The sequence below is a fragment of the Sinorhizobium glycinis genome (assembly GCF_001651865.1).
Classification (GTDB): domain Bacteria; phylum Pseudomonadota; class Alphaproteobacteria; order Rhizobiales; family Rhizobiaceae; genus Sinorhizobium; species Sinorhizobium glycinis.
This window is the reverse complement of record NZ_LPUX01000053.1, coordinates 1-52603: the sequence shown is the minus strand read 5'-3', so window position 1 is coordinate 52603 and position 52603 is coordinate 1. Positions and strand designations below refer to the sequence as shown.

The 52603-nt window shown below is 60.4% G+C and carries 68 protein-coding genes and 2 tRNA genes; 44 read left to right on the top strand and 26 right to left on the bottom strand.

The features are described 5' to 3' along the window. Positions 1-71 precede the first annotated feature (71 nt). Both AU381_RS05200 and AU381_RS05195 read right to left on the bottom strand, forming a co-directional pair. Positions 72-467 carry a hypothetical protein gene (locus AU381_RS05200; protein WP_064240721.1) on the bottom strand — a complete coding sequence of 132 codons (396 nt, stop codon included), beginning with the start codon at positions 465-467 and terminating at the stop codon, positions 72-74. Continuing rightward, positions 464-889, bottom strand: a complete 426-nt coding sequence (locus AU381_RS05195) for a hypothetical protein (protein WP_244520026.1) — start codon at positions 887-889, stop codon at positions 464-466. Before AU381_RS05195 ends, AU381_RS05200 begins: the two co-directional genes overlap by 4 nt. A gap of 641 nt (positions 890-1530) precedes the next feature. Here AU381_RS05195 and AU381_RS05185 point away from each other — a divergent pair. Continuing rightward, positions 1531-2556, top strand: a complete 1026-nt coding sequence (locus AU381_RS05185) for a hypothetical protein (protein WP_064240719.1) — start codon at positions 1531-1533, stop codon at positions 2554-2556. 178 nt (positions 2557-2734) lie between these two features. Here AU381_RS05185 and AU381_RS05180 read toward each other — a convergent pair whose 3' ends face one another. The 5 genes from AU381_RS05180 to AU381_RS05155 form a co-directional block, all read right to left on the bottom strand. Next, entirely contained in the window at positions 2735-3535 is an 801-nt protein-coding gene (locus AU381_RS05180) for a hypothetical protein (protein WP_244520051.1), read from the bottom strand. 21 nt (positions 3536-3556) lie between these two features. After that, positions 3557-3955, bottom strand: a complete 399-nt coding sequence (locus tag AU381_RS29515; protein ID WP_156528549.1) for a hypothetical protein — start codon at positions 3953-3955, stop codon at positions 3557-3559. Next, positions 3946-4494, bottom strand: a complete 549-nt coding sequence (locus tag AU381_RS05170) for a hypothetical protein (protein WP_064240717.1) — start codon at positions 4492-4494, stop codon at positions 3946-3948. The genes AU381_RS29515 and AU381_RS05170 overlap by 10 nt, the downstream gene beginning before the upstream one ends. A 223-nt stretch (positions 4495-4717) precedes the next feature. Then, a complete protein-coding gene (locus AU381_RS05160) occupies positions 4718-6016 on the bottom strand; it encodes a tyrosine-type recombinase/integrase (RefSeq protein ID WP_064240716.1) in 1299 nt (432 codons plus the stop codon). Positions 6017-6409: 393 nt separating this feature from the next. Beyond that, complete coding sequence (locus AU381_RS05155) at positions 6410-7351, bottom strand: LysR family transcriptional regulator (RefSeq protein ID WP_064240715.1); 942 nt, start codon at positions 7349-7351, stop codon at positions 6410-6412. 197 nt (positions 7352-7548) lie between these two features. On the opposite strand from AU381_RS05155, the gene AU381_RS05150 reads away from it, so the two are divergent. Then, positions 7549-8169 (top strand): FMN-dependent NADH-azoreductase, encoded by a 621-nt coding sequence (locus tag AU381_RS05150; RefSeq protein ID WP_064240714.1) that lies wholly within the window; start codon positions 7549-7551, stop codon positions 8167-8169. 132 nt (positions 8170-8301) lie between these two features. Further along, positions 8302-8577, top strand: coding sequence for a hypothetical protein (locus tag AU381_RS05145; protein WP_064241816.1), 276 nt, complete (start codon positions 8302-8304; stop codon positions 8575-8577). A 15-nt stretch (positions 8578-8592) separates the two neighbouring features. On the opposite strand, the gene AU381_RS05140 is transcribed toward AU381_RS05145, so the two are convergent. Continuing rightward, positions 8593-9468 (bottom strand): TrmH family RNA methyltransferase, encoded by an 876-nt coding sequence (locus tag AU381_RS05140; protein ID WP_064240713.1) that lies wholly within the window; start codon positions 9466-9468, stop codon positions 8593-8595. Between the two features lie 216 nt (positions 9469-9684). Here AU381_RS05140 and AU381_RS05135 point away from each other — a divergent pair. Beyond that, positions 9685-9769 (top strand) — tRNA-Tyr (locus AU381_RS05135). 23 nt (positions 9770-9792) lie between these two features. Continuing rightward, positions 9793-9866 (top strand) — tRNA-Gly (locus AU381_RS05130). A gap of 49 nt (positions 9867-9915) precedes the next feature. Here AU381_RS05130 and AU381_RS05125 read toward each other — a convergent pair. The 4 genes from AU381_RS05125 to AU381_RS05110 are packed head-to-tail and all read right to left on the bottom strand — an operon-like array spanning position 9916 to position 13007. Next, positions 9916-11058, bottom strand: coding sequence for a site-specific integrase (locus AU381_RS05125; protein WP_064240712.1), 1143 nt, complete (start codon positions 11056-11058; stop codon positions 9916-9918). Next, positions 11048-11236 carry a hypothetical protein gene (locus AU381_RS05120; protein ID WP_156528547.1) on the bottom strand — a complete coding sequence of 63 codons (189 nt, stop codon included), beginning with the start codon at positions 11234-11236 and terminating at the stop codon, positions 11048-11050. The genes AU381_RS05125 and AU381_RS05120 overlap by 11 nt, the downstream gene beginning before the upstream one ends. Before the next feature lie 26 nt (positions 11237-11262). Beyond that, the gene (locus AU381_RS05115; protein ID WP_064240710.1) at positions 11263-11499 is read right to left on the bottom strand and encodes a hypothetical protein; all 237 of its coding nucleotides are present in this window, start codon (positions 11497-11499) and stop codon (positions 11263-11265) included. Continuing rightward, positions 11496-13007 (bottom strand): DnaJ-like cysteine-rich domain-containing protein, encoded by a 1512-nt coding sequence (locus tag AU381_RS05110; RefSeq protein WP_064240709.1) that lies wholly within the window; start codon positions 13005-13007, stop codon positions 11496-11498. The genes AU381_RS05115 and AU381_RS05110 overlap by 4 nt, the downstream gene beginning before the upstream one ends. 38 nt (positions 13008-13045) lie before the next feature. Between AU381_RS05110 and AU381_RS29510 the strand changes: the two genes are divergently transcribed. Then, positions 13046-13249: a hypothetical protein gene (locus tag AU381_RS29510; protein ID WP_156528546.1), complete on the top strand. Its 204-nt coding sequence runs from the start codon at positions 13046-13048 to the stop codon at positions 13247-13249. On the opposite strand, the gene AU381_RS05105 is transcribed toward AU381_RS29510, so the two are convergent. The 9 genes from AU381_RS05105 to AU381_RS05075 form a co-directional block, all read right to left on the bottom strand. Next, positions 13246-13509, bottom strand: coding sequence for a hypothetical protein (locus tag AU381_RS05105; protein WP_156528545.1), 264 nt, complete (start codon positions 13507-13509; stop codon positions 13246-13248). The two genes, AU381_RS29510 and AU381_RS05105, sit on opposite strands and share 4 nt — an antisense overlap. A gap of 50 nt (positions 13510-13559) precedes the next feature. Continuing rightward, entirely contained in the window at positions 13560-13886 is a 327-nt protein-coding gene (locus AU381_RS05100; RefSeq protein ID WP_064240707.1) for an HNH endonuclease, read from the bottom strand. 677 nt (positions 13887-14563) lie between these two features. Then, positions 14564-14728, bottom strand: coding sequence for a hypothetical protein (locus tag AU381_RS29505; protein WP_156528544.1), 165 nt, complete (start codon positions 14726-14728; stop codon positions 14564-14566). Next, complete coding sequence (locus AU381_RS05095; RefSeq protein ID WP_064240706.1) at positions 14725-15498, bottom strand: recombination protein NinB; 774 nt, start codon at positions 15496-15498, stop codon at positions 14725-14727. Before AU381_RS05095 ends, AU381_RS29505 begins: the two co-directional genes overlap by 4 nt. A gap of 2 nt (positions 15499-15500) precedes the next feature. Then, positions 15501-16469 carry a recombinase family protein gene (locus AU381_RS05090; RefSeq protein ID WP_064240705.1) on the bottom strand — a complete coding sequence of 323 codons (969 nt, stop codon included), beginning with the start codon at positions 16467-16469 and terminating at the stop codon, positions 15501-15503. Next, positions 16466-17458 carry a hypothetical protein gene (locus AU381_RS05085; RefSeq protein WP_064240704.1) on the bottom strand — a complete coding sequence of 331 codons (993 nt, stop codon included), beginning with the start codon at positions 17456-17458 and terminating at the stop codon, positions 16466-16468. The genes AU381_RS05090 and AU381_RS05085 overlap by 4 nt, the downstream gene beginning before the upstream one ends. An 11-nt stretch (positions 17459-17469) precedes the next feature. Next, positions 17470-17592 carry a hypothetical protein gene (locus AU381_RS31015; protein ID WP_280137774.1) on the bottom strand — a complete coding sequence of 41 codons (123 nt, stop codon included), beginning with the start codon at positions 17590-17592 and terminating at the stop codon, positions 17470-17472. Then, a complete protein-coding gene (locus AU381_RS05080) occupies positions 17589-17783 on the bottom strand; it encodes a hypothetical protein (RefSeq protein WP_064240703.1) in 195 nt (64 codons plus the stop codon). The genes AU381_RS31015 and AU381_RS05080 overlap by 4 nt, the downstream gene beginning before the upstream one ends. Beyond that, the gene (locus tag AU381_RS05075) at positions 17783-18019 is read right to left on the bottom strand and encodes a hypothetical protein (protein ID WP_064240702.1); all 237 of its coding nucleotides are present in this window, start codon (positions 18017-18019) and stop codon (positions 17783-17785) included. The genes AU381_RS05080 and AU381_RS05075 overlap by 1 nt, the downstream gene beginning before the upstream one ends. A gap of 1059 nt (positions 18020-19078) precedes the next feature. Between AU381_RS05075 and AU381_RS05070 the strand changes: the two genes are divergently transcribed. Next, positions 19079-19438, top strand: coding sequence for a hypothetical protein (locus AU381_RS05070; protein WP_064240701.1), 360 nt, complete (start codon positions 19079-19081; stop codon positions 19436-19438). Positions 19439-19447: 9 nt separating this feature from the next. Here AU381_RS05070 and AU381_RS05065 read toward each other — a convergent pair whose 3' ends face one another. Then, a complete protein-coding gene (locus AU381_RS05065; protein ID WP_064241815.1) occupies positions 19448-20203 on the bottom strand; it encodes a LexA family transcriptional regulator in 756 nt (251 codons plus the stop codon). 94 nt (positions 20204-20297) lie between these two features. On the opposite strand from AU381_RS05065, the gene AU381_RS05060 reads away from it, so the two are divergent. Then, a complete protein-coding gene (locus AU381_RS05060) occupies positions 20298-20495 on the top strand; it encodes a helix-turn-helix domain-containing protein (RefSeq protein ID WP_064240700.1) in 198 nt (65 codons plus the stop codon). Positions 20496-20497: 2 nt separating this feature from the next. Here the strand turns inward: AU381_RS05060 and AU381_RS05055 are convergent, their stop codons facing one another. After that, entirely contained in the window at positions 20498-20755 is a 258-nt protein-coding gene (locus AU381_RS05055; RefSeq protein WP_064241814.1) for a hypothetical protein, read from the bottom strand. A gap of 166 nt (positions 20756-20921) precedes the next feature. On the opposite strand from AU381_RS05055, the gene AU381_RS05050 reads away from it, so the two are divergent. From AU381_RS05050 to AU381_RS04900, 31 genes are all read left to right on the top strand, one after another. Continuing rightward, positions 20922-21158 (top strand): hypothetical protein, encoded by a 237-nt coding sequence (locus AU381_RS05050; RefSeq protein WP_064240699.1) that lies wholly within the window; start codon positions 20922-20924, stop codon positions 21156-21158. Continuing rightward, complete coding sequence (locus tag AU381_RS05045) at positions 21158-21367, top strand: hypothetical protein (protein WP_064240698.1); 210 nt, start codon at positions 21158-21160, stop codon at positions 21365-21367. The genes AU381_RS05050 and AU381_RS05045 overlap by 1 nt, the downstream gene beginning before the upstream one ends. 287 nt (positions 21368-21654) lie before the next feature. Beyond that, a complete protein-coding gene (locus tag AU381_RS05040; RefSeq protein WP_156528543.1) occupies positions 21655-22077 on the top strand; it encodes a hypothetical protein in 423 nt (140 codons plus the stop codon). Between the two features lie 39 nt (positions 22078-22116). Beyond that, positions 22117-22410: a hypothetical protein gene (locus AU381_RS05035; protein ID WP_064240696.1), complete on the top strand. Its 294-nt coding sequence runs from the start codon at positions 22117-22119 to the stop codon at positions 22408-22410. Further along, the gene (locus AU381_RS05030; RefSeq protein WP_064240695.1) at positions 22407-22955 is read left to right on the top strand and encodes a hypothetical protein; all 549 of its coding nucleotides are present in this window, start codon (positions 22407-22409) and stop codon (positions 22953-22955) included. The genes AU381_RS05035 and AU381_RS05030 overlap by 4 nt, the downstream gene beginning before the upstream one ends. Before the next feature lie 87 nt (positions 22956-23042). Next, on the top strand, positions 23043-23399 hold the full coding sequence (locus AU381_RS05025; RefSeq protein WP_064240694.1) for a winged helix-turn-helix domain-containing protein: 357 nt from the start codon (positions 23043-23045) through the stop codon (positions 23397-23399). After that, complete coding sequence (locus tag AU381_RS05020; protein WP_064240693.1) at positions 23396-24001, top strand: hypothetical protein; 606 nt, start codon at positions 23396-23398, stop codon at positions 23999-24001. The genes AU381_RS05025 and AU381_RS05020 overlap by 4 nt, the downstream gene beginning before the upstream one ends. After that, on the top strand, positions 23998-24570 hold the full coding sequence (locus tag AU381_RS05015; protein ID WP_064240692.1) for a hypothetical protein: 573 nt from the start codon (positions 23998-24000) through the stop codon (positions 24568-24570). The genes AU381_RS05020 and AU381_RS05015 overlap by 4 nt, the downstream gene beginning before the upstream one ends. Next, positions 24567-26048 carry a DnaB-like helicase C-terminal domain-containing protein gene (locus AU381_RS05010; protein ID WP_064240691.1) on the top strand — a complete coding sequence of 494 codons (1482 nt, stop codon included), beginning with the start codon at positions 24567-24569 and terminating at the stop codon, positions 26046-26048. The genes AU381_RS05015 and AU381_RS05010 overlap by 4 nt, the downstream gene beginning before the upstream one ends. Next, positions 25961-27292, top strand: a complete 1332-nt coding sequence (locus tag AU381_RS31195; protein WP_082909665.1) for a DNA cytosine methyltransferase — start codon at positions 25961-25963, stop codon at positions 27290-27292. Before AU381_RS05010 ends, AU381_RS31195 begins: the two co-directional genes overlap by 88 nt. Further along, on the top strand, positions 27289-27570 hold the full coding sequence (locus AU381_RS04990; RefSeq protein WP_064240687.1) for a hypothetical protein: 282 nt from the start codon (positions 27289-27291) through the stop codon (positions 27568-27570). Before AU381_RS31195 ends, AU381_RS04990 begins: the two co-directional genes overlap by 4 nt. After that, the gene (locus AU381_RS30440) at positions 27567-28043 is read left to right on the top strand and encodes a helix-turn-helix domain-containing protein (RefSeq protein WP_064240686.1); all 477 of its coding nucleotides are present in this window, start codon (positions 27567-27569) and stop codon (positions 28041-28043) included. The genes AU381_RS04990 and AU381_RS30440 overlap by 4 nt, the downstream gene beginning before the upstream one ends. Then, positions 28040-28492, top strand: a complete 453-nt coding sequence (locus tag AU381_RS04980; RefSeq protein ID WP_064240685.1) for a hypothetical protein — start codon at positions 28040-28042, stop codon at positions 28490-28492. The genes AU381_RS30440 and AU381_RS04980 overlap by 4 nt, the downstream gene beginning before the upstream one ends. Beyond that, the gene (locus tag AU381_RS04975; RefSeq protein WP_064240684.1) at positions 28489-29079 is read left to right on the top strand and encodes a DUF6362 family protein; all 591 of its coding nucleotides are present in this window, start codon (positions 28489-28491) and stop codon (positions 29077-29079) included. The genes AU381_RS04980 and AU381_RS04975 overlap by 4 nt, the downstream gene beginning before the upstream one ends. An 82-nt stretch (positions 29080-29161) precedes the next feature. Next, the gene (locus AU381_RS04970; protein WP_064240683.1) at positions 29162-29422 is read left to right on the top strand and encodes a hypothetical protein; all 261 of its coding nucleotides are present in this window, start codon (positions 29162-29164) and stop codon (positions 29420-29422) included. 261 nt (positions 29423-29683) lie between these two features. Continuing rightward, positions 29684-30157, top strand: coding sequence for a terminase small subunit-like protein (locus AU381_RS04965; RefSeq protein WP_064240682.1), 474 nt, complete (start codon positions 29684-29686; stop codon positions 30155-30157). Beyond that, positions 30075-31676, top strand: a complete 1602-nt coding sequence (gene terL / locus AU381_RS04960) for a phage terminase large subunit (RefSeq protein ID WP_174552518.1) — start codon at positions 30075-30077, stop codon at positions 31674-31676. The genes AU381_RS04965 and terL overlap by 83 nt, the downstream gene beginning before the upstream one ends. Next, positions 31676-33667 carry a portal protein gene (locus AU381_RS04955; RefSeq protein ID WP_064240680.1) on the top strand — a complete coding sequence of 664 codons (1992 nt, stop codon included), beginning with the start codon at positions 31676-31678 and terminating at the stop codon, positions 33665-33667. The genes terL and AU381_RS04955 overlap by 1 nt, the downstream gene beginning before the upstream one ends. Positions 33668-33803: 136 nt before the next feature. Beyond that, positions 33804-34670 (top strand): hypothetical protein, encoded by an 867-nt coding sequence (locus AU381_RS04950; RefSeq protein ID WP_064240679.1) that lies wholly within the window; start codon positions 33804-33806, stop codon positions 34668-34670. Positions 34671-34708: 38 nt separating this feature from the next. Beyond that, positions 34709-35869 (top strand): phage capsid family protein, encoded by a 1161-nt coding sequence (locus AU381_RS04945; protein WP_064240678.1) that lies wholly within the window; start codon positions 34709-34711, stop codon positions 35867-35869. Positions 35870-35932: 63 nt separating this feature from the next. Continuing rightward, a complete protein-coding gene (locus AU381_RS04940) occupies positions 35933-36328 on the top strand; it encodes a hypothetical protein (RefSeq protein ID WP_064240677.1) in 396 nt (131 codons plus the stop codon). 12 nt (positions 36329-36340) lie between these two features. Beyond that, complete coding sequence (locus AU381_RS29500; RefSeq protein WP_156528542.1) at positions 36341-36511, top strand: hypothetical protein; 171 nt, start codon at positions 36341-36343, stop codon at positions 36509-36511. An 18-nt stretch (positions 36512-36529) separates the two neighbouring features. Then, positions 36530-36868: a hypothetical protein gene (locus AU381_RS04935; RefSeq protein ID WP_064240676.1), complete on the top strand. Its 339-nt coding sequence runs from the start codon at positions 36530-36532 to the stop codon at positions 36866-36868. A gap of 3 nt (positions 36869-36871) precedes the next feature. Continuing rightward, positions 36872-38299 (top strand): hypothetical protein, encoded by a 1428-nt coding sequence (locus tag AU381_RS04930; protein WP_064240675.1) that lies wholly within the window; start codon positions 36872-36874, stop codon positions 38297-38299. Beyond that, a complete protein-coding gene (locus tag AU381_RS29495; RefSeq protein ID WP_156528541.1) occupies positions 38299-38460 on the top strand; it encodes a hypothetical protein in 162 nt (53 codons plus the stop codon). Before AU381_RS04930 ends, AU381_RS29495 begins: the two co-directional genes overlap by 1 nt. Positions 38461-38475: 15 nt before the next feature. Continuing rightward, a complete protein-coding gene (locus AU381_RS04925; RefSeq protein WP_060563939.1) occupies positions 38476-39165 on the top strand; it encodes a hypothetical protein in 690 nt (229 codons plus the stop codon). After that, on the top strand, positions 39165-41129 hold the full coding sequence (locus AU381_RS04920) for a phage tail tip lysozyme (RefSeq protein ID WP_060563937.1): 1965 nt from the start codon (positions 39165-39167) through the stop codon (positions 41127-41129). The genes AU381_RS04925 and AU381_RS04920 overlap by 1 nt, the downstream gene beginning before the upstream one ends. Next, positions 41126-43243: a hypothetical protein gene (locus tag AU381_RS04915; RefSeq protein ID WP_064240674.1), complete on the top strand. Its 2118-nt coding sequence runs from the start codon at positions 41126-41128 to the stop codon at positions 43241-43243. Before AU381_RS04920 ends, AU381_RS04915 begins: the two co-directional genes overlap by 4 nt. A 198-nt stretch (positions 43244-43441) precedes the next feature. Next, positions 43442-44374: a phage tail protein gene (locus tag AU381_RS04910; RefSeq protein ID WP_060563933.1), complete on the top strand. Its 933-nt coding sequence runs from the start codon at positions 43442-43444 to the stop codon at positions 44372-44374. An 11-nt stretch (positions 44375-44385) separates the two neighbouring features. Further along, the gene (locus AU381_RS04905; RefSeq protein ID WP_060563931.1) at positions 44386-44733 is read left to right on the top strand and encodes a hypothetical protein; all 348 of its coding nucleotides are present in this window, start codon (positions 44386-44388) and stop codon (positions 44731-44733) included. Continuing rightward, a complete protein-coding gene (locus tag AU381_RS04900) occupies positions 44730-47132 on the top strand; it encodes a hypothetical protein (protein WP_060563929.1) in 2403 nt (800 codons plus the stop codon). The genes AU381_RS04905 and AU381_RS04900 overlap by 4 nt, the downstream gene beginning before the upstream one ends. On the opposite strand, the gene AU381_RS04895 is transcribed toward AU381_RS04900, so the two are convergent. Both AU381_RS04895 and AU381_RS04890 read right to left on the bottom strand, forming a co-directional pair. Beyond that, positions 47113-47745: a class I SAM-dependent methyltransferase gene (locus AU381_RS04895; protein WP_234885945.1), complete on the bottom strand. Its 633-nt coding sequence runs from the start codon at positions 47743-47745 to the stop codon at positions 47113-47115. The two genes, AU381_RS04900 and AU381_RS04895, sit on opposite strands and share 20 nt — an antisense overlap. A 40-nt stretch (positions 47746-47785) precedes the next feature. Continuing rightward, positions 47786-50014 (bottom strand): glycosyltransferase, encoded by a 2229-nt coding sequence (locus tag AU381_RS04890; RefSeq protein WP_060563924.1) that lies wholly within the window; start codon positions 50012-50014, stop codon positions 47786-47788. A gap of 156 nt (positions 50015-50170) precedes the next feature. Here AU381_RS04890 and AU381_RS04885 point away from each other — a divergent pair, with 156 nt between their 5' ends. From AU381_RS04885 to AU381_RS04870, 4 genes are all read left to right on the top strand, one after another. Further along, complete coding sequence (locus tag AU381_RS04885; protein WP_064240673.1) at positions 50171-50695, top strand: N-acetylmuramoyl-L-alanine amidase; 525 nt, start codon at positions 50171-50173, stop codon at positions 50693-50695. A gap of 27 nt (positions 50696-50722) precedes the next feature. Next, complete coding sequence (locus tag AU381_RS04880) at positions 50723-51043, top strand: hypothetical protein (protein ID WP_037460658.1); 321 nt, start codon at positions 50723-50725, stop codon at positions 51041-51043. A gap of 6 nt (positions 51044-51049) precedes the next feature. After that, entirely contained in the window at positions 51050-51403 is a 354-nt protein-coding gene (locus AU381_RS04875) for a hypothetical protein (protein WP_060563921.1), read from the top strand. Between the two features lie 88 nt (positions 51404-51491). Beyond that, positions 51492-51782 (top strand): hypothetical protein, encoded by a 291-nt coding sequence (locus AU381_RS04870; protein ID WP_060563918.1) that lies wholly within the window; start codon positions 51492-51494, stop codon positions 51780-51782. On the opposite strand, the gene AU381_RS04865 is transcribed toward AU381_RS04870, so the two are convergent. After that, a complete protein-coding gene (locus AU381_RS04865) occupies positions 51783-52061 on the bottom strand; it encodes an acetate and sugar kinases/Hsc70/actin family protein (RefSeq protein WP_060563916.1) in 279 nt (92 codons plus the stop codon). Positions 52062-52477: 416 nt separating this feature from the next. Between AU381_RS04865 and AU381_RS28240 the strand changes: the two genes are divergently transcribed. Beyond that, on the top strand, positions 52478-52603 hold a 126-nt coding region (locus AU381_RS28240), incomplete at its 3' end, for a GTP-binding protein (protein ID WP_244520023.1).

Sequence of the window (52603 nt, the reverse complement as noted above, 5' to 3'; positions counted from 1 at the left end):
AATCATCAAACGAAAAAACCCGCCCCCATTAGCGGAGCGGGCTCACGTCGCGGGCTTCGGCGTATCTTAGCTCATGCGTCTGCCTTGAGCTTCTTGAGCGTTTCCAGTTGGGCAGCATAGCCCGCGGCTTCCGCGGCATAGGCTGAGAGGCTGTCGTGACAGTCCACCGAGTACTTCAATAAGAGCCAAGCGCGGGCCTCCATAGCTCTGGGGTTTGATGGGTCTGCGGTCTTCGCGACATTTACGGCGGCGCCAGCGAAGTCGATCAACGCATCTATCAGGCCTTCAACCTCGTCTCCGGCGCCGTTGTAGTCCTCGCCTTCGAAGAAGCGTGGCTGGTTGACGATGCCTGAGAGGGTGCGGCGAGCAAGCATGACGGCGTCATACAGGCTATCAAGCGCAAACATCGAAAGCTTGGAAAGGCGCTGTTCGGGGTTGGCGAAGGGGTTCATCGTGTTCTCAGTCATGCGCGTGCCTCCGCGTGATGCAGGACGGAACGGGCAAGACGCGTTCCCCAATCCTCGTTTTCCAAAGTGGAGAAGACCATCAAGGCGTCCGCCGCGGAGGCGACCGAAATTGCCTGCGCCTTAATGAGGACGCCGGTCATGGAATATTCCGGTTCGGCAAGGATACGCTTCACAACAGCTGTGAAGGTGTCTCGGGCCTCATCGAGCCGAGCCTTTGCTTGTTCAATCCCAGACTGGGAGCGCGCGCGGGCGCATTCGGCCTCATATTCGCGAGCCACAGCCACGCGCTCGTAATCGTCGTCCAAAGACTGCTCCAGTTCCTGACGCGTCAGCCCGCGATACTTCTTCTGCCGATCGAATGTTTTTCCCCTCAGCACCCGCTCTGCGGCTTTGATTTCGTAAACGATGTCCTTCACCGTCATGACGCAGAAGGGGTCCTTTTCTCCTGTCCTGACGAGAGGGCCACCATCAATCGTGACCTCCTGTGCGTAACGATCCCAAGGGCGACGGTAGAGCAGCGCTTGGCTGGAGGCATCACATAAGCGTGCCGGGCGCTCGTAGCACCTATTGGCATTACAAATATTAACGTGATTGCAATGCGTTAACGAATTTCAGCCTTAAGATGAAAAAATGCATTTGATCTAGTGAGCAATTCCATTGTAGCGCATGAAAAAAAGGGAACTGCAATAATGGCATATTTGGAAGATTTGCCCGACAGTTGTCCTCCCCGGGAGGCCATCGATGAATCATTTGGTCCCGCCTATCGAATGTTGCCGGCTGCAGTTCCAATTCTTGAGCACTTTCATTCGCATCGGAAGCTCGGGAGACAGAAGCCGCACGATGTTACGGAGTGCAGATTTGCCTCATGTTCTCTCTTCATGTCCCTAGAGAAAACAAAGCGCATCGCGAGAATGCCCAAAATGAGATCGAAGGTCACACATATTGGGGTCCTCAATGTTCCTCAGGGGTCTGGCTCATGGCTTGAAAATGATAGGGAGCACGTCGACTTCTGGATGTATGACGGTTTCGACCCCACCGGTCACATCGCCGAGGTTATTGAGCTATGAGTGGCCCGAAGCGACGGAAAGCAAAATACAAGGCAACTCTGATATACGCTGACGAGCCTCAGCTGCTTTTGCTTACCGCTCAAAGTGTGAATGTCATCGCAGTAGCGATCCCTGATGCAGACGAGACAAAGTCCATGTTCCTTGCGGCAACAGCCACACGCAAGGACTGGCAATCATATATGGATGGCGCGGTCGATCTGAGGTATCTCTTCACCTATCCAAAGTCGCGTTTGGCCTACACCTTTGACCTCAATAAGATGAGTTCAGGCGAAGTGATGTTGGCGCCATTCACAGATGCACTCCCAGAGGAGTATCTTCCCGAATCCAGGATGTTCTCCAGCCACCATACAGAGGATCTGCCGGTTGAACCGACCGCTGTCGGGGCCGAGACTCTGTACGTTGACGGAGAATGGGACATGCCTGAATTCGGTGCTTTCTATCAGCGCTATTCGGATGTCTATTCATTTATCGCGGCGACGCGAAATTGGGCTAACGCTCAAGTGGATGCCCAGTCCCGTCAGCGAATTCAGAATACCTTCCGAACCAAACCGTTCGAGGGAGGTTTCAGCTATGTGCATTTTTTCCAAGAACTTGTGGAAAAAGTGCTCAGAACCCAAAGGCTTGGACTAGAGAGAATTTCGTACGCTTCACCTGGTTCCGTCGTTATTAGCGGCGAAGACGAATTATTCTCTGATATGAACGAAATAATTCCGAACTTCCTGGATAACCGAAGGGATCTGTCGAAGCTCTACAGCAGTCTATATAAGTATTTGTCCGAAAATCACTACCTGAAAATGTCCGGGACTGCATTTGCGACGGCCCCAGCAGGGGAAGATTACATCTTTTTGCAGGCAGAGCAACTCACAGAGATGATGGGTTCTCTAAACTTCGAAACAGTTAAAGCTTTGACCGGAGGAAACGCCTTGGTCACTGCAAAAATTATACTCGCATTCTATCGACGTCTGGAGGAAGCTTCTGCATACTTCGCTCAAGGCCGCGTTAACTTCACCGATCTACAATAACAACTCAGAACAAAAAAGGCCGGGCTAACCCGACCTTCCTGCAGCCATTGCCAGTACATCCGTGGTCAACAGCGAGAGGGAAATGAGCCGGCTGTCTTAGTAGGCCTATTAACAGTCGCACCGATCTTCGGCAGAGAGCTCGAACCGTCCCGCTTTTTGTTCATCAATTCAGTCGAGATTACATCTCAAAGGGATCATTAGCATTTCTTACGTCGGGATTTGCCTGAAAGGGATCCTTTGGCGCGTTCGGGGTGTTTTTGTTCGCGATAGCATCATTGACAGCTTTCTGACAATTAAGCATCTCATCAACTGCGCGAGCTGACCCACTCAATCGAAGGGCCGCTACTTGGCGGCCATTGAAGGTCGCTCGCATCGCTAGCTTTCTGGTGAATTCGTTGGCGAAGTTGGTGTCGGTCGTAGAAACGACCAAGTAATTCGCGCCGCTAAAATTCAACGCCCTTGCGGTGGCATTCCACACGGGATTGCCGTCGAACTGTATCTGGAGGGGATAGTCCTTTCCTGGTTCAAGAGACGCCCAATTCTTGTTTCCTAAAGCTAGGTAGATGCCCTTTGTTTCTCGGAAGTCGAAACCCAGACGTAGGATGGTGCCATCTTCATAGCCGGTGGTGACGAAACAGCCATTTCCCATGGTCGAATCCATGAGAATGCTCCAGCCATTGATATCTCGCCAAGGAACCGTTTCCTGGGCGCATACTGGCGACGCGACAAATAGACCACCCAGTAAAAGCGCCGTTGCTCGCTTCATGGCCTTCCCCCTCCGGTTGAGAAGTTTACGATAGGCCAACTCAAGAAAAAGGCAATCTAGCCAAACGGCTACGTCGCGCGACCGCTGCTTGCGTATGTCGCGTATGGCTGAAATCGACCGGGACAGGAGCCGTTTGACGTCGAACGAACTCAGGCTCTCCGCTTCGTTCGCGGCTCTGACTAGCTCAGTGATGAACTGGGTGGTGAGGCTCATTGTAGCGTTTGCCACCCGAAACTACTTCTTCTTTCGTGCGGCTTGCTCTCTCTTCATCTGCTCCCTGGGTTGCAGAAGTTCCGCGGTGTCGCGCCCGACAGACGGAGCCTTTTTCTTCTTCGAAGAATTTTCTAAACGCCTGAGGAGCTGTTCAGTATCGTATCCGGTGCAGCGTGAAACCGCTTCGCGTTCTGAGACTAATCCTAGCTGTTTGGGAACTGGCTTTGCCGCTTCCAAGATGGTCTCTACGTCGGACGGAAGAAGGAACATGGCCTTCCCAATGATACGGCACGCGCCGAGCGTTCTAGCTCTCTCCCGCAACGTGCGTTCGGACACGTGAATGCCAAGTGCCTGCAGTTTAGCAACTGCAGCGGCCGGGGTTATTGCTCCATCAAGAGCGGAATTTCCTTCTACAGACATGGATACTTATCTCTGTGTGCGCGCTGGTCACGCATTGCCTTCGCTCCCGCTTTAGTCAGCCAGATCTGGTTGGGGTGACCATGGCGGTCGGTTTCCGAACTGGCCTCGACAAAGCCGCGCTCTTCCAATTTCTTTTGCGTGTGGGAGCCATAATCCTTTAGCGCGTACCAATCTATCCGGACCTCGGTGCCGTGCGCCATCAGGTAGTCCATCGCCCTCCGCTCTCTCCAGTTTAGCGGCGGCTGGATTGGCTCTGGCGGGATGTCTTCCCACGGGATGTCCCAAGCGGAATCTCGCTGTGGCGCTGGCGCTTTTCCTCGAGCTTCACGAGCACGTTCTCGATCTCTCCACGCCTGCCATTCGGCCAATGACGTGAATTCTTCCGGGTTCTTGTCCACCGCTTCCCGCGGCGCGGCTGAGTTTGGATGCAGCCGGATCGTATATCCTTCCGCCTCGACCTCTATGGTTATGTTGTTCCGCTTGGCGACAGCAGCCAGGCGATTGAGATCAGCCTGTTTAATCGGCGCACGCTTCGTCATTCGCCCTCAATGCTATTGTTCAATTCGACTGTGACCGCCCAACGAATGTCAATGAGCGGGTACACGAGCTTTCCTCCTCGGCCCCGGAAGTACCGGATAGCTCCCGAATTCCGCCACTTCGTCAGGATCTGCGCGCTGAGCCAATCATAGCGCTCCAAGAGGACCTCGTGTTCTATCATCTCGTCGATTGTGAAAGGCTCCTTGGGTGTCACCGTCACGGCTCTCACTCGGCAACTTCCGTACCATAGGCCGCCTTTTCACGGCCGGTCAGCTTCGCAACCTTTTCAGCCCAGGCCGTCAAGGCCGCTCGCTTCTCCTCAGCGTAGTCGTACCTATTATAGACTGCGGCAACCCCTTTGATTGAGCCCGATCGGTGGTTAAGAACCGCCTCCACGATGTGAACTGGAACGCTTAGCCCCGCCATGCCGCTCGCAGCGGTCCGCCGTAGGTCGTGATATGTCCACGGCTCAAGAGATAAGCTTTCTGGGTTTTCGCCTCGCTCGGCGGCTTCCTTTCTTGCAAGAGCAAGCATTTCCGCGTCGAGATGGGTCTTCGCTTTAGAGAAGCCAGAGATAGGCGTTTTGCCCGTCGTGGTGAAAAGGTAGATGGGCTTTGCATCCTCGTCCTCAGCCGGCTTGACCTTCGGAAGCGCCCGGATGATTTCCAGCGCAGAGGCGGTAAGCGGGACGAAATGCTCTTTTCGGTTCTTCGCCCTGTCGGCAGAGATAACCCATAGCTGATTATTCCCCTCAAGCTCCATTTCATCCCACATAGCGTCGGAGACTTCTGTTCGCCTCTGAGCAGTCAGCAGCAGCAGTTGCACGACAGGCCCGAACGGGTATCCGAGCTTCTCGGACGCAAGCCATAGGAAGCGGATTTCCTCATCCGTCAAAACACGGTCGCGCGTCTTCTCTTCTGATGGTGCTTTGATCGATACGACGGGCGAGGCGTCCACTATGTCGCGCTCCATGGCCCACGCAAAAAACTTGCTCAGCAGCGCCCGCACCCTGTTCGCCATGATAGGCGAGCCGCGATCAACGATTTCATCAAGCAGTCTGAGCACGTCGCGCTTTGTCACGGTCTTGACAAGCTTCTGCTTCCATTTTGGCTTCAGATTCCTTTCGATGATCCTCTTGGTTTCCCTCACGTAAGACGGCCGGTTCTTTACGGCCACATGGCGAGTTACGAACTCGTCGAGCAGCGCCGGCATCAGATCCATGTGCGCCGGCCGCTTAGTCTCCTGCTCTGCCTGCTCTGTGGCAGGGTCCCTGCCTTCCGAGACCATCCGCAACGCGTTGCGAGCCTTTTCACGGGCGTCGCCAAGGCTGATTGCCGGAAATCCCCCCAACGTCATCTTCCGTGGCTTGCCCGCATGGCGGTACCGAACCGCCCAACTCTTCGCGCCGGTCGGCTGCACCACCAAGTAAAGGCCCTGCAAGCCGCCGTCTGGAATCTCTTTCCTCGACGCGTCGGCTTTTATGGCTTCGATCGATTTTACTGTGAATGGCTTTGCTGCTGGCATCCGGGGTAACTTTGGGGTAACAAAAAACGGCGAATGGTGACGGATGCAGATGAAAGCATGTGAATGGTGAAAAGCCTAGAGAGTCAGGCGGTTGAAGCTCAATTTAGCTGTGGACTGAATCACTCTGAACGGTCGCGAAATGTCACTTTCGCTGATTTGTAATCAGTAGGTCGGGAGTTCGAGTCTCTCTGGGGGCACCATTCTTCCAACTATTTGTTCGGAATTTTCCGGGTCAAGCTCGTCGCGGCTCGCATTCTCCTATCGACAAGCCCACAGATTGCGCGGGCGACCAACACCAAGTCCATGTGCAACGAAGAGGCCCGCTTGGGGGCTTCACATCTTCAGATCGTGTGCCCGCTCGAGGTCACGCGGGTGGCGGCTGGCTGCGTCCCGTCAAATGTCGAATGACTGCGCCGGTTTCGGGTCTACCTCGCGGCAGCGGGCGATCGCCTTGATCAGGTTCTCGGCGAGGTAGTCGATCAGCGCGCGCGTCGCCGGCAGCATGCCTTGGCGCGAAGGGAAGACCAGGTGGACCACGACATTGCCGGACGACCATTCGGGGAGCACCGGAACGAGCACGCCGGTGCGGAAGGCGCGCTCGCAGATGTGGTCCGGCAGCAGCGCAATCCCGATGCCTTCGATCGCCGCACGCTCCAGAATGACAAAATCGCTGCAGCCGATCACAGGCCGATGCGCAATGTCGATCGTGCCCCCTTCCGCATGGACGAGGCGCCAGACGTCGCTCGGGTGCTGCTCGTTCATCGAGAGCGTCGGCAATTCGGAGAGATTGGATGTCGTGACCTCTCCGAGCCGGGCAAGAAGCGTCGGGCTTGCGGCGAGCCTCTGACGCACCTCGCCAAACTTGCGCACGATGAGCTGACTGTCGGTATCAAGTTGGTCCCGCACCCGCAGCGCTAGGTCGTATCGTTCTTCAATCAGGTCGATGCGCCGGTTTGTCGAGGTGATCAGCAGCCGAACGCCGGGATAACGGCGGTGAAAGCCGGGTAGAATGTCTGCAAGCATCGGCGCGAAACCGATCGGGCAGCCGAGCCGCACGACGCCGGTCGGCTCGGCGCGAACAGCGGCAATCTCGGCCTCCGCCGCGGCGACGCCATCCAGAAGGCCCTGGGCATGCTCGTAGAACACGCGCCCGATTTCCGTCACGCGCAGCTTGCGAGTCGAGCGTTCGAGAAGGCGCACACCCAACTGGTCTTCCAGCCGGGCCACATGCTTGCTGAGCTTGGACTTGGGAAGATTGAGATCGCGCGCGGCGGCGCTGAAGCCGTTGTTCTTTACGACGGCGGCGAAGAGCACAATATCGTTCAGGTCCTGCATGCTAGCCTCCACTGGAGCGAGCGAAAAGCGCAGCGCTCCCATGCCGCTCCCGGAATCGATCGTGGCCGGATTGGCCTCATCCCGACCCTATCAATTGTTTCCCTCAGGAAACGGAATGTCAATTATTCGCCGTCTTATCCCGTGATTGTTTTCAAATCATATGTTGTGCACCGCAACTCGAAACAAAGGTGCCTCCCATGAACGTCCTCCATATCGACTCCGGCATTCTCGGAGACCATTCGGTTTCCCGTCGCCTGACGGCGGCGCTCGTCACGCAGATCAAGGCCGATCGGCCCGATGCGAAGGTCACCTATCGCGACCTCGTCTCCGAGCGGCTGCCGCATCTGACCGGCGCACAGATCATGGCGCCCGCCGACCTCAACGGCGTCGATCCGGCTCTGGCCTCGGATATCCGCGTCGGCCGCCAGATGCTCGAGGAGTTTCTTGCCGCCGACACGATCGTCGTCGGCGCGCCGATGTACAACTTCTCGATCCCGAGCCAGCTGAAAGCCTGGATCGATCGCCTGGCCGTCGCCGGCAAGACCTTCCGCTACACCGAAGCCGGCCCGGAGGGTCTCGCCAAGGGCAAGCGGGTCATCGTCGCCTCCACGCGCGGCGGACATTACTCCGCCGGCCCGGCCTCGGCCATGGACCACCAGGAAAGCTATCTGCGCACCATCTTCGGATTCTTCGGAATCACCGACGTCGAATTCGTCCGTGCCGAAGGCCTGAACCTCGGCGCCGACCAGAAGCAGTTCGCCATTGCCGAAGCTGAAAAGACGATCGCTGAAGGCAACGTTCTGCGGCTCGCAAGCTGAGGATCAATTCGGCCGGCGCCGGAGCAACCCGCTCCCACAAAAAGTGCCGGTTCGTTGCGGAAGGATGCCGGCTGCGCGAGCAGTCGGCATTCTTCGTTTCTGGTCGGCCTGGATTTGCGCTATTCTGGGGCAATGAAAAGCCCGGTTGGTCTGCGCGTTCTGGCGTTGTCGCTGGCGGCTATCGCCATGGTCGCCGAGAGTGCGGCCGCGTCCCCGCCGGACCGGCGCTGCACCTGTCGCAATCGCGACGGGACGAAATACGAACTGGGCCAGATCGCCTGTATCCGGGTCGGTGGCGTCTCCTACATGGCGCGCTGCGAGATGAACCTCAACGTCACGACCTGGAAGAAGGTGCGTGACGGCTGTCCAACGGCTCACGTGAACTCGAGTACCGTTCCGGCGCTTTGATCTGGCTCAGCCGCCTCAACCCTTGAGGTGCTGCCTTGCTGCGTACATGGCAATCGCGGCGGCGTTAGAGACATTGAGCGACTTGATGGCGCCCGGCATGTCGAGCCGCGCCAGCGCCGCGACGGTCTGCCGTGTCTTTTGCCGCAGCCCTTTGCCCTCTGACCCGAGCACCAGGGCGATCTTCTCGCCCGAGAAGGTGTCCTCCAGTGGATGCGGACCCTCCGAATCAAGGCCGATCGTCTGAAAGCCGAGCTTGTGCAGCTCCTCGATCGTGTCGGCAAGATTGGTGATCTGTATATAAGGAATGAGCTCCAGTGCTCCCGATGCCGACTTGGCCAGCACGCCCGATTCGGTCGGGCTGTGGCGCATCGTGGTAATCAGCGCCCCGGCCTCGAATGCGACCGCCGAGCGCATGATGGCGCCGACATTGTGCGGATCGGTCACCTGGTCGAGCAGCAGGATCAATGGGCAATCGCTGAGCGCCTCGAGTTTCCGGTGCGGCAGTGGCCGCGTCTCCAGCATCACCCCCTGGTGGATGGCATCCGGCCCGAGGACCCGGTCGAGATCCTGTGGCGTGACGGTTTCGACCGGGAAAGGGAGAGCCGAAAACTCGCCGAGTTCCAGCCGCGCGGCCGCATTCTGCGTCACGCTGAGGCGGATGATTTTGCGGTCCGGATTGTCGAGCGCGGCGCGGACCGTATGCAGGCCATAAAGAAGCACCTCATCGGGCGCGAGCGCCGGCGGCTTCCAGTCGGCTGGCAGGTTCCGGCGCTTGTCCGGGCGGGGTGTCGGAATCTCGCCACGCTCGCGGCGGGCGTCGCGATGGGCGCGCCGGAGAGTGGCGTAGTGGCTGTCTCTGGCGCTCTTGTCGCCGCTCTTGTCCTTGCTCATGCGCACCTTATAGTGAGGTTCGTCCGGTCTTGGAAATGGTTTCGGAAAGCAGCCGCCGCCGGTGCCTGTGGAGAATTTCTGAAATTTTCCGTTTCGCTCTGTTGACAGGAGGAATGGGGGCGGTCATATACCCGGCGCAGATCGAGAGGCGGCACGAAAACGGCGCCGGTTCCTCCACGATCTCAAAAGCTTGGTCGATTGATCCCGACAGGATATGGAGGGATGCCCGAGTGGTTAAAGGGGACGGACTGTAAATCCGTTGGCTCAGCCTACGTTGGTTCAAATCCAACTCCCTCCACCATTCTGCTTCAGGATCGAAGGCCCGCGGGTATAGCTCAATGGTAGAGCAGCAGCCTTCCAAGCTGAATACGCGGGTTCGATTCCCGCTACCCGCTCCAACTTTTTCAATGACTTAGCAAAATGGCGTGTCACTCGTTTCACTGCGTGTCACTTGCGTTTTTCAGCCCGGGCTTTGGCAATCTCCCGGCTCTTCTCCAGACCATCGCCGCGGCTATAGCGCCGAGTGGTCTTTGTCGTGCTGTGCGTTGCCAGATTGCTGGCGTCTTCCAATGAGCCGGTAGCCTCTACCGTCTCCGTCACAGCACCCGCCCGAGCATCCATCGACCAGACATTCGACGGAACGCCGGCCGCATCTCTCACCTTCCGGAATTTCTCCGTATAGCGATTCTCCCAATAGGGCTTGCCGGTATCCTCGTCGACAACGACGGGGCCGATGTCCGGAATGCGGAAAGCCTTCAGGGCTTCTTGAACGAGCGGCATAACCTTCAGGTCTCGGGCAACCTCCGCGCCCGTCTTGCTCGTCTTGAGCGTCAGGATCATATCCCGAGATATGTCCTTCCCCGTCAGTCCGCGCCAGCGGAACGCGCCACCTTCAGGCGGCGGGGCCCATTCCCCAATCACGTCAATACGCCTCAACGCCGATTCGAACTTCAGCGCCTCGACGAATCCAATCGACGGGCATTTCAATTCTGCACTCTGCTTCACGATCGCCAGGCATTGCTCATAGGTCATCGCGACAGTTCTTGCCGCCGGCTGCTCGAAACGCATGTCGGAGAGGATTTCGCGGGCCTGCGCGCAGCCGCCGAGGCGTTCGCCGGCCCCGTAGGAGATAATCACCCGCAGGAGCTTGATCGCGCCTGACGCCCGCCTGTGGCCTTTCTTGCGCCACTTCGCAAACCAGTCCTTGAAGTCAGATGCCCGGAGCGCGTCAATGCGCCGGCCGCCGACGTTTTTCTCGAGCACGCGCAGGCTCGGTTCGTAGTCCCGGATCCGCGTCGAATGCTTCACGGAATGAAGCGAGCTCGTCGGGTCGTGGCGATAGCAGTCGATGAGAGTTTTGATTGTGCCGTCGTATTTCGGCGGGGCGTCGAGGTTGCGCAAGTCGTCGCGCAACTGGTCTGTGAGGCGCCGGCACTCGGCGGCGATCTCCTCGTCGGAGAGACCATCGGCAAGGCGGACGGTCGTGAGATAATCCGGCGCGCCCTTCACCGCGCGCTTCGGATTCCAGTAATGGACGGTTGTCCCGTCCTTGTTCAGCCGGTACTGGTAACCCGGCCTGTCAGTCCTCATCCCAATTTTCCTTTCCATCGGGGGCGAGATTGCCCGAGGGCAGGATGCCTCCCTGTTTCGGGGCCGTGTCAACAGCCTCAGCCGGAACGGCGCTGGGGATTGCGGTAACAACCAAGGACCGGATGTCGATCTGCACCGCGAAGCCCTCTCGACGAGCCGCGCGGAAGATGCGCTCCATATCGGCCTGCCGGAAGGCTGCTCGGCTCATGGCTGTTCGCCTCGTCTGATTGCTGCGGCTATCTCATCCGCAATGAAATCCGCTGGACATCCGGAATAGAGCGCCGCCTCTTTGCCGATCACGGCACACCTCTCCCGCTCCATCGCAAGCATCGCGACCAGATGCTTCTGGATGATCTCTTTTTTGGCGGAGTCGGTGAGGCCGAGTTCGAGGGCGAGCACCTGGGTTTGGGTTGCGGCTGTGCGGGCGATGTCGTCAGTCATGCCGGTCTCCTGTTGCCAGTGCCGTCGCAGTAAAAGCACGGCTCCTCATTAATATTCCCATGACCAGCCGCAACGAATTCTATGCCGCTTCCGCAGCACTCGGGGCATTCGTCCGGCTCAATGCCAGTTCCGTTGCACGCGTAGCACTTCGCGCCCGACAGCCAGTCGCGTTCGCCGGTCCCGTCGCATTCGTCGCAGACAAGAGCCACTTTCATTCGTTGTCCTTCCTGTCTTCTGCGTTCTCTGGGAAGGGAGAGGGCGGCGCGGGCGGCGTAGTAAGCCTTGCCGGGAAGGGAGTTCTTTGGCGGCATCGCCTCGTAGTCATCCGCGATCCATGTGCGGTACATGGTCAGGATTTCATCCGATGCGATCTCCAGCGCCTTCACCAGCCGCTCTATCAGCCCATCCCGGCTGTCAACCGGGGAGGGAGAGGCGGAGAGGGCGTCATCAGGCAAATCGCGACCGTCCGCATGGGCTTCGTCCAGCATGTTGAGCACTTCGAAGCGGTCAACGATACGTTGGATCATCGCTGCGGGGTCTGGCGTATGCCGGTCAGGGTCGTGATCGGTGCAGTAACGATACTCGCCGTCACCACCGGTCAGGCGGTCGATCTCCTGAACAGCCTCCTCGTATCCGTCGCGCTTGCCGATCTCGTACATTTCCTCGTCAGCATCAGGCTTGGCATCGTTTGCCTCAACGGCGCGTCGCAGAAAATCTTGCGCCCGGTCCAGGTTCCGAAGCGCCTCATCACGCGCTTCCGTTTGTTTCATTCGGCCCACGATGATATGCGCGCTTGTAACCTGCCGCTCCAACAACTCGCTCTCTCCTTTCCCCGTTACCGCCGCTGCGGGAGGGGTGGAGAGGGCGGCCCGCCCCGCAATCGTCGCTTTGTCGTAGTCCTTGAGCATTTGCGTGAACATCTTATCGGACGCCACGGCCTTGCTCGGTTTCACCTTCAGGTCTTCGGCACGGATAATAAGGCTCGTTGTCGCGACGAGAGAGGCCAGAACGGTCTTAAGAGATTCTTCCAGCGCCTCTGCTCGGTTCCGGTGAGATATCGACACCTCACGCATCTGGTTTGCTTCGGCTTCCATCGCCCGCGCCAACTCTTCTGCCTCAGCCAATCGAGCGCCGATATGAACGGCAGACAGCATACCGTCGCGACCAGTCTCGTTGATCAACTCCTCTTCATCGGAAAGGCGTTTGATACCCGCTTTGAGGGTTGCGTTCTCCTTTTCGAGCGCCTCTATCTTCGCGTCCCTAGCGGGAGGGGTGGAGATATCGACAAGACAGGAGCGAACGCGGCGGCTCCATTCGTCGTGTGCGGCCTCCTGCGCTGCTTCGACGGTCGGGAATGTGCCGCGGCCTGGAAGGATAAACCCGTTCGACCCCTCGAAAATCCAATAGAACACATTTGTCATCGGGCTGGCGCCGTATCGGGTAGTCTTATCCCCGATGTCGTTCGTCATAGATGACGCGTACCACTCCAGAGCCTTGATCTCGGTCATACCCTTGCCTCCTGCGCAGCTCGCGCCAAATATTCTTCATGGCTAAAGTTCAAGTTGGCGACACAATCATCATTCGCGGAAAGGTGACCCGAGTTGGGGAAGACGGCCTCGTCTCCGCGCATTTTGCCGGCGTTCCCTATCCTGTCTCGCTGTACGAGGAGGACATCGAGGAAATTCAGCCGGGCAAGAAGGAACGGGAGCCGCGGAACAGGAAGCGGCCGATTTTCGACAAGCCGGACTAGCTGGCGCATTGGTCGGCCTCCAAAGCGGCGCGGGCTGCGGCTTCGGCATCGGTCGCCATAGCGAAGGCGTTAAGAACCGTGGACTGTGCGATGCATGACGGGTCGATCATTGCGGCGAGCGCCTTCTGGCACTTCTCCAATGCTGCCTTCATACGGCAGATGATCGCGTCGTCGTGCTCTTTGACGGCATCGACGGACTTATTCGCCCAGCGAACAGCATAATCGCGCTCGCGCTGCAGCCTCTCGATCTCGTCGCGCATTGCCGCGTACATGTCATCCCTGTTCCGGAACATAGACATTGAGAATTCGCTCATTCTGCTGCCCTCGTTCTATCGAAGCCACGGCTCTTGATCTTGGCTTTGGACTGAGGCCACGCCCCGGTATGTTTCAGCCAGTTGCGCTTGGCCTTGGAAATGGCCTTGATGTCGTCTGAGGTTTTCGCGCCTTCGCCCCGGTGGCAGGGCACGCACAGCACCTGGCAATTCGAGAGCGTCGAATCCTGGGTGAGGGCATACGGCACGATGTGGTCGTATTCGCCTTCGCCGACCTTCAGCACGCTCTCGCACTTTTGGCACTTGCCCCCGCAACGGAGGAAGGCTTCGGCCCGGACCTTCTTGGAGAATTCGCGGCGGCTCATTGGTCGCCTCGCAGTCTCTTGACGCGTCTAAAATCGCGCGCGTCGAGGGCATCTTCTGGGTCCCATCCTTTTGAAACTCGCTGCCGGAACGTCCCCGGCCTGACGCCAACGGCTTCGCAAAGTTCGATTGAAGATTGCCCTGGGAAGTAGTTATGTCGCGCGTTCCGGGCTTGTTGCGATGGCGTTGCCCACCTGCAGTTACCCGGTTCATATCCTCTGTCGTTGTCTACGCGGTCGACGGAGTGACGCTTCGATGGTCGCGGTCCCATATCGCGGGCGAACGTATCGAGGTCGTGCCATTCTGCGCAAACCTTGATGCCGCGTCCTCCGTACCTCGGATAATCCTTGGCATCGGGGTTCCCGCAACGGTCGAGCATGTTCTTGTGGAGGCTATAGAGCGGGTGGGAGCCGATACCCCTTGGCTTCCCCTTTGCCAAACATCCACACGATAGATACCGCCCCGCCTTTAATTCAGAGCCAGGAGCGATGAACTCGTTCCCACAATCGCATTGTGTGCGCCACGCTACCTGGTTGCGGATACGTTCTGCGGTTGGCTCAACGGCGACGAGTGCGCCAGAACGGAAGCCAGCAATATCACGCGCATTTTTATGCATTATGCCCTCCGTGGAGGTCGAAGAGCCGGACGCGCTCTTTGCGGGAGAAGGATTTCCGCGCCATCACGTCCTCCCATAGACCTTACGGATACGCTTCAGCGCGTCCCGTTGGCGGTTGTGCTCGGGCTCGACCGCAGGAGTCCGCTCGCGCGGTTTCTCGGCTTCGCGGGTGTCGGTCATCGGCTGGGAGCCCGCTGCGATTGGCGGGGCTGTGAGGGGAGTTTTCATGCCGCACCTCGCTGTCTCGGCTTCAGGTCGTCTTGGTCGCACCCGACAACCCCGGCGATGACTGCAAGACCATCCTGCGGTTCGATCGATCCCGCCACGATCTGCGCGCAGTAGCCGTAAACCGCCTCGGCCTTACCGGTGATGACGTTCGGGCAGCCTTCCGGCTTCGGATAGGACCCGATGGCGGCGAGCTTCTGCGCCTTCAGGACTGAGATGTCGCCGCGATAGTTGGTCGCTGCCCAGAGCATCCGGGCCACGTTGAACAGCCAGTCCGCATGGGAGGAGGGCGATGACGGAGAGGCGGCTTCGCCATCGCCCTCCGACGCGGGTGCGGAGTCCGCGTCATCAACCGCAGACGAGGGGACGGAGCCGTCGGCGGGATCTGATTTGTGTTCCTTGAAGACGACGCCGCGGTCGGCGCCCTCCTTCAGGATGAACTCGATGAAATTGGTCATTTCGTCCTTGGACAGGTCGGACGACGAAAGCTCGATCGGCAGGAATATCTTCAAGTCCAGGCTAGGCAAGAAGCTCACTTCCCGGCCGAAGGCATGCAGGAAGATTGCCTTCCACTGGCCCGGCTCATATCGGCGGCCGCCGTGTTCCAGCTGCTGCGAAACTTCCGTGAGAAGTGCCCAGAGAAGATCATTTTGCGGCAGGGTGCGCTTCGAGGCCTTGAACTCGACTCGGGTTCCTACCGGAGCCTTGTCAATCCAGTTCTTGGCCTTCTGGCGCTCGGCGGCGGTTTCGAGGACGAGGAGAGCACGTCCCATAGTCAGCCCCCGTTCATCGGATTGATCTGAGCCAGGCGGCGAGCCTTGATCTTGTAGGCGATGTCAAGGTTCACATCGTCGCCGTCGAAGGTGCCTTCCGGATCAAGGCCGCTCCAGATTTCTTCGACCGTCGCTTCGTCCATGGCGCCGGCAAGCGCCGTTTCAAGCTCTTCGAAGAATTCCGCCGTATCGGTCTGGCCTCCGTCCTCGACTACGGCTTCACCCTCGATTGTCTTCGGCTCTTCAGCCTTGGGCGGCTCTGGCGGCCTCGGAGGAGTCGGGGGCTCGTGGCGCTCCTGACGCGGGGTGATGTCGCGCATCTCCTCGGCGTCGGCGATCTCGCGCGCTTCGAACTCGTCGCGGATGCCGCCGAGCACATCGCCGAACAACTCGCGGAGGCAATAGCCCGCCGCGCGCCACGCAAGCATGCGCTGCGGGAATCGCCACCACGGGCTATCGTTCGGCTTCTGCTCGTTCTTCTTGTCCCACTTGTTCCACTTGGTCACGATTGCGTCCGTCTGCCAAAGGCCGGCGCGGATGGCGTCTTCCTGGGAGAATTCGACGCGCTTCTCTTCGTCGGTGTCGTTGCGCTTGGCCTCGCACCATCCGACCATCTGGCCGTCGCGCGTCTCGCAGCCGGTCCGCAGATAGGCGACCTTTCCAGACTGGCGCACAACGTTGATCAGGCCGTCGCCGTAAAGAGCGGGCTTGCCGTTGATGACGGTGAAGCTTCGCAATGCGACCATCGGCTTCAGGCCGAGCTCGGCGCCAGACATGATCGCGACTGTAACAGCGCTGATGGCCGCATCGCCCTCGAGCTTGCCGATGAGAGCGGCCGGCGCTAGGCCGCCGAGGTAGACGGCCTTGGCAACGCGGAAGGTTTCTTCGAACGTCTGCGGCACGATCGCCATGACGTGACCGCCGCCGGCAAGGGCGGGCAGGCGGGTGACTTCCTGGGTGTGAGCGTTCATCGGACGTTCGCCTTCTCTTCAGTAGTGATGCCGGGGATGTTGGTCCGGCCAGCGTCCAGCGCGCGCTGTGCGAGCTGCCGGAGCAGGGTTTGCATGTCAGGATGAGCGCTCATGTAGACGGCGAGGGCTGGCCAGTCGGTCACGTCCTTGACGACCGTCACGACCTTGACGCTTGCGGCCTTGCCGTAGGTCGGCTTGATCGGCGAAGGAGCGGTCTCCACCGGCGCAACTGTCGGCGCTGGCGCCTCCATGACCGCTACATCGGCCTGCTGCTCACGCTGAGCCTGCTCCGCAGCGAGAAGAGCCTGTTCGGCCTCACGCTGCCGCCGGCGCTCTTCCTGCAGCTTGTGCGTTTCCCACGCGCCGATCGCGTCACGGACTTGGTCAGCTCCGGCCTTCGCCTTTTTCACTAGGGGCTGCCATTTGGCATCGACTGCCTTGCCGGCTTCGAGGTGCGGCCGCTTTAGCTCGTCGCGCTTCTTGTCCGCCTCGCGGGAAAGCTCGTTGAGCCGGTTGCGCAGAGAGAGCGCCTTCGCCGCGGTCGCATCGTCGCCGATCTTTGCGTAGGCCTTCATGCCAGCGAGAGCGGCTTCGATCTGGTCTGCGATCTCATCGGCCCGATCGACTTCGCCCGAGTTGTGACCGGACGCCGCTACCTGAGCCGCGACCGTTTCGTCCTCGTCAGGGAACGGCTGGCCGTTGATGGCGCCGTCATACGCTTCCTTCGTGATCGGGTGCGTCCGGCAGAAGTTCCAGGCCTCGCCTGGATCGACTTCGCGGCCGGCGCGATAGGCAACCCACTTGCCCGTCTCATCGTCGAGCCAGATCGCGACCGGTTCCCATTTCCCGCCCTTGAAGCGAGTGCGATAAAACCCCTGCTGCGGCTCGCCCTCATGCATCGGGCCGAAATTACCCTTGAGGGCGTTCTGCCACCAGGCCCAGCGGTTAACGATCGACGCGGCGAGAGCACCAATTGATACTGCGGTCATTGTCGGATCCTTCAGAGAAAAAGCGGAAGAACGATTGCTGCGAAACAGACGACGGGCGCGAGCCAGTAGAAGCTCGGCGGGTCAGGTTCGTCCGGTGGTTCGAGGGTGATGACGCGATCGGGCGGGAGCATCATTCCGCAGCCTCCCTCTCGACGATCTCGAAGCCGAGCGCTGCCGTAAGCCGCTTGAGATCGTCCAAAACGGTTTCGGTGTGATGCCGTTTTTCGTCGGCACGGGGCGAGTAGTAGGCGACGGCGGCCGCCTGCATCATGTCGGTGCAACGGTTGGTGATCGCGGCGAGGGCGGTTGCGTCCATGGTGATCATCACAGGCTCGCCCCCTTCACCAGAGCGCGCTCGACGAGCGGCAGATAGCCGGGGAAGTCGGAATAGCGCTGGAACCGCTCGACGGTCGCACCGGGCAACCATGCGCATTCTTCAATCGCGTCCTGCTCGGTCAGGAATTCCGCGGCGTCGTCGGTCTCGCGGGTGAAGTGACCGGCTTCGGTCATCACGCGGCCCTTCGCGTCTTCAATGCGGTATCGGGTAACAAAGCTGCCCATGTTCGTGTCCCTCATCTCCGGCCCGCTGCCGGTGTGTCGATGAGGACGAATGTAACAGTTTATGCGACAGTGTCAACTGTAATGTAACATAAAATGACGCAAAAGATTTGACATCGCTCCGGCCATGTAGCAAAAGAAAAGCCCCGGCGGGACGATCCGACCGGGGCTGATGGCTTCCATGTGCTGCCGATTGTATAGCAGAACTGCTATTGAAACGCAATCGGATTGGACGCTGTCGGGCGCTGAAAAGCACAAAATCTTGGGTCTGCTCGGAGGTTCCCGCCAAGATGATGTGTTCGGAGGCGCAAAGGCAGCGGTCTTTTCCGGGCTTTGACCCCGCGCCGCCGATCGATCCGGCAAATCAAATCCCTCGCGGTACCGGTGCCAGGCTCACCGGGCGGAACGAACGGGGTTGATGGCCCGCCGGGAAAACGCGTTTGCAGCGCGCCGGGAAAACTGAAGCAGCTTATACCGTCGCCCGAAGAAAAGGGACGATGCTCGTGCCGGACAAGAAATGCGCCTGACCAGCGCGAGAAAAAGACACCCGGCGTTAGACCCAGTTAGCGGCTGGGATATCAAACCGAGCTTCAGGAGAGGTTAGTTCCACGGATGCTTGGTGCCGGCGAGACCGGCGCAGGATGGGATGTCTCTGTGTTAGAGACCATCCTAATGACTTGGTATGACGCGAGTAACGGCTCATTACCGAGATTACGCGAAAGTGATCGATCTCCGCCGCTGGTTCGGATGTGCGGTTTTGATGCGTAACCGCCTGTCCCCGGTGTGCTTTCTTAACCACTCGCGGAAGAACCCCTAAAAACCCATTGCGGAATAGCGGTGGATTGTCACGAAACTGTCATACTGGTTGAAGCGGCCCGATCCCGGTTGTTTCGAGATTAAAGCTTTTGTGACAATCCACAGATTTCTGCCTCACTAAAATATCCGTCGCGAAATACCCGCGTTGCGCTAACGTGGTCCCCGCATCCAACCGCTGGGGAGACGAAATGCTCGACATAGTGCCTGCCTGTAACCCGCCCTGCGTTCTCTCTGGAGAAGGGCGAAATGAATGACCTTGTTCCGCATATTCCGCCTGAAGCTGTCCTGTCTGATCGCTTCCGCGTCCACGCGGTCGCGGGCGATGCGATGGAACCCTCGTTCCGAGGCGGACGAGACTACGCCCTGATAGCCCCTGTAGCTAACTATGAGGGCGAGGGCGTCTATCTGATAGACGTCGGGAACGGCGTCGAGCTTTTCAGAGTAGCGAACGCCTTTGATGGCGCTGGCGGCCTCGATCTTTCCCAAGAAAGGCGCGGCGGCCGCATCCACCACCTAAGCCGCGACAGATTCGACGCTCTGGTCGTCGGGATTGTGGTCGCGGATATCCGAACACGCGACGAGCGGTTCCTAAGGGGCGGCGCTTAGGCGCCGTTCTCACTTTCTGGCGATATGTCCGCAGATCCGGCCAATTATCGTCAAGCGATCGAGCTCGACCGTGATCGTTCTCAAATGCTGATTATCCGAGATAATATCGACCTGCACCGGGTCGCTGAACATGACGCGCTGCAGCCGCTTGATCTGGGGTTCCGACGCGCCATCACTGATCGCATAGACGGTATCCGAAACGAACCGGTTCTGAGCCAGATCGACGATCACCCGGTCGCCTGGTGAATAGGTCGGGAACATCGAATCGCCGACCACTTCCATGACGATCGTGTTGTTCGGGGACGCCTTGGCCTCGTTGCGCAGGTACGCATCAGGAATGAACCACTCGGCGACCACCTCATGACCTGAGACGCTAGAGGCACTGACCGGCAGGTTGATAACCTCGCCTATAGCCCCTTCGCCGGCACCCAGCTTCACATCGATTTCAGGGATCGCGCCCTTGATCTGCGCTTGCCAGTGCTCGCGGGTGTAGCCGTATGACGGTTCGTCATCATGTGCCCCGTCGGTGTCTGGGTCGAAGCTGGACACCAACGAGCTGTGTCGGGGAGGGCGGTTGAGGATCAGCGCCTCCGCTGTGGTCCCCAGGACACCCGCCAGCACCTCCGCCCGGTCTCGCTTCAGCAGAGAGTGGTCATTTGCAAGGCGGTTAACAGTCGCGCGGGAGACACCTATGGCTTCGGCGAGCTCCTCCTGTGAGGCGATTTTTGAGGCTTTGAGGAACGGATCGAGCCAGTTTTTTGTCATGCCGATTTTATCCGCCAGAATCACGGCGGCTTCTATGCCATAAAATGTTACAGTGGCATTGACAGTGAAAGGAAAGTGTAGCAGTAATTGCTACATGACCCTTGAAGATTACATCCACGAGCACACCACTGTAACAGCTTTTGCTGCATTGCTGGGCAAGAGCCGGGCCCAAGTGCACCGGTACATGCGCGGTGAAAATCTCAGCAAGAGCGTCATCGAAGAGATTTGCCGCGCAACGGGCGGGGCGGTCGAGCCGAAGTCATTCTTCGGCACTCCGGAGGCGGCACAATGACCTCACCCTTCCAGTTCCCTCAGCGCGCGGCAGAACTGCCAGGCCATATCCTTCGGCATGCGGACCCGCGCCACGACGATCGCCTTGTGCAGTCCGTCGCCGTTCATGGTCAGGGCGGCGAAGGTTATCCGGACGACGCCGTTGATCTCCTCGAGCTCGGTGACGAGGTCGGCGAAGACGATGGGAGCGCCGTGATCGAAGATGATCGCAACGCCTTCTGGCCCCTCCTTGTAGCGAATTTTCCCGCCAGTGATCGTCATGTCAGTCCCCGTGATTGGCGCGGCCATCGCCGAGTGATCGACGCGATGAACCATCGGGCGGAGGAGGCGCGCAGATGCCGCTGATGTTTTTGCTGTGGCCGGTCTTCTGGTCGTTCCCGGTGATCGCGATGCAGATCGCCGTCGACGAAACACTCGAGAGGCTGTGATGGGCTGGGTCTTCGATATCGCCAGCGCACCGCGCGACCGTGCCGTCATCCTCGAAACCAAGTGCGGCAAGGTCACCAAGACCTATTGGATCGAGAAGGAGGGTCGCTGGGCGGGGTTCGCTAAGGGCGAGGAACCAATCGCCTGGCAGCCGTGGCCGACGCCTTCGCGCCGCCGTGCCGGTCTCGGTCAGCATGACGTCAATCTCCCGATCATCGAAGACGTTGGAGGCATGTGATGACATTTGAGGAATACCTGATTGCGTGCGGCATTGTTGCCGGCATCCCGTTGATGGTCGTCGCGGCCTATAAGGTCGGCCGCTACATCGCCCTGCATGATGAGCCTCTCCCTGAATACGACTGGGACGGCCTGCAGGCTGAAATGGACGAGGAGTTTGCGCCTCTGTCCCGCGCTCACCGCGAAGAGATCGCTGCGAGGCTTCAGTGATGGGCAATCGCCCTCAGCCGCTTCCGGCTCTCACCCTATTCCGCAATGGCCACGACACGGCGGCCATTGCATCCATTTTGAAAATTTCCGAGGCCGAGGCGCTCAAGCAACTGTCCAGGGAGCGGAGCGCTCATCTCGGTCTTTCAAATCCTTATGCAACCAATTCTCGTCCCGCGGTTGCGGGTAGTGCACCTCGGCAAGTTCGCCGGGTTGCCTATGCGGGGCGGGGGTAACTCCTTTCCATGTCCGCCTCCTGATCTGAGAAAAAAATATCAGGAGAACCGAACGTGGACCGGAAATTCTCAGACCGAATTTTGACAAGCGCAAAAACAAAAGAAGAGGCGAAAACAATGGGTAGCGTAGCGTTATCGCCAGACATGGCGAGTTCCTATGCAAAGCAAATGGTCGAACTGGAGAGCCGGGGGAACGGCGACCAGATGAACGCCCTTGAGCGGGTTGGTCGCAATGTCGGCATGACGGCGCGCTCGCTCCGCAGGCTTATCAACGGGGAAACGGACCCCTCGGTCTCGCTCTTGGTCCGGATCCACAAAGCGTATCTCGATCTGTGCGCCAGGAAGGCGGAATCACTGATGCAAAAGATCGAGGCCGAGAAAGCGAGGTTCGGGAGTGAACATTTTGAAGATCTTAGCGCTGAGCTTCAGGCTCTTCGCGCGAAAATTGATGCTCGAAGGGAAGGGGTCAAAAACTGACCGCCGGAAGCATCTGAAGCCAAGGAAAGGATAGGGTGAATGGCATACGCACAATCGACGCTCGGTTATTCCGGGGAAGCGGAACCTACAAGGCTCCCTAACAATCTGCAGATCGCCTCCGAGGCGCTGGAAGGCGCTAAGTCTCTGTCGCTCCGCGTGCAGGCTTATGTCAGCCGCCTTTGTGGGGACGTTCCAGTGAACGCGTCAACCGGGAAGCAGGCACCACAGGTGGAAGGCCTCTTCGGCGCTCTTGGTTCCGCCAGCCGCGATGCTTGCTCCTACATCCGCGATGCTCACGACGCCCTCGACCGTCTTGAAAGGGAGCTGCCATGAGCCTCGTAAACGACACCGCCAAGGCAGAACGCGAGCGCCGTGTAACGCTCAGCTATTACCACCGCACCGATCGGGAGATCGATGCGCAAGCCCGTCTTCTTGCCGAAAAGAAGAAGACGAACCGCCTCAATGCTAAGGCAGCCGGAATTCCATCGTCGCAGCTTGACCACCTGCTCAAGTCGTTCAGGGCAGATGACCAGCAGAAGCCTGTCGATAAGCTGAAACGCGACATGGAGAACCTCGCTTATCTGGGCCTCATCCCCGACCAGAATATCAAGGGTGATCTCTTCACGCGCGTCGACCGCGTCAACCAAGAGCAGATGATCCAAGCCAAGGGCTTCTATGCCGGGCTGAATAATTCCGACCGGGTTTCCGGATACGACGCCGGCAGCGTCGACGACAAGCTGTGGCTGGAATCCTACGACGCCGGGAAAGCTGAATACGACACCGAGATCCCCGACATCCTGGCGCGCATCAATGCAGCAGCCACGAACGAAGAGCCGCCTGCATCAGGCGAAGACCCGTTCTCCGATTCCGAAGATTAACCGCTCCTCCCAGGCCGCTCCTCCCTCCCAAGACGGCGGCCCACCTACGGCGCGCGAATGCGCCGCTCTTCTTTCCGAAGGCAGGCCATGATGAACGTCATCCCCCAGGTTCAAAGCTACACATGCCCTTGCTGCAACGGCTACATCGGCGAGGCCGCTCCAATCGATATGGTGTTGGAGCGAGTGCCGCGCGGGCAGCAGAAAGCTATCCTTGAGCTTTTCGCCAAGCGCATCGGCCGCACGGTTGCAAAAGCAGCCCTGATTTCGTCGCTGTTCGATGCCCGGCCCGATGGCGGCCCCGATCTCGCCGACAACCTCATCAACGTTCAAGTCTCCCGGTTGAGGAAGGTGGTCGAGCGTCACGGCTGGTCCATCGTCACGACCGGCGGCGGACGCGGTTCCGAGACCTTCTACCGGCTCATTCCTACGGAGGCCGGCGCATGAAGGTGTTCGGCTTCGATCCCTCGAAATCCTCTGGCTGGGCCTTCTGGAATACAGAGCGCGATCATTCCTCAATCGCATGCGGCGTCCTCGAAATGCCGAAGGGCGCGGATCATTATTACACCGGCGACCAGATCGGCCTGAAGGTCACGGCCTTGATCCGCCAGCACGGCAAGCCGGACTTTGCCGTCCTCGAAGAGCAGAGCCTCGCCAAGATCGGCAATACCTCGGCCGATGCGATGATCTATCCTTGGCTGGCTACTGCGGCGATTGTCTCCACCCTCGCGAATTTCGGCATCCCTTACGGGACCATCCCGGCCGTCTCCTGGCGTGTCTCCTTCTTCGGGAAGGGCTTCAAGCCTCCGCTCGACAACAAGGGCAAGAAGGATTGGAAATCGGCCGCCGTCGCCGAATGCGAGCGGATGGGCATCGTTCTCCCCCCTCAGAAGGCCATCAGCCACAACGCCGCCGAGGCCTGCGCTCTGGCCGTCTGCTGGCGCCATTCCAAACTACACGCGCGCCGGTATGAGCCGGCATTCATGCAATTGCTGCAGCAGCGCAATACGCGCGCCGGCGGTGATCTGTTCGGAGGGGCGGCAGCATGACGGTCACCGCATCGAAATACGCTCGAGCCGAAAACGACCTTTATCAGACAGAACCATGGGTTACAGAGGCATTGATCCGGAATTTCCCGATCGATGGGATGTCGGTCTGGGAACCGGCCGCCGGTAACCATCTCATGGCTGATGTCCTCTGCGAGGCTGGTGCTCGCGTTACCACGTCCGATATCGCGGTTTATGGCCGTCGTCATGATCACGTTCTCGATTTCCTCAACTTCAAACCGACCGCCGCTCTGTTTTGCCCGGACGGGATCATAACCAACCCTCCCTACGGGAAAGGCAACAGGGACGCGGTGAAGTTCGCAGAACGTGCGCTGCTATTCTGTCCCGGGCTGGTCGCTCTGCTCCTGACTGCCAAGTTCGATTTCGGCAGCACCCGCCAGCACCTGTTTCAGAACAACCCGCGCTTCGCTGCCAAGATTGCCCTGACCGACAGGATCAGTTGGACGCTCGACGGCGTCACCGGGACGGAAGATCACGCCTGGTACGTCTGGACCGAGAAGCCCCGCCTGCCGCGCGCGCCGGTCATCCTCTACGCCGGGAGGCAGGCATGAACGCCCACGCCTACCAACTCACAGCAGAAGAGCGCGCCATGCACGGCGAGAGGCAGACGCGCGAACTGCCGAGCAACATGGACGCGGAGCAGGCTTTGCTCGGCGCCGTCATGGTCAACAACGCGGCTTATGACGTCCTGCCCCCCGGCTTCGAGGCCCGTCACTTTTACGAAAAGCTCCACGTCGAAATCTGGGAAGCCATCACCGACATGCGCAAGGCGGGCAGGGCGGTAAACCCTGTCACCATCAAGGCGCTGATCCCGTCCGGCATGGTCGGCGACAAGACGACGGCCCAATATCTCGCCCATCTGGCCGTCAATGCGGTCAACGTGATCGGTGCTCCCGATTACGCCAGGGCAATCATGGACTGCGCCGCCCGTCGCGCATGCATCACACTCGGGGAGCGGTTGGACGAGGCGGCCTATTCCAGAGACATCGACATCATGGACGAGGTCGATGCGCTCCGTGTCCGCTTCGATGAAGTTGTAAGGGCTCTGAATGGCGAGCAGAGGGCGAAGACGCTGGCCGATGCTGCCAAGCGGGCCTTGGCCTCCACAGCAGACGCCTACCAAGGCAAGGGCATTGCCGGCGTCGACTACGGCCTCGCATGGCTCATGAACATGATCGGCCCATTCCTCCCGGGCCAGTTGATCATTGTTGGCGGTGCCACCAAGCAGGGCAAGTCCACCCTTATCGAACAGATCATTGCCGGCGCCGCCATCAACGGCCATGCGGCATGGGTGAATTCCGGCGAGATGAAGGACGAGGAACTGGCGCATAGGGCGCTGTCCCGTCTGACCGATATCCAGGCATGGCGGCAGATCCGCGGCAAGGTCTCCGACCAGGAATATGAAACCCTCGAGATGGCTCGTCGCAATGCCGAGACGTGGCAGGACAGGGTTTATATCCGCGACGATTCCATGTCGCTCCGTCAGATCAAGCGTGAAATTGCCGACTTCTCCAAGCGCCACCCCGGCGGCATGGCCGTAGTCGACCATATCGGCCTCGTGGAGCGCGAAGCGGGGCAAACCCGCATGAGTGACGCGGAATTCGCGCCGCTCGTCACGCGGTCTCTGAAGATGGCTGCAGGGGAATGCAATCTGCCGATCGTCGCGGCGGCCCAGCTCAAGAAAAACACCTTCGAGATCACAGACCGGAACATCACCCGCAAGACCTATCTGGCCGCGATCAGCCGCCGGCCGAAATACGGCGACATCTTCGGCTCCTGCGAGAAGGACGCCAATCAGGTGATCATTCCCTTCCGGGCCGAAACCATCCTGACCGAGCTCGAGCCGGCCGAAGTCTCCGATCTCCATCCGATCTGGGAAGAGGTCATGTCGACCGTGAAGGACAAGGCGGAAATCGTGCTTGCGCTGTCCCGCCATACGAGATGGCCGCAGCGCAAAGAGGTCGGGTGGGACGGCCCGCGGACGATGTTCACCGACCTGCAGCAGACCAATCAGGGGAGAATGCTGTGAATGTGGCTGTATGTCCCGAACACATCAACATCCTCTCCATCTGCACCGGAGGAGCCGGCCTCGATCTCGGCTTCGAACTGGCAGTTCAAGGCGCTCGAACAGTGTGCATGGTCGAGAGGGAAGCCTTCGCGGTCGCGCAACTGGTATCAGCTATGGAAGCGGGCCTCCTGGCTCCAGCACCTATTTGGAGCGATGCCCGATCCTTCGACGGCCGCGCATGGCGTGGCGCAGTGGACGGCCTCATTGGCGGCATCCCGTGCCAGCCTCACAGCCTTGCCGGAAAGCGCCTCGGGGAAGAAGACGAGCGTGACCTTTGGTCCGACGCCCGCCGCATCATCGTCCAGTCGGGCGCCTGGTTCGTCCTCATCGAGAACGTCCGTGGGATGCTGTCTTCGGGCGGTGCGGAACGTGTCTGGCGAGACCTTCACCGCCTGGGCTTCCAGACTGAGGGAGGATTGTTCACGGCGGCAGAAGTCGGTGCAAGCCACGAAAGAGAGCGGTTTTTCATCCTCGCAGTGGCCGACCGCGTCGGCGGGGGACGGAACCAAGGGCGCAGACCTGACTCGCAGAGACACCGGCTCGCCCAACTCCACGCTGCCGATGGCGGTGGCTACCTTTCAGGCGTCGACCTGGGCGACACCGACCGCCAGCGACAGCGGGGAGAAGGTTACCGAAGCGTCGAAGCAAGGACGTTGCCTGCTGCGAGAGGCTGCGCTCTGGTCAACGCCGAGAGCATCGGACGGGGAGAAGGGCGGGCCGAACCAGAGTTTCGGAGCGGGCGGGGTCCCTCTGCCGGCGCAAGCCCAGCAATGGGCAACACCCAGGGTATCATCGGAGAGGACATCATCGATCGCGATGGACCGACCAGACAGCATGTCATCGCTCTCGATCGCGCAACAGGCCGAAATGGTGATGGGGGAAGTGCCTCGCGAAATCTATCTCGTGAGCGAGGCGACACAGCGGCGCCTTGGCTTCGACCCGTCTTCCCTCCCGGTCCTGCCGACAGAGACGGGTGGAGAGCCGTCCTCGAAAGAGCGCCGGAGCTTGAACCCGCTTTTCGTCGAATGGCTGATGGGCTGGCCTCCCGGCTGGACATTGCTCGCGTGGACCGACTTCGCATGCTCGGCAACGGAGTTGTCCCGCTTCAAGCAGCGTATGCGATCCGCACTCTTGCAACTCGGCTTGCCGCGCGAGGCTCCGCCGGCGCAGCTCGCCTTGTTCGGTTGATGGAGGTCGCCGCATGAACGAGTTCGCCGGCTTTACCAAGGCAGTGCCAGGCGGGTTTTGGGCGATGCTCCGGTTTGCCCGGGATAGCCACCCGAAGCCCGTCCTGACCGAAGGCGAGAAGCCCCACGTCTTCCCGACCGAGCTCGACGCCCTCCGCGCCATCAACCGCCATCTGCTCTCCTATTTCAACGGCGACTACCGACGCGATGGCGTGAGGTGCGAGGCGGCAAAGGCAGCAGCCGAGAGGCTCTTCAGGAACGGGCGCGAGATCGCCGTCGAGAGGAGGTCGGCATGATCTACCAGCCCCTCGAAGCCGAGACATTCACCAGCGCCGCCGATATGACGAAGGCCTATGCAGCCCGACGCGCAAGGCTCATGGGACCTGCAATAAGCGAGCCGCGCATCCGGGCCGTGTTGCCGCCCACGCCGCAAGTAACGCGCGCTGAGCGCCCTCTGTGGCAAAGGGAGCCGGTGCAATTCGATTCCCATCTGTCAGCATGGCGCGAGCACAAGTTTAAGAAGGTCGCAAACCGGGCAAAGCGCCATGTGCAGCGGCGCGCCGAGAGCCTCGGTTACTCGCTCGGCGACATCATCGGGCCGAGTCGCGTTCGTACGGTGACGGCCGCTCGGCAGCTCCTCATGTGGGAGGTTTGGGCCTACTTCGGAAAGTCCTATCCAGAGATCGGGCGCATGTTCGGCGGGCGCGATCACACGACCGTCCTTCATGCAGTCAAGAAAATCGAAGCGCAGAAGGCGAAGGCCGCATGACCAAAGCCGGGGCCCGTCGCTGCGACATCTACAAGGTTGCCCGTCAGTGCGGCGTGATCCTGCGCGACGGTCACTTGCACAGCCCGACCAGCCGGAAGGCCTTCGAGTGCTATTGCAAGCCGACGGTGCGCGACATCGGCCGGGAGCATGGCGAGGATCATCTAAAGCTTGTTCTCATGCTGATGACCGGAACCCGGGCGAATGCAGCCGAGCTCTATGCCGACATGATCACCGCGGTTTCCCATCTGCTCGAGCGCAATCCGGATCTCGCCCGCCGGCCGACGTTGACTCAGGACTTCGACGCGATCGACCTCGGCAGCCTCCGGCGCAAGGCAAAGGCCATGCGGCTCGGCATTGAGACATGGAAGGTTCTCGTCGTGCTGCTTAGCACCAAGTTCTTCACCCCCATCCAAGGCGATCTATTGGACATGATAGGAGAGGCGGCATGAAATACGAGGCATGGACGTGGAAGGCCGTCGAGGGCAGGATACTGGAGATGGCCGACACGCTGCGCATCTCTCCATCGGTCAAGGGGCCGAAGATGTTCGGCAACGCCATGCCGGAGCCGGTCAGGCGCTATGATGAGGCCTACGGGTTCCATGCAGCCCGATATCAGGAAAGCGCGTCAGCCGCCTCCCTGAGCCGAATGCAGCAGGCATGGCAATGGATCAATGCGCTCCCGAGCGAAGCAGACCGCAAGCTTATCTATGCCTGGTCGTGGGTGAAGGTGCGAAAAGGGATGAAACTTTCCCGATTTGCAGCAGAAAACGACATGAACGACCGAATGTTGCGGCGGGAGATCACCCGTATTTGTCAACAAATTGCGAACAATCTCAACCAGATTATGCTTGTTCGGCTGAACAATGACGATTGCAGCCTGTCCGAAAATCAGCCAGATATCACATCAACAACGGTATCGTCCGAAAAGTGCGCCACACACTGGATCGCACCGGACGGAAAGCCGCAAGTTGACCCTGCACTGGCGAAATCCAGAGTAATCAAACCCCGAGAGATTCGGGCGCGGCATATCGCCTGACAATTCATCCCGCTATCCAAAAGGGTAGCGCCTGACCCCGTCCCGGTAACCCGAGGCGGGGTTGTCGTTTGAGGAGATGAGCGTGAAGAGACTGGTGTCGATTTCAGCAGCCGCAACCTTCGCCGTCCTCGCATCTGCTGGCCTGTGCCGTGGCTCTCCGGTTGAGATCCGGCGCGGCGACATCGATCTGTCCTCGCCGTACATTCCCCCGGCCAGACCGAAGGTCACTGTCGAGGAGAAGCGCGCAATCAGAGACCGCATGCGCCTTGCTCAGGAGAAGCGCGATCGCAAGGCCGCGAAACTCAGGGCGCTCGTCGCCAAGGGCTCTCTGCAGGCTGTCTAGTGCCCAAGCCCAAGCCTCCTCGCGGCTGGTTCGGCCCCTGGTTCAACATAAAGCCGCAGCCCGGCAAAGTTTCATAGGGGGCGGAATTCCTCAACTTCGACAACCGACGCGAGGAACAAGGCTTTCACTCACGGCTGTAGAAGCCGCGCCGCCGCTCCGGGGCTGGTACTCCCTCATCATACGGCGCTAAGTGAGCAAGTCGGTAGAATATTCATATCGCTAAATGCGAAGTCGCCAGCGGACGGATAGAAAATAATTCCTATGGCAAAGAAGGGTAGGCCCACCGAGTACACACCTGAACTCGCGGCCAAGATCGTCGAGCGCATCGCGTCGGGTGATAGCCTTCGCAAGATATGCCGCTCGGTCGATATGCCTCACGAGAGCACGGTAAGGCTCTGGGCCACGCAGGATCGCAACGGTTTTTATACGCAATACACGCGCGCCAGAGAGGCCCAGATGGATTCTCTGGCCGAGGACCTGCTCGAAATCGCCGATGACGACAAGAACGATGTGAACCGCGCCCGCCTTCGCGTCGACACGCGCAAGTGGCTGATGAGCAAGATCGCTCCCAAGCGGTTCGGCGATCGTGTCGCCAAGGAAATCAGCGGCCCCAATGGCGGCCCTGTCCGCTTCGATGTTTCCGGGATGACGGATGAACAGCTTGCAGCCCTCGAAACCGCTCTCGGTGGAATTGCCATTGCCGCCGGCGAAGATGCTGGAGATCATCAGGGCTGAGAGGCAAAAGCGGCAAGCGCAGAGTAGCTTTGACCGGGAGCTTGAGCACACCGGCGCATCGCTCTCGTCCTTCACCAAGGCAGCCTGGCACGTTCTGGAGCCCGGGCAGCCATACAAGCACGGTTGGCATCTGGACGCGCTCAGCGAGCATCTGGAGGCCGTGACGGCGGGGCAGATACTGCGCCTGCTGATCAACATCCCTCCGGGCACGATGAAGTCGCTGTCCGTCGGCGTCATGTGGCCGGCGTGGGAGTGGGGGCCGAAGGGTCTCCCGCATATGCGCTACCTCGGGACGTCGCACAGTCTGCCGCTTGGCATTCGCGATAACCTGAAGATGAGGCGCTTGGTGACGTCGGAATGGTATCGGGAGCGCTGGGGCCGACAGGTCGAGCTCACCAGCGACCAGAACGCCAAGACGAAGTTTGAGAACACGGCGACCGGCTTTCGCGAGGCGATGGCCTTCACCGGCCTGACCGGCTCGCGCGGCGACAGGGTGCTGATCGACGATCCTCTCTCGGTCGACAATGCGAACTCGGATGCAGAGCGCGAGAACGTCAATTCGACATTCAGGGAATCGGTCCCGACGCGCCTCAACAATCCGGATCGGTCGGCAATCGTCGTCGTCATGCAGAGATTGCACGAGGATGATGTCTCGGGCCTGATCCTGGCAAATGACTTCGGTTACGAGCATCTGATGCTGCCGATGGAGTTCGAGCCGGAGCGGCGCTGTTACACCTCGATCGGGTTCGTTGATCCGCGCAAGCATGATGGGGATTTGCTTTTCCCGGAGCGTTTCCCGCGTGAGGTCGTCGAGCGCGACAAGAAGGTGATGGACGCCTATGCCGTCGCCGGTCAGTTCCAGCAGCGGCCGGCGCCTCGCGAGGGCGGTCTATTCAAGGCGGCATGGTTGAAGCCCTGCTACCTCAAAGACATTCCGACAAGGGACACGCTCTCGGTCTATGGCGGCTCCGACTATGCGGTCACGGCAAACGGCGGCGACTATACGGTGCACGGCGCGATCGGCCTCGATGCGCAGGGCCGCATGTGGCTGCTCGACCTGTGGCGCAAGCAGGCCTCTTCCGATCAGTGGATCGAAGCCTTCTGCGACATGGTCTTGCAGTGGAAGCCCAACGGCTGGGCAGAGGAAACCGGACAGATCAAATCGGGCGTTGGCCCCTTCCGAGATCGGCGGATGAGAGAGCGCAAGGCCTATGTGGTCTGCGAGGCATTCCCGACCCGAGGCGACAAGGCGATACGCGCACAGTCGATCCGCGGCCGCATGGCGCTCGACGGGCTTTATGTGCCGATCGATGCGCCTTGGTACGAGGCGTTCGTCTCGGAGTTGCTTACCTTCCCGGCCGGCAAGAACGACGACCAGGTCGATATGCTCGGTCTCATCGGTCAGTTGCTCGATCGGATGTATGCGCCGCGCGCTGAGACGCCGCAAGAGCCGAAGAAGATGCAGGATTACAGGCCTCACACAGAAACGGCTGAGGCCGGAGATTGGATGAGCTACTGATGCTGAACCATACCGGTTACGCCCAGGGGAGCGGCCCCGCCCAAGGCCCAACGTCTTCCGACGAGGGCGCCAGCCATGAGAAGCTGAAGAGGGAATATCTGGCCTACCTCGAGACCAAGAACGAGGAGATCAAGGAACAGCAGGAGGCGCGGCGCTATTACCACGGCGCGCAGTGGACCGATAAGCAGATCAAGGAGTTCAATCAGCGCCGCCAGCCGGTCGTCACCTACAATCGCATCGGCCGGAAGATCAACGCCGTCGTCGGCCTGCTGGAGCGCCAGAAACAGGACCCTCGCGGCTTCCCCCGCACGCCGAAGCATGAGGAAGGCGCCGAGATCGCCACGGCTGTGCTGCGCTATGTCTGCGACCAGCAGCGGTGGGAAGAGAAGTCGCCGATTTCCGGTCTCAATGGCGCGGTCGATGGGCTCGGCGGTGTCGAAATCATCCTCGAGGCAGGCGACCAGGGCGACAAGGAAATCGGCCTGGAGATCGTCGACCCCTCGGGCTTCTTCTATGACCCGCGCTCGCTCAAGATGGATTTCTCCGATGCCCGCTACATGGGGCAGGGGAAATGGGCTGACGTCGACACCGTGATCGAGATGTTTCCCGACAAGGAAGACTTGATCCGGGATTCGCTCGAGCGCGGCACGGAACTGACCAGCAACCCCGACAGCGACGACAAGTGGTATTCGGGCAGCGAGAACGCCAAGCGCATCCGCCTCGTCGATCATTGGTACATCAAGGGCGGGGAATGGCACTGGTGCATCTATACCGGATCGGTGAAGTTGGCCTCGGGCATCTCCTACCTTCGCGACGAGAAGGGTAAGACGGCCTGCAAATACATCATGTATTCGGCCAACGTCGATCATGAGGGCGACCGCTACGGCTTCGTGCGCAACATGCGGTCCAGCCAGGACGAGATCAACCAGCGCCGCTCCAAGGGGCTGCACACGCTCAACAGCCGGCGCCTGATCATTCCCAAGGGTTCGGGCCTGGACATCGAGAAGACGCGGCGCGAGGCGGCCCGTCCCGACGGTGTCATCGAGTTTGAAGGCAATATCGAGCCGAAGTTCGATGACAGCGCCAAGGGGCAGGAACTCAGCGGGCATCTCGCCTTCCTGCAGGATGCGAAGGATGAGATCGAGAACTACGGCTTCAACCCGGCGCTGATCGGGCAGGGCGTGCAGGACATGTCCGGCCGCGCCATCCAGTTGCAGCAGCAGGCGGGCATTGCCGAGCTGGGGCCTTATCTGCTCGCCTTCCGCGGCTGGAAGCTTCGCGTCTATCGCATGATCTGGCAGGCCGTGCAGGAGCATTGGACGTCAGAGCGCTGGATCCGCGTGACTGATGATGACGGCATGGCACAGTTCCTCGGCATCAATCAGTTGGGCATCGATCCTCGCACCGGGCAGCCGGCGCTGGTGAATGCCCTTGGCTCGCTCGACGTCGACATCATCATCGACGAAGGCCCCGACACCATCAACATGCAGGCCGACGCCTACGACACGTTGTCGATCATGGCGACTAAGGGCCAGCAGGTTCCGCCTCAGCTCCTCATCGAGCTTTCGCCGCTGGCAGGGAAGCAGAAGAAGAAGGCGCTGGACATCCTCAGCCAGGCCCAGCAGCAGGAGCCCGATCCCGTCGCAATGGCCGGCGCACAGGCCGAGATTGCCGAGAAGCAGGCGAGCGCGCAGTTGAAGCAGGCACAGGCCATGAAGGCGACCGCCGAGGCGCAGACCGTCGGCATGCCCGATGGTTCCGGCCCGTCCGAGATTGAGGTCGCCACCGCGTTCGCCGATCTCCGCAACAAGAACGCCAGCACGGCGAAGATCATGGCCGATACCCGCAAGGTAGAGGTCGAGACCGCGCTGAAGCCGATGGAAATGCGCAACCAGCAGATCGAGCAGGAGCGCAGCAGAGAAGAGCGATTTGCGTTCAAGGGCGCCGACCTTCGCCAAGCGAAGGAAAGCGCTTCTCGGCCGCAGAAGTGAGAGCCGCCATCTTCAAGGGCGATCTCGGGAGCTGATCCCGCTCATCAGCAGAGTGCCGCCGACTAGACGGGCGAAAGCCGCCGCCAGGCTCAAGGGCGATCCGTGAAACCTCCCACGACATTGGAGCAATCTCGAAATGACCGAAGGTACTGAACTGGACGAAATCATGTCCGGTGTTGGCGATGCCATGCCGGAAACCACCGATATTCAGCAGCAGCCGGAACAGACGGGCCAGCAGCGCGACGAACACGGCCGATTTGCCGCCAAGGCAGAAGAGCCCGCAGTCGTCGAGCCCGAGCAGCCCGCCGCGATCGAGCCCCATGCCGAGAATGGCAACAAGGTCCCGGTCGGCGCCGTGCAGGAAGAACGCCAGAAGCGGCAGCAAGCCCAGCAGGAAGCGGAAACGCTTCGCCGGGAACTCGCCGAACTTCGCGGCCAGGTGACGTTGCTCACCCAGCAGCGCCAACAGCCCGCACAAGCGCAGCCACAGCAGGAGCAGCAGCCGGCAACCCTCTGGGATGATCCGGACAACTACCTGAAAAGCCAGTTGACGCCTGTTCAGCAGCAGATGAACGACATGCGCGAATTCATGTCGGAAAACCTCGCTGTCCAGGCCTACGGCGCCGAGACCGTGAATGCGGCCAAGGCGGCGATCGAAGCTGCAGCGCGCACGCCGGAAGGCCAGCACGCTATCCAGCAGATGATGCAATCGCGTCATCCGTTCGATAATCTGGTGAAGTGGCACAAACGGCAGCAGACGCTTTCGCAGGTCGGCGACGACCCGCAGGCGTGGCTTCAGGCTGAACTCGAAAAGAAGATGGCCGATCCTGCGTTTCAGGCCCAGGTCATCGAACGCGCCAGAAACGGCGCTGTCCAGAACACCACTCGGTCACAGCCCAATACCAGCCTTCCGCCCTCTCTCAGCCGTATCCCGACCGGAGGCAACCAAGCCGAAGACGGGGACATGAGCGACGGCGCGCTGTTCTCCCACGCACTGCGGTAAGCCCTTAGCGGCGCCGCCCGTCTAGAAGGACCTCGACAATGGCCGTCACGACCATTCAGGACAACAACAAGCTTGTCCGCTACACGAAGGAAATCAACCGCGAGTTCGTTCGCGAAAACATGTTCTCCCCCTACATGGGGCAGGACCTCAACGCCATCATCCGCATCCGCCAGGAGTTGAAGCAGGGCGGCGAGCAGATGAATATCCCGCTCGTCACCAAGCTTCGCGGCAAGGGCAAGGGCTCCGGTACTCTCGTCGGCAACGAAGAGAAGATCGACAACTACGGCATGCGTCTCTGGCTCGATTGGGCTCGTCACGCGGTCGCCACCAAGAAGAGCGATCAGCAGAAGGATTCGGCTGACATCTTCGCCGAGGCCAAGCCGCTGCTCTCCGATTGGGGCAAGGAACTGCAGCGTGACGAACTGATCGAGGCGTTCATGGCGCTTCCGTCCGAGTCCGCCCCTGCGCTTCTCGGCTCCGACGACGGCGACCGTGTCAACGGTATCCGGTACGAACTGGCGACCGCTGCCCAGCGCAACACGTGGAATGCTTCCAACTCCGACCGCATCCTCTACGGCTCGGCCGTCGGAAACTACAACGCCACCCACGCCACCGCGCTCGGCAACATCGACACGACCGCCGACAAAGCCAGCTTTGCGCAGATCACTCTGCTGAAGCGCATGGCCAAGCTTGCGGTCCCGGCGATCAAGCCGTTCAAGACCAAAAACGGCTACGAGTATTTTGTGACCTTCGCCGGCACGAACTCGTTCCGTGACTACAAGCTCGATGCGACCATCGTCGCCATGAACAAGGACGCCCGCGCCCGCGAGGGCACCGGCATGAACAACAACCCGTTGTTCCAGGATGGCGATCTCATCGTCGATGGCATCATCATTCGCGAAGTGCCGGAAATCTCGCAGTACGTCACCGACGTCTGGACCACTCTCCTGACGGCCGGTGCATCGTCTGCACGTGTCGAGCCGGTCTTCCTCTGCGGTCAGCAGGCGGCCGTTCTCGGATGGGGCCAGATGGCAAAGCCCACCTTCCGCAAGGAAGACGATTACGGCTTCATCACCGGCACGGGCACGGAAATGGCCTATGGCATCGGCAAGATGTTCAAGAAGCATCCGATGGACGGTTCCGACCTCAAGCAGTGGGGCGTGGCGACCGGCTTCGTCGCTGCTGCAGCCGACGCCTGATGACCTCGTGGGGCGGCTCCGGTCGCCCCTTTCTCGTTTCACCAAACATGAAAGGGCACCACGATGGGCCTCAATCGCAAACTCCCGGCGCGCGATGCCGGTTATCAGAACGTGCAGTATCTCCGCAAGACGATCGGCGTTGCCGACATGGCCAAGGTCGTCAAGCTCGGCACCATCCCGGCCGGCGCGCTGATCCTCAAGCCGCAGTCGGGCGTGCAGGTCAACACCGTGTTCAACTCGGCAACCACGACCGTGCTTGACATCGGGTCGGCTGCCGACGGCGACCTCTACGCCACCGATCTCGACGTCAAGACGGCGGCGGCCTTTGTCCCGCTCGACGAGGCGGTGAGCATGGTCGTGACGGTCGACACCGAACTGACCTGCACCCTGGCGGAAACCGGCACGGCAGCCACGGCTGGCTCCGCCGTCGTCGTCATCGCCTTCCTGCCGAACAACTAAGGAGCAGGGCACATGGCAAAGGTCATCTACCATCCGGAGCGTGGCGCCCCGGATGACACCGTCCAGTTCGGTTACGAGTTCAAGGACAAGAAGCCGACCGACGTTCCGGACACCGACGATAAGGCGCTGGCGAAGTTCCGCGGCAATGCCTTCTTCAAGATCGTCGGCGAAAAGTCCGAGTAAACAGCAGGAGTCGCGGTCATGAAAACGCGTGAAGAACTCATTACCGCGACTCTGCAACTCCTGAACGCCGTTGCAGCAGGGCAGGCGCCGGAGGCAGAAGACGTCGAGACGATCGACGGTCTCGTCGACAGTGCCGTTGCCGAGCTCAATCGGCGCGACATCATCTTCTTCACCGATACGCAGGAATTCGACGATGAATTCGTGGATCCGCTCGCGACTTATCTGGCGAATATGGCGGCGCCGTCTTTCGGGCAGCCGCGCAATCCCGACAGCGTGGCGGAAGCCATAGCGCGGATGTATGCGATGCGTCCTTCAACCTACGTTTCCGGCTCCGCGCAGCAGACGGATTACTTCTGAGCCATGGCCGATATTCTCTTTCCGATCAGCACGGCGCCCGGTGCGCGCCCTGGCGAAGGCGCCGGCCGTCTGATCAACGCCTATGCCGAGAAGCTGCAGGATGGCGCCCGCGCTGGCTTTGCCCGTCGGCGCGCCCCTGGCTTGAGGCTGCTCGCTACCGCGACCGAGGTTGGCATGCGCGGCATGCACTTCCACAATGGAACCCTCTACATCGCCGTGGCAGAGCGCCTGCGCAAGGTCACGCTCTCCGGCAGCACGTACACGGTTACCGATCTCGGCGCATTGCCTGGGACGGGGCGTGTCACCTTCGCCCGCAATAACAAGTCTCCGACGCCTGATATCCTCTGCACCACGCAGAACGACACCTATGTCGTCACGTCTGGCGCTCCACCGGTAGCCCTTGGCGATGGTGACTTGCCGCAAGCGCTGACTGGCTGCTTCCTCGCAGGCTATTTCATCTGGGCCATCCGGGATGGCCGTTTCTTCTTCTCCGGGATCAACGCAACCACGGTATCGGCCCTCGACTTCGGAAAGGCTGAAAGCCGACCGGGAGGCATCCTCAACGCCGTTCCCTATGGCGAAATGCTGCTTGTCTGCGGGCCGTCGTTCCTCGAGTTCTGGCAGAACGCAGGCAATGCGACGGGCTCTCCATTCTCAAGAGCTGCGACATTCGCAGGGGTCGGGCTGGCCTCGACATTTGCCATTGCCGGCTTTGAGGAAGGTTTCAGCAACATCGTTTTCGTCGGCAATGACAACGGCGTCCATCTGCTCTCCGGAGGCTACACGCCGACGAAGATTTCCACGCCGGATCTCGATCGGCTGATCGAGGCAGTTTCCGACAAGACGCAACTGGACGTGACAGTTTCCGTCACCTCAGGTCATAGCTGGGTCGCGGTTACCGGACCGACATTCACCTGGGAATACGAGGTTAGCACGGGCCTGTGGCATGAGCGGGCCAGCTACGAAAACACGCGGTGGAGGGCTGTCTGCTCGGCACAGGCCTTCGGCGGCTGGGTGCTCGGTGATCGCACGACGGGGCGCGTCTGGATGCTTGATCCGAACGTCCACAAGGAAGGCGATGACCCGCTGATTGCGAGCTTCATTTCGCAGCCGGCAAGCGGATTCCCGAACCGTGTGGCGATTCCTCGCGCCGATTTCGACTTCATCGTCGGGCAGGGGAAGGTTTCTGGCTCGGAACCGATCGAGACTGATCCTGTCGTCCTGATTTCATGGTCGGATGACGGCGGCGCCACGTTCAAGGTTCCGGTGAGCCGCAAGCTCGGTCCGCTGTCGAAGTTTCAGACCCGCGTAACGGTCAACCGGACTGGCATGGCCGGCCCTTATGGGCGCGTCTGGCGGCTCGACCTCTCCGATCCTGTCTTCGTTTCCCTGCTGTCCGGGCAGATGGATGGCGACCCGAGGTCAAGGTAATGGCGAGCACCCTTGCAAAGCTTCCGCAACTCCCGCCACCGCAGGAGCCGCTTGTCGATCCTCGCACCGGCCGGATCACGCAGACCTGGTATCTCTACCTCCAACGCCTCGATCAGCACATTCGCGAGATCGAGGAACGCCTCGACGCCGGCGGCCTGTAAACTGGAGCATTCACGATGGGCTTTCTCGATTCTCTGACCGGCGGCAACGTCGGCAAGGCAGCGGCCGCCGCAACGAAGAAGAACCGCACCCTGATCAACAAGTTCGATCGTCAGGGTCAAGGCATCATCAATACCGGTGAGGCGCGGTCATCTGGCGCGATCAACAAGGCGATCGCCGGCTATGATCCGTACACGAGCGCGGGCCGTGACGCCACGTCGATGTATTCCAACGCCCTCGGCCTTGGTGGCGACGATGGGACGGCCGCGGCACAGGGCGCATTCCAGGCTGGCCCCGGCTATGACTTCGCCATGGATCAGGGCACGCAAGCGGCTCTGCGCGGTGCCTCGGCAGCCGGCATGCTGAACAGCGGCAACACGCTGACGGCTCTCACGCAGTACGGCCAAGGACTTGCCAATCAGGAATACGGCTCATGGCTCGATCGGCTGCAGGGGCTTTCTAGCCAAGGCCTCAGCGCCACAGGCGGCCAAGCGAGCGCCTATGGCGGCCTCTCTGATCTCTACCAGGGCACGGCCGACGACCGCCTCGGCCTCGCGAGCAACGTCGTTCAGGCCCGCATGGGCAACAACAACCAGCTCGCGCAGGTTCGTGAGCAGCAGTCTGCGGCAAAGGGCAGCTTCCTTGGCGGCCTGCTCAATATGGGCGTCGGTCTCGGTACGAAGGCATTGACGGGAGGTCTTTTCTGATGGCTCAGCTTGCAAGCCTCGTCCTGCCGAACATTGCCATTCCCGAGCGCGACTATTCCTGGCTTGGCGGCATCGCCGACACGCTCGGCGGCGCGATCGACCAGTATTCGCAGGATAAGTCCTTCGGGAAGCTCGCCGACCTGATCGGCAAACAGGGCGGCGCTGCGCCTGCCCAGCAGCAGGGCGGCTTCCTGTCGCGCCTGGCCCCTCAGCAGCAGCCGCAGAGCTTCGCGGCGCCTGTCACGCCCGTTGAGCGCGGGCAGCCTCAGGGCAGCACGTATCAGCCGTTCATCGAGACTGTTCGTAGTGGCGGGGTAACGAACCCTTATGCTCTGTCGGCAATCGCCGCCACGGGACGCGCCGAGAGCGGCTTTTCGCCGAAGAACGCCAACCGCACTTGGAGCGACCCGAGCCAGAGCGGGCAGGCGGGTACGGCCGGCGGAATCATGTCCTGGCGCAACGAACGGCTGGCGGGCCTCAACGCCTATGCGGCGAGCAAGGGCGAGCAACCGGGCAACATCTCTCCGCAGACGCAGGCTGAATTCTTCCTTCAGGAGGATCCGCAGCTGATCGCGGCGCTCAACAATGCCGGCAGCGTCGAGGAAGCCCAGAACCTCATGAACAATGCGTGGAAGTTCGCCGGATACGATCAGGCGGGTGGCGAGGCGGCCCGTCGGCGCGCGCTGGCGCAGAACTACTTCGCGCAGGAGTTCGCGAACGCGTCAGCGCCCCAGACTTCTGCCGATGCGGTGAACGCCATGGCGGCCGGTACGCTTCCGGCAGTTTCCGGTGCGCCTCTGTCTGAGGAAGCCTTCACAGACCGTTTCGGGCTTACGCCTCTCCCTGTTGACAAGGTCGAGGGCAGGGAAGCGCTTGCCGCGCGCCTCGCTGAGACCAATGCTGCCGGCGCTGCGCCTGCACCGCAGCCCGTGGCAACCCCCGCAGCATCTCCTGCAGCCTTCGCGCCGGTAGAGGTCGCAGACGTCTCGGGCGCGGTCGGCATTCCCGGTGTAGCTCCGCAGTTGGACGCGGGCCTCGGCGGCATCACCAACCAGCAGATTGCCGACCTCGTCCGTGATCGCAACACCCGCGAAGTCGGCCTCAAGCTGTGGCAGCAGAAGCTCACCGGCTCGAATGACAGCGCGTTCCACTTCCTCACCGCTCCGGATGGCACGCTGTTCCGTGCCAACAAGCAGACGGGCCAGGTCGATCCGGTCGGGAATTACGGAAAGCAGAAGGGCCAGTATCGCACGCTCACGGCCGAGGAACGAACGCAGCTTGGCATCCCCGAGACTGACCAGCGCGTTTATCAGGTCGGCCCCGAAGGCCAGATTTCTGCCGTCGGCGGGGCAGGGCAGACGATCAACGTCGGCAACGAGGTGGAAGCACGGCGCCAAGCGGCGGCGCAAGCTGGCCTCACGCCTGACGATCCGGCTTATCAGGGTTTCATCCTCACGGGCAAACTTCCGCGCGAGAACGAGCAGACGCTCACGGCGACCGACAAGAAGGCCATTCTAGAGGCCGACGAGGCGGTCATGAATGCAGAAGGCGTCATCCCGCTGCTCAACCGAGCCCTTGAATTGAACGATCAAGCCTATTCCGGTCCGTTCGCCGGGACGCGCGGCATGATCTCCGGCACGTTCGGCGCTGATGCCGGTGAGGCAACGCTTGAACTCGATAACGTCGTGACCGGTCAGGCTCTGGGCCAGCTCAAAGCCATTTTCGGCGGGGCACCGACCGAAGGCGAGCGCAAGATCCTGCTCGACATGTCCGGTTCGTCGAACCTCCCGCCTGAAGTCCGCCGCGGTATCTATCAGCGCGCCATGCAAGCGGTTCAGCGCCGCCTGCAAACCTACCGCGACCGCGCCAACGAACTGCGGGGCGGCACCTTCTACAAGCCAGAGAGCCGCTCGAACAAGGGCAACCGCACGCAATCCGGCGTGACGTGGGAGATCGTTGAATGACCGTTCTCAACATCAACGGCCGCCGCGTTCAGGTCGATGACAGCTTCAAGAGCTTGTCTCCAGAACAGCAGGCAGCGACGGTCGATGAGATCGCCAAGTCTTTCGACGCGCCGGCTGCAGCCGAACCAGAAGCAAAGGCGGCGCCGGCCGGTCGTCACCTCTCCTATGAGGAAGGCTTGCTCGAGCTGGAGAAGGAACGTCAGAACACGGGAAGCGGCAAGGCAGGCGCCTTCGGTTCCGGCTTCATTGGAGACATCCCGATCGTTGGTCCTGCTCTGCTCGGCGGTGTCGAGCGTGCGGCGGCCGGTATCTCCTCCCTGATCGATGGCGAGGACTATGCGACGAACCTCGAGCAGGGGCAGCGGACCGTCCAGGCAGCGCAGGAGGCGAACCCAGGATCTCGGCTCGCCGGTAGCGTTGCGGGAAACGTCGCGGCTTTCGGCGCCCTTGGCTCTACAGCAGCAGGCGCGCGGGCATTGGGTATCACCGGCCCGAACCTGCTTTCGCGCGCTGGCGCCTCTGCTTTGTCGAGCGGCGGCATATCTGCGGCTGATACTGCAGTACGCGGCGGCAACGCGGCAGACGTCATCAACAGCGGTGTCATCGGTGGCGCCATCGGCGGCGCTGTCCCTGTCGTCGGGGCGGGTGTTCGGGGCGTTCTCGGCGCTGTCGGTGAGAAGGTCGCTCCGGCCGCCCGTGCCGTTCTCAGGCCGGCCGAGGAAGCATCCCGACGCGTTGGCGTGGCTGTCAAGCGCGACAGGCTTGCAGGCGACGTGCTCAACTCCACAGACGAGGCTGTTGCACGCTCTACCGGCGTTCCGCTTCTGAACGTCGATCGAGGTGGAGAGACCACGCGGGCGCTTGCGCGTTCCGTCTCCAACCAAGCCCCGGAAGCGCGCCAGGTCATCACCAAAGTCGCCGACGACCGCTTCGCCACGCAGGGAAACCGTGCGGTTGACGTGATCCGCCGCGTTGCCGGCGGTTCCGTCGATGACATCGGCTATCAGGATGCCATCCGTACAGCAGCACGGCGCGCCAACAAGCCAGCCTATGACGCCGCCTATGCCAGCCCCAACGCTCAGCAAGTGTTTACGCCGCGCATCCAGCAGTTGATGCAGTCTCCGTCCTTCCGCCGCGCAATCGATACCGTGCCACGGAAGAGCGCAGATCGCGGGGCGATAACCGGAGCAAAGGAAATCCCGAACCCGTTCACGCAGAACAGCCAAGGTCAATACGTGCTGAAGCAGAAGGCAGACGGAACGCTTGTGACGCCTAGCCTTGAATTTTGGGACCATGTGCAGCGCAATCTTCGCTCCGCATCGGAAAAGGCTGCTCGCGCTGGCGATACCACGACGGCATCGGAGATCGGCGCGCTTCGGACGGCGTTGAACAACGAACTAGATACCGCTGTCCCGACCTTCAAAAATGCTCGACAGGGCGCGGCCGCCTTCTTCGGCGCTGATGACGCGGTCGAGGCTGGCAAGAAGTTCGCCGGGACGCCGCGGCTCGTGCCTGAAGCCCAAAAGGCCTACGCCAAGTTCACGCCGGCAGAAAAGGCAGCCTTCCAAACCGGCTATGCCTCCGAGCTGATCGACCGCATCAAGGCAGCCGGCGATCGAACGAACGTCATCAACTCCGTTTTCAAGTCTCAGGCATCGCGGGAATCGCTAGAGCTCGTCTTCGGGCCACAGAAGGCCAAGGCGCTTGAGGCCTATGTGAGGGTTGAGGACATCGCCGATCGGCTGCGCGGTGCCATGGGCAACTCGACCACCGCAAGGCAGCTTGTCGAGCTCGGGCTCGGCGCCGGCGGCGGCTATGCCATTTCGGGCGGTGATCTGACCGGGGCGGTAATCGGCGGTCTAGCTGTAAAGGGCGGCCGAGCTCTTCAAAGCCGAGCAGAAAATCAGGTCATGCAGGCGGTGGCCAAGATGCTGACCTCGAATGATCCGCGCGCGATTGCGAATGCAGTCACCCAGGCAGAGAAAAGCCCAGCCTTCATGAAAGCGCTTGAGCAGATCGGCGATGCTCTGGCCATTCCGTCTCGGGCAATTCCGCGCGTGCTGGGGCAAGAGCCACGTCAGCCGCTGGAAATCACCGTCACGCCTCGTCAGTGAAAGAGGCTCACAACCCAATCACCAAAGCCGAATAGGCGCTGTTCGTGGAGCCACCAGCCGAGAGGCAAGAGGATGGCGAGCGCGATCATGTTGCTGACTAAGGTGAGAATGTCGGGTTTATCGTGCATGCGCTGAAAATGCGCGCGCTTTGGTTGAATTGCAAGGCTCCCCCGGGGGGCTTTTTACATGGAGATGCCGATGTCAGGTTTCTGGCCAAGCTCGTTCACGACCATTCAGGACCTGAACGGCAAGCCGATCGTTGGGGCGAAGGCGTATTTCTACGCCGCCGGCACCACGACGCCGATCACGGTCTATCGGGATTACGGCCTGACCACGGCGCATCCGAACCCGCTCGAAACGGACGGGTATGGCCGCTTCCCGGCTGTGTTCCTCGACGAGGCGGACGAGTTCTACCGGGTGCGCGTCACGACGCCAGGCGGCTCGATCCTCTACGACAGCGATACCTTGCCGATCATCGGCCCGACCGAAGGCGGCGGCTCTCCGCCGGCACCTGTTGACCCTAACTCCCTTCTGGAGACGGGAGACATCAAGGTCAGGTACGGCGAGGGTTTCCTAGACGGCTATGTACGAGGCAACGGGCGGTCGATCGGCACGGCCACCAGCGGCGCGACGGAGCGGGCGAACTCGGACTGCCAGACGCTCTATGAATTCCTCTGGAATGCCGATCCGAACCTCGTGGTTGCTGGGGGCCGCGGCGCTTCAGCAAACGCCGACTGGTCCGCGAACAAGCCGATCGACCTTCCCGACTTCCGTGGGCGGGCGATCGTCGGCCTTGACGACATGGGCAACATAGCGGCTGGGGTGCTGACGGATGCCGATGATCTCGGCTGGAAGGGCGGCGCGCAGACGCACACGCTCAGCATCTCCGAAATGCCGGTCCACAACCACGACGCAACGTCGGACAGCAAGGCTCCGATCCTCAACGGGTTCACGGACATCGCTGGCGCCCAGACTGGCGGCGGCGGCTCTCGTGTTGCCTTGTCCGGGGGCGGAACTGACGTTCCGACCGTGGCGCATAACCACGCCATCACCGTTCAGAACAAGGGCGGCGGCGCCGCGCACAACAACATTCAGCCGTCCCTTGCCCTCACCGTCTACATTCGCCTTTAGGGGGAGACCAAGTGTTCGAAGCACGATTTGAGCAAGTCTCCAACCGCGCCGATTGGGTGCAGCCCTTCGAGATCGTCGATGACGACACCGGGGAGACCATCACGGACTTTACCGGCGTCGAGGTCACCATCGAGGTTCGCGAGCAGGGTTCATCATATGCTCGCCTCTCGGCCAGCATCGACAACGGCAAGATCACCGACCTGGGCAATGGCGTCCTTGAGTGGCAATTCCCGCGCTCCGACATGACCGGCCTTTGTTCCGGATCCTATGAGATCGGCGTGACGATCGAGCGCGACGACCTCACCACTCAATACCTCATCGGCATAGTTCCAATCGTTGACGGGATCGTTTCCATATGACCGCAGCCCTTCGCCTTCGCATGCTTCCGCGCTTCCCGGCCCGAATTGAGGGCACAGACGGGGTCAAGGTCGAGCGGGCCAGCGGATCTCCCGATCTGACCGTCAGCCTCGATTTCGAGAACCTGGGCGACATCGCGACGATTCCGGACCCGGAGCAGAACTATTTTGCGATGTATGACGCCTCGACGGGCGCCTATCACCGCATCCTTCTGCAGTCGATGATTGATGTTGCCGGCGTGGCGTTCGGCTATCCGACAATCGCCGCGGCCGAACTGGCGAACGTCCCGGTCGCCGTTCATGCGATCTATGTCTTCGGCGATGCGACCGTCGGCGACGGCGCGGGCGGCCTTTTCATCGACAGCAACAACGGCAGCGCAACGACCTTCGTGTCTGGCGACGGCCGCACTTGGTATCTCGCCGAGGATATCGGCACTGATCGCCTGGTGAGCGACAATCTGAAGACGCTCGCCGGGATGACGCTTGGCGCGGCCGGTCTCGCCATTCTCGCCGATGCGGTACAGGCAGACGTTCGCGACTATCTCGATATCCCGCCTTATGTTGCGGATCGCACGGCGTTGAAAGCGCTCGACACGACAAAGGACACGCTCGCCTTCAACAAGGAAGCGGGGCGGCAAGGTATCTTCCAGTGGACCACTGGCGACCATTCCACTCAGATCACGGCCGACACGCAGGAAGGCGTCTATATCAAGGCCGACGCGATTGCTTCGACGGCCGGCGCCTGGGTGCGTGTCGGAGATCCGACCGTCTATCATTTCGGCGGCTCGGCGGGCGCCAACAGCGCAACGGCAATTTCGGTCATGGCGGCGGTGATGGGCTTTGTCCGTTTCCCGACCGGCGCGACGAAGCTCGGCGCGAACCTGACAGTTGATGTGCCGGTTTACTTCCAAGATGCCGCGTATGTCACCGTAGACGCCACGTTCACGCTGACCATCACCAACCGCATCGAAAGCTCGCGCCAGTGGATTTTCCGCGGTGATGGTTCGATCTCGCTTGCCCACGACAGCGACAGCGGCGAAGACGCGCGCATGGTGCATGTCTCCTGGTTCGGCGCGTTCCCCACGCCGGCTGTGGGCGGCACTGACCAGGGACCGCTCATTCAGAAGGCGTGCACCGCGATGGGGAACCTTCGCGAGAGCGTCATCGAGTTCGATGTTGGCAACTATTACGTCGATTCCGGCATAACAGTAACTCGCGGGTGCTGGATCAAAGGCGCGGGAACACGTCGAACCGTCTTCAAGGTTGATGCCGACGGCTTTGACGTCTTCACAACGGATGAGACAGCTTGCCGCTTTACTGGCATCCAGTTCGAGCTCGATACGATCACCACGCGCGCAAACGCCTGGATAAGGGTTGCCCATAGCGAATGCTATATCGAGGATATTTTCTGGCAATCGGCCGCTCTCGGCATTGTCGTAGAGAATGGCGGAACCGCCTGCCGTATCAAGGACGTGACCGGCGTCTATGGGGCCGATCCGGGCGCCGGCTCGAGCATGATCCGCGTCTTGGGTGCGACGGGTGTAACGATCGATGGTGTGCGTATCCCGACGTCGAGCACTCTTGCCCCGACAGCGATGGTGCATGCCGGGGGCTCCGGGGCCAGCGCAATTTCAGGCTTGAGCGTCGAAAACACGAGTGGCGTCGGTCCATGCCTCCATGTTCATCTTCAGGCGTCGGCCGCGAACATCAGCCATGTGATCATCAACGGCGTTCGCTACAACGGCTTCGCCGGCACAGCTCCCGCCCAAGTGATCAAGCTGGAGACCGCGAGCACGTTCAGCATCGACGGGGTTTCCATCTCCGACTTCCAGATCAACTCCCACCCGACCGCAGGCATTAGCCTCGTGCAGGCTAGTTCCGGGGTGCTGGAAAACGTCACGATGTCAAATGGTGTCATCGTCGGCGCTTCCGGCAACGGCGTTGAATTCATCCGCACGGCCGGGACGCTCGGAAGCGTTCGTATCGACGGGACAGTGGACGCCAGCGAGAGAGCAACGCCGTTCTCATACTCGGGCACAGTCAGTGACATCCAAATATCGCCGCAAGCTCTTCCCAACGTCAATTCGGCGTTCTCGTATTTCTTCACCATCGCAGATGACAGTGTCGCGACAATCGATCTTCGCCGGTCCGTGTTCTCGGGCGCTGTGCATCTCACGGCCGGTTCGGCACGTCACGGCATCTTCACGATCCGGGCGGCGTCCACCCCGACCGTCAGCGCCAACCGAGTGACAGACGCGAACACCGTAGCAACCGCTGCTGTTCTGACCGGCACGACTGGCACGGATGGCAATCTGACGCTGGGTGTGCAATCCGGTGTTCTCTATATCGAGAACCGGCTAGGCTCGTCGCAGAGCGTCAGCGTCACGGTGATGGCGGCGTAATATTCCCAATCACGCAAACCAATTGATCTGGCCTGTTGCGGCGACAATCTATCCGAATTAGCCGCGCTCCAGGACAGAACCGCCACCAGAGGGCCAGCCACGCTCCCGGTGGCATGACGGTCAGATGGCTATGGCCGTCATCGTAGCAGGCGATAACGTGATACTGTAAAGGCGAGGAGGTTGCGCATTTGCCTACGACGCGAGTCAGGTCTTCCGCCGAAAAATGCTCAAGCACATCGGCAGAGCAGGTGATGTCTCCGCTGGGGATCTTATCCTTGGTGATGTCAGCTTTCCAAAAGAGAACATTTTGCGGGCGCTCTACGAACTTCGGCGACAGCGCCCAGTCGACCGCGTAGACCTTACGGACGCTCCCGGCAATGGCGCGCGAGAACTCGCCATTGCCGCAACCAACCTCGACGACAGTTTTCGGCTTGGATGAAAGGATGACCGCCTGTTCGGCAACGAGCCAATTGTTCGCCATATAACCAGCATCCTCCTCATGAAGGCGCTGGTAATAAGATGCGTCTATGCTTGAGGAAGCCTGTCGCGGACGGATCACCGTCTTTGAAACCTGGCTGGAAAGAGGGTCTTCAACCCTCCAGCCAGTCTTCATCAACAATTCTGCGAACCGAGTTTCTGACGCTATCAGTGCCTCAAGTTCTGCGGGCTGCATTGTCGGCGCGCATCTGCAGAATAATATCGATCAGTTCCTCGATCTCGATCAGCTTACCGGTGTCGGGATTCAGGTAGACGGATTGGTTGATGCATGCCACGTGAAAAAGCTCCTCCACAGTTCTCCTCTGTGTGCGTCTTTGGACCGTGCCGCGATCATCCGTCAAGCCCCATCCGGAATAGAAAGGAGCGCCGAAGGTTACTACTTCCTTTTCGCGCATCAGGCCCTCGAAGCCAACCTGGGATGAGACGGTATAGATCTTGTCGCACCGATCGATGACGGAACCGATCGTCACGTCATCCGGCAACACGGTTATCTCGTTGATATTCCTGTTCCGGTAGGAGTTCATGTTGCGCTGAATGCTGTCCGGGTGCCTCTTGAAATAGACCGGGCGCCCCGGGTTTTCCTCGACGGCCGCATCAAGCATCCGGTGGAAGCTGAAGTCATTAGCGCCGGCAAACTGGATCGATGCATCGCCCTTCTTTTGGTCGATCACAAGAACCGCGTTCGGCTCGATCTCGAATTCAGGCCCTACGACGTATTTGTTGTATTTCGTGATGCCTTCTGCGCAGATCCGGTTGATGACCGCGCGGGCGCGCCTGGATTCCTGTTCGGAAAGGACGAAGTCAGACTTGTTGAGGGTTCTCTCGATGCGAGAAGGCTGACGGGCATCGAAATAGTATCCGAGATCGTCGATCATGAAGCCTAGAGCGCGCCGCTCGTTCAATGTCGCGTCGGGGTCGAAGTACGAGGCGAAGGCACCGAACAGAGCGACTTCGGTGAAATAGAGCGGCAGATCGTAAAGATAGGCCGTGTCGACACATGACCAAAACATGTCCTGCTCGATGCGCTGAGATAGCAGGAAAACAGCATCCGGCAGGCGATCCGTGAAATAGAAGAAATTCCCCGTTTTCGTGATCGTTTTGATGTTTTCGGCGTAGCCGCCCTCCATGTCCTTCTTGTGGACGTTGGACATGATGACCGAATTCGCCGGAAGGGATTCGATCATGGCCCGGGCGCTGAATGCTGCAGGCGCGTTTGCAGACCTGCTGACGAGGATGTTTTTCAGGGTCACGCCGCGATCTGCGGGGGGCGCGGTCTGCGGTTTTTTCTTCTCGAGCGCATCAAGGCGTCGTTCGAGCTTGCCGACTGCGAGTCTCGTCTTTCGTATCCTGGTGAAGCTTACGAGGGTTGCGGGAACGATAACGGTCAGGAATCTGCCGAGGGTCATCTTCTCCGGTGCGGACTTTTTGTTGGTCTGCTTCGGTTTGCCGGAAGGGGCCTCCTCGGGCTTTTCAGGTTTCTCGATCTCGAGGGCATATGGCGTCAGGGCGAGGTAGACGAACCACTCTTCAGCGCGAGCGTGTTCGAGGGACATCCATGGCTTCCGCTTGAGAGTGTAGTGAATGATTGCTGGGTCGGATATCGCTGCTGTCGCCTCTCCCTGGTTCATGTAGTTCTCGACGCCGGCAACCTTTTCGACCCAGTCGGTCTTGAACATCGAGCCGTGAACGTTCCATTTGACCGGAACGTATTTGATCGAGCCGAAGAACAGTTCGGTGAGTATCTGCTGATCGCCGAGAACGAGTCGGTAGCGGTTGCTCTCTAGGTATCTCTCAACGAGCTCGCTGAAGCCGATCGCGCGCATCAGATCGACGTTGACCAGCAGGACGCCTGCATTCACATGCTTGGCGCTCTCAGCCAGACCGAACTTGGCATTGTATGTTCTGGAAATCGTGTCTTCGACGCCGGCAAACAGGGCCCCGTCGAAGGGGACGCTGAACAACTCATCGATCGACTTGCGAATGATCAGGTCGCTGTCGAGATAAAGCACCTTGCGCGCATCGGCCGGCAACAGCTTGTGCATCAGGAGCCGGTAATAGGTGGCGATCGAAATGCCCTCCGATGTCTTGATGTTGGCGAATAGGCGGGCATCGACGGGGATTTCGTGAAGGCTGAATTCCCGGATGGAGCGCAGCGCTTCCAGCTTGGCGCGCTCCGCTTCCGGCAACAGCTTGTCGATCAAGATGAAGACCCGGATTGGTGCGCTTCCCGAATAGTTCTTGAGGATCGACGCGAGCGTCACCGCGGTAAAACGGACGTATCGATCATCTGAGGCAAACACCAGATCAACGGTTTCCTGAACCGGCTCAATATGGCCGGCCGCTTGGATGCGTTCGAAAGCTACCGGGGCTTGCGCGAGGGACATTTACGGCTCCGAAGGAAATTTAGGGTTGCCGAGGCTTTTAACTTCGCACTGCACAAATTGAAAGACAAAGCTCATCGCCAGGTGAGGCGAAATTTCGCTACATCGTCAGGCCCCGCCCTCGCGCGGGGTTTTTCTTTACCTTCAAAGGACATCGCTATGACCTACAAGCTGCCGCTGGAATGGCTCCAGCCGGTGAAGATGTCGCGCATCATCGCGCATTGGAGCGCAGGCGCCTATCGGGCCTCCGATCTCGACAAGGAGCACTATCACTTCATCATCGAGGGATCGGGGAATGTCGTGCGAGGAGATCACACCGTCGCCGACAACGTCAGCACCGGTGATGACGACTATGCGGCCCATACTCGCGGCTGCAATACCGGCTCGATAGGCGTCTCGCTCGCCTGCATGGCCGGCGCCGTCGAGAACCCGTTCCACTCCGGCAAGTTCCCGATGACCGAACCGCAGTGGCATCGCGCCATGGATGTCATCGCGCATCTCGCCAGCTTCTACAAAATCCCGGTCACGCCGAAGACGGTCCTCTCACATGCAGAGGTGCAGGCGAATCTGGGCATCCAGCAGCGCGGCAAGTGGGATTTCACCAGGTTGCCCTTCGCGCCGACGGTCATCGGGGCGAAGGCATGCGGCGACAAAATGCGCGCCGAAGTCAAGGCCCGTCTCTAACCCCTCCCAACAACGAAGGAACTGACCATGCGTTCACTGATGATTGCATCGGTGGCGGCGCTTTCGCTCGCCTCCTGCACGACTACCGGCTCGATCGACACCGCGATCAAGGCCAGCCTGCCGAAAACCTGCGCTCTGCTTGAAACGGCTCACGCTGCATTCATCGCGGCCTCCGCCTCCGGCAACATCAAGCCGCGCACCATCGCCAAGGAGAAGGCCGCCTACGACGGTGTGCGGGTCATCTGCGCCGATCCTGGCAGCGTCACGGCGGCCAATGCGCTCGTGGTGGCTGCGACCGCCTATGCGACCGTCTCGCTCGCCCTGCGCGAAGCCAAGGCAGCGGAGTGACCGGCCATGGACGCAAGACAGAAACTCGAAAACAAGATCATCGGCGCGGTGGTGAGCGCTGTTGGCAATCCTGCCGTGCCGGCTCAACCGGGCGCAGTGTCACCGATCGTCGAGGCAGTCACCAGCAAGATACTGCCGGAGATCATCAACGCGACGAATAATGAGCCCTGGTATCGGTCGCGTGTCACGCTCGGCGCCCTGCTGGCGGCCATCTCCGGCATCCTCGGCGCCTTCGGATATGCCCTCCCGGCAGAACTGCAAGGCAACGTGATAGACCTGATCATTGCGCTCGGCCCCGTCGTCGGCGGGGCGCTGGCGCTCTATGGTCGGTGGGCAGCAAAGAAGCCGATCGGCGGATAACAGAACAGGCCGGCCCTCATCCTCGGGGGCCGGCTCTTACCGTGGCATTGCATACGAGGGCAGGGGATTGAGCACTGGAACCCAAGAGATGACAATCGAAGCCGCCGACCTCCGCTCCCGGGTGGTCTCACTGGAGCACAAGCACGCGGCCACAGAGCAGCGGCTGACCAACATGGAGCAGCGGTTTGTGCAGGCCGACATTGCGGACGCGCGGAAGGAAGAGCAGTGGAAGAACCTGCTCGAGAAATTCGGCGGCCTGGATAAGAAGCTCGACAAGATAAACGGCTATCTGGTGACCATCGTTCTGGCGATCGTGGTCGGCCTGCTCGGGGCGTTCATGACGTTCGTCACGAAAGGCGGCCTTCACATCCCATCCTGATCACCGCGCCTGCTTCCTCGCGTACTCCTCCGTCGCTGGTGCCGGCGAGAACATATAGACGAGATCGTCACACCCGATGCCGCACGAGCGATGTTCGGACGGCCGCACCCAGCGCGGGCAGCTCTGGCCTATGAGGTCGATGAAATCCCGGATCGGCATATCCGGCCCGTGCTTCTCTATCAGACGCGCGACGTTGTAGCGTCCTTTGCGGCCGCAGTGGCAGGTGAGCACCATGTGCGGCTTGGTGAACTCGGAGAGGGTTCGGAGCTTCTCGGGCATGCGGCTGATATGTTGACGACTGCCACGCGAGTCAATCCGTGTCGGGAAGTCCGGGGCGCTTATGCAACGCCCCGGATTGGTTGTGACACGCCGCATTGAAAACGTTCAATGTTCTGGAAGCCTTCCAAGCTGAATACGCGGGTTCGATTCCCGCTACCCGCTCCAGCCTTTTTCCTGCACGCGACAGCAATTGGCATTCGACTTTAGAGAAGCGTCGCATGCTGCTGATCACGTTGATTCTTTCTAAATCCGGCAGATCTATGCACGCAGGCGCGGCGAGTCTTTAAGAGAGGCCGAGACCTTGCCGTCCGGGCGGACGCAATTAAGTCTTGCGCAAATGCCGCGAAACCCTTAAACGGCTGCACAAACCGGCCCCGCCGGCTGATCAATCGTATTTGACCACAGGAAGCGTACCCATGGCAAAGAGCAAATTCGAGCGCAACAAGCCGCACGTCAACATTGGCACGATTGGCCACGTTGACCATGGCAAGACGTCGCTGACGGCAGCGATCACCAAGTATTTCGGCGAGTTCAAGGCGTAT

Excerpts from the sequence above, each read along its gene's own strand:
- AU381_RS05170 (WP_064240717.1), bottom strand. The coding sequence starts at position 4,494 with ATGACGAAGCGTGCGCCGATTAAACAGGCTGATCTCAATCGCCTGGCT.
- AU381_RS05090 (WP_064240705.1), bottom strand. The coding sequence starts at position 16,469 with ATGAACGCTCACACCCAGGAAGTCACCCGCCTGCCCGCCCTTGCCGGC.
- AU381_RS29495 (WP_156528541.1), top strand. The coding sequence starts at position 38,299 with ATGGCGAGCACCCTTGCAAAGCTTCCGCAACTCCCGCCACCGCAGGAG.
- AU381_RS05030 (WP_064240695.1), top strand. The coding sequence starts at position 22,407 with ATGAGCCTCGTAAACGACACCGCCAAGGCAGAACGCGAGCGCCGTGTA.
- AU381_RS05025 (WP_064240694.1), top strand. The coding sequence starts at position 23,043 with ATGATGAACGTCATCCCCCAGGTTCAAAGCTACACATGCCCTTGCTGC.
- AU381_RS31195 (WP_082909665.1), top strand. The coding sequence starts at position 25,961 with ATGGCCGCAGCGCAAAGAGGTCGGGTGGGACGGCCCGCGGACGATGTT.
- AU381_RS29500 (WP_156528542.1), top strand. The coding sequence starts at position 36,341 with ATGGCAAAGGTCATCTACCATCCGGAGCGTGGCGCCCCGGATGACACC.
- AU381_RS04880 (WP_037460658.1), top strand. The coding sequence starts at position 50,723 with ATGCGTTCACTGATGATTGCATCGGTGGCGGCGCTTTCGCTCGCCTCC.
- AU381_RS04975 (WP_064240684.1), top strand. The coding sequence starts at position 28,489 with ATGAAATACGAGGCATGGACGTGGAAGGCCGTCGAGGGCAGGATACTG.
- AU381_RS05055 (WP_064241814.1), bottom strand. The coding sequence starts at position 20,755 with ATGACGATCACTGGCGGGAAAATTCGCTACAAGGAGGGGCCAGAAGGC.
- AU381_RS05035 (WP_064240696.1), top strand. The coding sequence starts at position 22,117 with ATGGCATACGCACAATCGACGCTCGGTTATTCCGGGGAAGCGGAACCT.
- AU381_RS05125 (WP_064240712.1), bottom strand. The coding sequence starts at position 11,058 with ATGAGGACTGACAGGCCGGGTTACCAGTACCGGCTGAACAAGGACGGG.
- AU381_RS04930 (WP_064240675.1), top strand. The coding sequence starts at position 36,872 with ATGGCCGATATTCTCTTTCCGATCAGCACGGCGCCCGGTGCGCGCCCT.
- AU381_RS29505 (WP_156528544.1), bottom strand. The coding sequence starts at position 14,728 with ATGAAAACTCCCCTCACAGCCCCGCCAATCGCAGCGGGCTCCCAGCCG.
- AU381_RS05100 (WP_064240707.1), bottom strand. The coding sequence starts at position 13,886 with ATGAGCCGCCGCGAATTCTCCAAGAAGGTCCGGGCCGAAGCCTTCCTC.
- AU381_RS05105 (WP_156528545.1), bottom strand. The coding sequence starts at position 13,509 with ATGCGCGACGAGATCGAGAGGCTGCAGCGCGAGCGCGATTATGCTGTT.
- AU381_RS04955 (WP_064240680.1), top strand. The coding sequence starts at position 31,676 with ATGCTGAACCATACCGGTTACGCCCAGGGGAGCGGCCCCGCCCAAGGC.
- AU381_RS05140 (WP_064240713.1), bottom strand. The coding sequence starts at position 9,468 with ATGAGCAAGGACAAGAGCGGCGACAAGAGCGCCAGAGACAGCCACTAC.
- AU381_RS05195 (WP_244520026.1), bottom strand. The coding sequence starts at position 889 with ATGACGGTGAAGGACATCGTTTACGAAATCAAAGCCGCAGAGCGGGTG.
- AU381_RS05155 (WP_064240715.1), bottom strand. The coding sequence starts at position 7,351 with ATGCAGGACCTGAACGATATTGTGCTCTTCGCCGCCGTCGTAAAGAAC.
- AU381_RS05185 (WP_064240719.1), top strand. The coding sequence starts at position 1,531 with ATGAGTGGCCCGAAGCGACGGAAAGCAAAATACAAGGCAACTCTGATA.
- AU381_RS05020 (WP_064240693.1), top strand. The coding sequence starts at position 23,396 with ATGAAGGTGTTCGGCTTCGATCCCTCGAAATCCTCTGGCTGGGCCTTC.
- AU381_RS04980 (WP_064240685.1), top strand. The coding sequence starts at position 28,040 with ATGACCAAAGCCGGGGCCCGTCGCTGCGACATCTACAAGGTTGCCCGT.
- AU381_RS05095 (WP_064240706.1), bottom strand. The coding sequence starts at position 15,498 with ATGGGACGTGCTCTCCTCGTCCTCGAAACCGCCGCCGAGCGCCAGAAG.
- terL (WP_174552518.1), top strand. The coding sequence starts at position 30,075 with ATGAACAGCTTGCAGCCCTCGAAACCGCTCTCGGTGGAATTGCCATTG.
- AU381_RS30440 (WP_064240686.1), top strand. The coding sequence starts at position 27,567 with ATGATCTACCAGCCCCTCGAAGCCGAGACATTCACCAGCGCCGCCGAT.
- AU381_RS05180 (WP_244520051.1), bottom strand. The coding sequence starts at position 3,535 with ATGAGCCTCACCACCCAGTTCATCACTGAGCTAGTCAGAGCCGCGAAC.
- AU381_RS29510 (WP_156528546.1), top strand. The coding sequence starts at position 13,046 with ATGGCTAAAGTTCAAGTTGGCGACACAATCATCATTCGCGGAAAGGTG.
- AU381_RS04870 (WP_060563918.1), top strand. The coding sequence starts at position 51,492 with ATGACAATCGAAGCCGCCGACCTCCGCTCCCGGGTGGTCTCACTGGAG.
- AU381_RS05010 (WP_064240691.1), top strand. The coding sequence starts at position 24,567 with ATGAACGCCCACGCCTACCAACTCACAGCAGAAGAGCGCGCCATGCAC.
- AU381_RS05070 (WP_064240701.1), top strand. The coding sequence starts at position 19,079 with ATGAATGACCTTGTTCCGCATATTCCGCCTGAAGCTGTCCTGTCTGAT.
- AU381_RS04965 (WP_064240682.1), top strand. The coding sequence starts at position 29,684 with ATGGCAAAGAAGGGTAGGCCCACCGAGTACACACCTGAACTCGCGGCC.
- AU381_RS05160 (WP_064240716.1), bottom strand. The coding sequence starts at position 6,016 with ATGCCAGCAGCAAAGCCATTCACAGTAAAATCGATCGAAGCCATAAAA.
- AU381_RS04950 (WP_064240679.1), top strand. The coding sequence starts at position 33,804 with ATGACCGAAGGTACTGAACTGGACGAAATCATGTCCGGTGTTGGCGAT.
- AU381_RS04935 (WP_064240676.1), top strand. The coding sequence starts at position 36,530 with ATGAAAACGCGTGAAGAACTCATTACCGCGACTCTGCAACTCCTGAAC.
- AU381_RS04890 (WP_060563924.1), bottom strand. The coding sequence starts at position 50,014 with ATGTCCCTCGCGCAAGCCCCGGTAGCTTTCGAACGCATCCAAGCGGCC.
- AU381_RS05045 (WP_064240698.1), top strand. The coding sequence starts at position 21,158 with ATGACATTTGAGGAATACCTGATTGCGTGCGGCATTGTTGCCGGCATC.
- AU381_RS04895 (WP_234885945.1), bottom strand. The coding sequence starts at position 47,745 with ATGAAGACTGGCTGGAGGGTTGAAGACCCTCTTTCCAGCCAGGTTTCA.
- AU381_RS05050 (WP_064240699.1), top strand. The coding sequence starts at position 20,922 with ATGGGCTGGGTCTTCGATATCGCCAGCGCACCGCGCGACCGTGCCGTC.
- AU381_RS05085 (WP_064240704.1), bottom strand. The coding sequence starts at position 17,458 with ATGACCGCAGTATCAATTGGTGCTCTCGCCGCGTCGATCGTTAACCGC.
- AU381_RS04875 (WP_060563921.1), top strand. The coding sequence starts at position 51,050 with ATGGACGCAAGACAGAAACTCGAAAACAAGATCATCGGCGCGGTGGTG.
- AU381_RS05065 (WP_064241815.1), bottom strand. The coding sequence starts at position 20,203 with ATGACAAAAAACTGGCTCGATCCGTTCCTCAAAGCCTCAAAAATCGCC.
- AU381_RS05145 (WP_064241816.1), top strand. The coding sequence starts at position 8,302 with ATGAAAAGCCCGGTTGGTCTGCGCGTTCTGGCGTTGTCGCTGGCGGCT.
- AU381_RS04945 (WP_064240678.1), top strand. The coding sequence starts at position 34,709 with ATGGCCGTCACGACCATTCAGGACAACAACAAGCTTGTCCGCTACACG.
- AU381_RS04940 (WP_064240677.1), top strand. The coding sequence starts at position 35,933 with ATGGGCCTCAATCGCAAACTCCCGGCGCGCGATGCCGGTTATCAGAAC.
- AU381_RS04915 (WP_064240674.1), top strand. The coding sequence starts at position 41,126 with ATGACCGTTCTCAACATCAACGGCCGCCGCGTTCAGGTCGATGACAGC.
- AU381_RS05110 (WP_064240709.1), bottom strand. The coding sequence starts at position 13,007 with ATGACCGAGATCAAGGCTCTGGAGTGGTACGCGTCATCTATGACGAAC.
- AU381_RS04925 (WP_060563939.1), top strand. The coding sequence starts at position 38,476 with ATGGGCTTTCTCGATTCTCTGACCGGCGGCAACGTCGGCAAGGCAGCG.
- AU381_RS05080 (WP_064240703.1), bottom strand. The coding sequence starts at position 17,783 with ATGATCACCATGGACGCAACCGCCCTCGCCGCGATCACCAACCGTTGC.
- AU381_RS05075 (WP_064240702.1), bottom strand. The coding sequence starts at position 18,019 with ATGGGCAGCTTTGTTACCCGATACCGCATTGAAGACGCGAAGGGCCGC.
- AU381_RS05060 (WP_064240700.1), top strand. The coding sequence starts at position 20,298 with ATGACCCTTGAAGATTACATCCACGAGCACACCACTGTAACAGCTTTT.
- AU381_RS31015 (WP_280137774.1), bottom strand. The coding sequence starts at position 17,592 with ATGATGCTCCCGCCCGATCGCGTCATCACCCTCGAACCACCGGACGAA.
- AU381_RS04885 (WP_064240673.1), top strand. The coding sequence starts at position 50,171 with ATGACCTACAAGCTGCCGCTGGAATGGCTCCAGCCGGTGAAGATGTCG.
- AU381_RS04910 (WP_060563933.1), top strand. The coding sequence starts at position 43,442 with ATGTCAGGTTTCTGGCCAAGCTCGTTCACGACCATTCAGGACCTGAAC.
- AU381_RS04865 (WP_060563916.1), bottom strand. The coding sequence starts at position 52,061 with ATGCCCGAGAAGCTCCGAACCCTCTCCGAGTTCACCAAGCCGCACATG.
- AU381_RS05200 (WP_064240721.1), bottom strand. The coding sequence starts at position 467 with ATGACTGAGAACACGATGAACCCCTTCGCCAACCCCGAACAGCGCCTT.
- AU381_RS05115 (WP_064240710.1), bottom strand. The coding sequence starts at position 11,499 with ATGACTGACGACATCGCCCGCACAGCCGCAACCCAAACCCAGGTGCTC.
- AU381_RS05120 (WP_156528547.1), bottom strand. The coding sequence starts at position 11,236 with ATGGAGCGCATCTTCCGCGCGGCTCGTCGAGAGGGCTTCGCGGTGCAG.
- AU381_RS05150 (WP_064240714.1), top strand. The coding sequence starts at position 7,549 with ATGAACGTCCTCCATATCGACTCCGGCATTCTCGGAGACCATTCGGTT.
- AU381_RS04990 (WP_064240687.1), top strand. The coding sequence starts at position 27,289 with ATGAACGAGTTCGCCGGCTTTACCAAGGCAGTGCCAGGCGGGTTTTGG.
- AU381_RS05015 (WP_064240692.1), top strand. The coding sequence starts at position 23,998 with ATGACGGTCACCGCATCGAAATACGCTCGAGCCGAAAACGACCTTTAT.
- AU381_RS29515 (WP_156528549.1), bottom strand. The coding sequence starts at position 3,955 with ATGTCTGTAGAAGGAAATTCCGCTCTTGATGGAGCAATAACCCCGGCC.
- AU381_RS04920 (WP_060563937.1), top strand. The coding sequence starts at position 39,165 with ATGGCTCAGCTTGCAAGCCTCGTCCTGCCGAACATTGCCATTCCCGAG.
- AU381_RS04900 (WP_060563929.1), top strand. The coding sequence starts at position 44,730 with ATGACCGCAGCCCTTCGCCTTCGCATGCTTCCGCGCTTCCCGGCCCGA.